This window comes from Paraburkholderia sp. UCT31 (assembly GCF_014397655.1).
Lineage (GTDB): Bacteria > Pseudomonadota > Gammaproteobacteria > Burkholderiales > Burkholderiaceae > Paraburkholderia > Paraburkholderia tuberum.
The window spans coordinates 1-56,614 of record NZ_VZQP01000017.1; the positions used below are offsets into that span (position 1 = coordinate 1).

The following is a 56,614-nucleotide window of genomic DNA, read 5'->3' on the forward strand; positions in this document are numbered from 1 at the left end:
CTATCTGAAAGACGTGCTGACCCGGCTACCCACTCATCGCGCCGACAACATCGCCCAGTTGCTGCCGCATCGCTGGGCACCGTCTACCGCCTGATCGAGCTCTACGGTGCCTTCACCGGGTGCTTACTTCCGGACGCCCTTTTGTCCGGATCAGGCGCCCGCGGCGTGAGCCGAGCGATGAGAGGACCTTCCGAGGCACTTTTCGCGCAGGTAGTGGAAGATCTGCGCGACGCTTTGCGCGGGGCTCAGCGTTCCCGTGTCGACGTTCAGGTCGGGATCGATCGGCGCTTCATAGGGCGCTGATACGCCGGTGAACGAGCTGATCTCGCCAGACCCCGCTTTCGCGTAAAGACCTTTGGGATCGCGGCTCGCACAGGTGGCGAGCGAGGCGGACACATAGGTTTCGACGAACTTGTCGGCTCCGATGATCGCGCGCGCCATCGCCCGATCTTCGCGTAGCGGCGAAATCAGCGCGGAAATCACGATCAGACCCGCGTCGTTCATCAATTGGGCGACGTGCGCGACCCGGCGGATGTTTTCGCGCCGGTCGTCGGGCTCGAATCCAAGGTCGCTCGCCAGACCGTGGCGGATGTTGTCGCCGTCGAGCACATAGCAGGCGTGACCGAGCGCGATCAGCTGCTCCTCGAGCGCGAACGCGAGCGTCGATTTGCCGGCGCCGGACAGGCCGGTCAGCCAGATCGTGGCGGGCATCTGATCGAACATGCGTATGCGGTCCTGCACCGCGATCTTGCCGTGGAAGCGTTGCACGAACTGGGGCGGCTCTTTCATGGATAGGTTCTCTTGGCTCTTCTGGCTCATTCGCAGTGCCAGCCTTGCCGCCACGTGCCGGCGTTGTGCAGGCTCTCGGTGGAATTGGCAATGGTAACGCGAAAGCCTTCCGGAATATCGTTCGGCAGTGGAATCGAAAATCCGCTGTATGCGCTCGGATAGCCGGCGCTCGCCACATCGGGCCGCGGCTCGCCGCTGCAGCCGGTCGCGACGATCTGCGTGCCGACCCGCACCTCGAGCGGTACTTGCCGCTGCGGCTCGCTCAGGTTGACGGCCCAGCCGCACACTACGCCGTCGCGCACCGTGTCGACAAAACCGTCGAACAGGTCGACCGGCGGACGCTGCCGGCTTCGCGCGAACTCCAGATAGGTATCGATCGGCGCGAGATCGAAGCGGCGGATCACCTCATGAACGCGCGACAGGAATGAGCCATCGATGCCGAAAACCGTCGCGCTATAGACGTGCGGATTCTCGAGCTGATTTATTTCGGACTGAATCTCGCGGACCAATTCGAGCGCATTCGAAAAGACGCTGCCCGTTTCATTCGCATAGGCTTCGACGATTCGATTCGCGTCGCGGAACAGTTCGTAATCGAGGCTATTGTCGTCGATGAACTTTTGTCTGGCTGCTTCGCTGATGTGAGCTTTGCCTTTCGGCGCACCATTGGTGCGATTCGCTTCGAAACAGAACGGTAATTTCATCCCTGTCGCACCGCACAGCCGCAATAAGAATTCGCTCATGTCCTCGCAGACGCCGACGGTACCGATCTGTTCGCGCAAATGGATTTGCGCGACGGCGAGGCTCGCTTCGTTGACCGCCGGCTCGCCGCTCAGCATCTGCACGAACAGGTTCCTGCCGCCGAGCGATTCGCTGACCCACTCGTCGAGCGACAGTACGCCTTGCAGCGCCAGAGCCTCGGTCGCCGACACGCTGACGCCGCGCATGATCTGGCCGTTCTTGCCGTTCGCCGCATACCAGTAGTGCGAGATCTGGCGTGCGAGCGGATCGCGCAGGATCGTGCAGTAGTTGACCGGATGTTTGATCATCCGATGAATGCCATACGGGAGATGACCCCCGCCTACCTGCGTCTCGAGCAGCTTCGCGCGACAGTTTCCCCAGCCATCCTGATCCCAGACAAAGCTAATGAATTGGTCATTACCTTTATTCAAATCAAAAAACGAAATAACGGTCGAACCGCCGCATTTCGGTGGATGGATGAAAAAGGTGGGAAATGACATGTGGGGACATATGACTGATCGTGATGCGTAAAGTCTAGACAAAAGATGTCATTGGCGTTGTAACGTTTAATTACGCGGTATAACGTCTGGTTGCATTGCCGACAGCAAGATTCATGCGGCTATGCACAATAAATTGACTAAGATGCCCACGAGACGAACTGGGCGCGGCAGTAGCCATAGCTACGCGCTAATTACATTATTCAATTTGGATAAATCGAATGGAAAGTCGCACCAATCGCGAAAGTCGCATTAATGAAAAAACCGGCTGACAGCGGGTTTCTAGTCGATGCCGACGAATGGCGAGGTCAGTGCCGCGCTTCCCCCGGCGCCGCGCCCTTGCCTTGCGCGGGCGGCGTTTCGTCTTCATCGCTGCTGCGTGCCCAGAAGAAGCGATCGGGCATGTACGCCCCCATGCCGGGCCGGAACGCATTGCGCACTGCCTGATACAGATACTCCTGGCTTTCGCGCACCGCTTCCGCGGGCTCCTGGCCGTTGGCGAGAAGCGCGGCGATCGCCGCGCCGAGCGTATCGGTCAGGCCCGTCAACCGATGCGGCGCGCGGTCCCACATGTCCTGACGCAACTGGCCGTCCTCGCTGAAGAGTGTGTTGACGAGCCGATGCGTGCCGGTTTCGGTCGACAGAATGTACTCGCAGCCCTGCGACAGCAGGTGCGAGATCGCCGCGTCGAGGCTCGGCGCCTCCGCGTCGCCGTCGGGCTGCGCGAGCGCGAGCAGCGTCGCCGAGTCGGCGACTAGCAGCGTGGTTTGCGGCGCGAGCAGATCGGCGATCGCTTCGCGCAGTTCGTCGGCGGCGAGCACGTGCTCGTCGTCGAGCGTGAAGTCCGGGGTGAGGATCAGCGGGACGTCGTCGTAGTCGGCGACAACTTCCGCGATCGCGCTGACCACTTCGGCGCGCGTGCACGCGCCGACCTTGAATGCGGCGATCGGCATGTCCTCGAGCAGCATGCGCGCCTGCGTCGCGACGATGTCCGGGTCGAGCCCGGTGACTTCGTCGCAGTTCGCCGAGTCGCGCACGGTATAGCCCGTGAGCACGGAAACGCCGTGGCAGCCCATGCTGGCAAGTGTCAACAGGTCCGCCTGCAGGCCGGAGCCGCCGGTGGGGTCGGAGAGACCGAAGGTGAGGACGATCGGAGGCGTGTCGCTGGGCATGAAAATGGATAAGGAAAGCAGGATTTCGGCGCGCAATGCGCAATTGGCTCAATTATGCGGCCTAAACCGAGGAGAGGGCGTTTTTTCGCGCGGCGGTGATCGCCAGAGGCTGGCTCGCGGCCCGCTGACGCGCGGCCGGCGGGGATCGCGTTGAGGTTGCCACGCTAGCGCCGCGAGCTTGCCGAGGGCGCCCTCTATCGCGCTGCCGGGTGTCCCCACCGCCATGCGGCATGACGCCGCGAGCGTCGTGCGGACGGCGCGCGGGCGCACCGCCGAAGCCCGGTCCACGCTACGATTGCGAGTTTTCGATTGCTAGGCATGGGGGCGGCAACACGGTACCATCATGGCTCCCGCTTCCACGGACTCAACGACGCGACAAAAGAATGGAATATCAAAGTTGGATGTGCCTGATTTGCGGCTGGATTTACGACGAAGAGGCCGGCTTGCCCGACGAAGGCATTGCGCCGGGCACGCGCTGGGAAGACGTACCCATCAACTGGACGTGTCCGGAGTGCGGAGCGCGCAAGGAAGACTTCGAAATGGTCCAGATCTGAAGTTCGGCAAGCCGCCGGCGTCAGCCGGTCGGTCGGTCGTTCGTTCGCGTCGCTTGATCATTGTTCCGGCGTCGCGGTTTGATGGGCTCGTGCGACACGCCGGAAGCTTCGGCCCCCAAACCGGGTCCCGAGATTCGGTCCGAACCTGAACCCTGAGCTTCGATCCCGAAAAGTCAGCGGCGTCATCCGCCGCGCAATTGCTGCAATCGCTTGATGCGTCCGGCACGCCCGGCGCCTGTCCGAGCGCGCCGGCGCGGAACATCGCCGGTCGCGTCGTGTCGCAACGGTAGTCTGTCATTGTCCTGTCGCCGGTTCGCGCGGTGGCCGCTCACTCAGCATGCGGCGCGAAGCGACGGCCCCCGTCAGCTTCGTGTCGCCTGCCCATGACTCTTCGATCCGCAGCACCCGTTTCCATCGATGCACTGCCGAACCCGCGCGGCGGCGCGGTCCGCTCTGCGGAACTCGCGCTCGCCGAGGCGTCGCTCGCGTTCGAGCAGCGCGACGAGAGCGGTGCCGCGCTGCTGCGCGCGTCGCATGCATTGCGCACGGCGGGCTGGCTCAGCGCGCAGCGTTTCACCGACGCCCTCGTGCGGCTCTCGCCGCTCGCGAGCGGCGAGCCAGCCGAAGCGGAAAGCGCGCGGCCAGTGTTCGGCGCGGCGCTGCGCGACTTCCGCGCGGCGCTCGAGCGTCACAATCTGCGCGAGCTCAGTTGCTCGCCGACGCTGTTCAACCACTACCGCGAGCTGTGTGCGCAACTCATCGAACCCACGCCCGGTTCCGCCGTTGCGTTCGAAGACCTCGCGCTGTGCGCGCGGCCAGTGCCGCCGGCTTCGCTGCACGCGCAATCGGCCGATCAGCTTGCCCATCTGCGGGCGCGCTACGAGCGCGCGTTGCTGCCGGTGCTGCGCTCGCAGGCCGACACAGGCAGCGCGGTGGCGCTTGCGGTCACGAACGCCGCGCTCGACGAGCTCGACGCCGTGTTCACCGAACTCGCCGGCCCCGATCCGTATGACTTCTGGCGGCTCGCGCGCGCCTGCGCGAAGGCGCTGCGCGCGCGCGGCCACGCAATCCGCGATATCGAGGCGCGGCGCTTCTACGCGCGCTGCAACCTGGCGCTCGCCGATCACGCGCGCGGCATCGAGCGCGCGCCGCGTTCGCTGGTGCGCGCGACGCTCGCGCTGCTGTGGCGCGACTACGCGCTGTTCGGCGCGGCCGCGCAAGACGCCGACCAGGTCGAGGTGCTGCACGATTATGGCTTGACCGTCGACTGGCACGTCGCCGGCACGCAGTCGTCGGAAGCGCTGTGGGAGGCGGGCGCGCTCGAGGCGCAGTCGCTGCCGCACACGCGCGATCTCGGCGTGCTGAGCGTCAACGCGAACGCGTACGAAGACTTCCTGCAGACCGCCGACGCGTCCATCGAGGCGCTGGCCGCCCATGCGCGCGCGGCCGATCAGCCGGAAAAAGCCGACCCGAGCGAAGCGCTGCAGGCGGGCGACGCCGCCTACCGGCTGGGCTCGGCCGCCTGCGCGCTCGGTCTCGGTCACGTGGCGCTGCTCGCCGACGCGCTCGGTCTCGCATGGCGGCGTCGTGCGCATGCGAGCGTCGCGACGCCGGCGGTGCGCGCGCACGTGATCGTCGGCGCGCCGCCGGCCGACACGCTCGAGCAGGCCGCCGAGGCCTTGCGTGCGTCGCTGCACAAGGTCGCCGCGGGCGTTGGGCCGGCCGGCGGCAGCTTCACGCAGGCGGCGCTCGCCGCGCTCACGCGTGCGATCGAGCAGGGCGGCGCATGAAGCGCAAGCCGGGTCGAACCAAACGCGCGACGTGGCGCGCGAATTGCGTCCGCAACGCTACGACCGACGCGCGCCGAACCCGCTTAGACCCATTGTGACAAGTCACAATCCCGCTACTTCGCGACGCGCGCCGAACGTGCCGTTCTACGCGGTGTTTCGGCGCCTGATCGCGGCATGGCGCAAGTCGCGCGCGTGATAGAGTGCAACTTGATCCGGCGTCGATGGCGCGTCGCATAGCGTGCAACCCAACGGGTTGCAATGCTCAAAGCAGCCCGCCATCGCGCATCGTCTTTGCTAAAATCCGAACTATGTCCAAGAGTACCGATCGCATCAATCTGACCAACCAGTTCCTGATCGCCATGCCGAACATGGCCGATCCGACGTTTTCAGGAACGGTGGTCTACCTTTGCGATCACAGTGAGCGCGGCGCGCTCGGCCTCGTGATCAACCGGCCGACCGATATCGACCTGCAGGCGCTCTTCAATCGCATCGATCTGAAGCTCGAGATCGAACCGCTTCTCCATGTCCCCGTGTATTTCGGCGGCCCGGTGCAGACCGAGCGCGGCTTCGTGCTGCACGATCCGAAAGGCGGCAGCGCATACACGTCGTCGATGTCGGTGCCGGGCGGGCTCGAAATGACCACGTCGAAAGACGTGCTCGAGGCCGTCGCGAGCGGCAACGGTCCGGAGCGTTTCCTGCTGACGCTCGGCCACGCCGGCTGGGGCGCGGGTCAGCTCGAAGACGAAATCTCCAAGAACGGCTGGCTCACGGTCGAGGCCGATCCGAAGATCGTTTTCGACGTGCCCGCTGAAGATCGTCTCGAAGCGGCGCTCGCGCTGCTCGGCGTGTCGTTGTCGATGCTGTCGGGCGAGGCCGGGCACGCATGAGGGGCCGCGCATGAATCTGCCGGCCGGACGTGAGGCGACGCTGCTTGCGTTCGACTACGGAGAGAAACGCATCGGCGTGGCAGTCGGCAATTTGCTGACGCGCCGCGCGCGGCCGCTCGTCGTCGTGCAGAACCGCAGCAGGGAGTACCGCTTCGAAGCGCTCGGCAAGCTGATCGCCGAATGGAAGCCCGATGCGCTGGTGGTCGGCCTGCCGATGCACCCCGACGGCACACCGCACGAGCGCACGCAACTCGCGAAGCGCTTCGGCAACCAGCTGAACGGCCGCTTCAATCTGCCGGTCACGTGGGTCGACGAGCGCTACTCGTCGGTCGAGGCCGAGGCGGAAATCCGCGCCGGCAATGCCCGCGCCGACATGCTCGACGCCGAAGCCGCGAGCATCATCCTCCAGCAATATCTAGACGGACTTTCCGACGATCATGAGTTCCATTGACGCCGAAGCGCTGTATCGCGCGTTGCTCGACCAGATTCGAGCGGCGTATGGCGACCAGCTCGCCGCCACGCAAGCCGGTGCCGACGCGGCGGTACTGGCGGGTATCCATAGCGGCGGCGCGTGGCTCGCCGAGCGGCTCGCGCGCGACCTGAAACTGCCGAGCTTCGGCGTGGTGAACGTCGCGCTGCATCGCGACGACTACGCGAAGAAAGGGCTGCACGCGCAAGCAAGCCCGACCTCGCTACCGTTCGAGGTCGATGGCCGCCGCATCGTGCTCGTCGACGACGTGCTGTACACCGGCCGCACGATTCGCGCGGCGCTCAACGAGCTGTATGACTATGGCCGGCCGGCATCGGTCGAACTCGCGGTGCTCGCCGATCGGGGCGGACGCGAGTTGCCGGTGGCGGCGCGCTTCGTCGGTGGCGTGGTCGACGTACCCGCCGACGCGACGCTCGTGCTGGCCCGTGAAGACGACGGCGCGGGCGGCCAGCGGTTTTCTTTTCACACTGAAGCACGCGTCGATTGAAACGCGCGTGAGCGGCGTGTCGACGCGACCTCGATCACGTTGAAGCCCGTATTTGAAGCAGGTACATCATGAACACCGCCACCCCGGCTCCGCAAGATTCCTCCGCTAGCGCATCCGAGCGCTTCCGCTACGGCTTCCTGAAGGGCAACCCGCAGCTCACGAAGAGCGGCGAGCTCAAACATCTGCTGTCGATCGAGGGGTTGCCGAAGGCCATCGTCAATCACATTCTCGAGACCGCCGACCAGTTCGTGAGCGTGACCGATCGCGAAGTGAAGAAGGTGCCGCTGTTGCGCGGCAAGTCGGTGTTCAACCTGTTCTTCGAAAACTCGACGCGCACGCGTACCACGTTCGAGATCGCGGCCACGCGGCTGTCGGCCGACGTGCTGAATCTGAACATCAACGCGTCGTCGACCAGCAAGGGCGAATCGCTGCTCGACACGATCAACAACCTGTCGGCGATGCACGCGGATCTGTTCGTCGTGCGTCATGCGTCGAGCGGCGCGCCGTTCCTGATCGCGCAGCACTGCGCGCCGCACGTGCACGTGATCAACGCCGGCGACGGCCGTCACGCGCACCCGACGCAGGGTCTGCTCGACATGTACACGATCCGCCACTACAAGAAGGACTTCACGAAGCTGCGCGTGGCGATCGTCGGCGACATCCTGCATTCGCGCGTCGCGCGCTCGGACATTCATGCGCTGACCACGCTCGGCGTGCCCGAAGTGCGCGCGATCGGTCCGCGCACGCTGCTGCCGGGCGGCCTCGAACAGATGGGCGTGCGCGTGTTCCACAACCTCGACGAAGGTCTCAAGGATGTCGACGTGATCATCATGCTGCGCCTGCAGAACGAACGCATGAGCGGCGCGCTGCTGCCGTCGTCGCAGGAGTACTTCAAGAGCTGGGGGCTCACGCCCGAGCGTCTCGCGCTCGCCGCCCCCGATGCGATCGTGATGCACCCCGGCCCGATGAACCGCGGCGTCGAGATCGACTCGCAGGTCGCGGACGGCCCGCAATCGGTGATCCTGAATCAGGTCACGTTCGGTATCGCGGTGCGCATGGCGGTGATGGGGATCGTCGCGGGCAATAACGACTAAGCAACGACTGATCGGGAAGCCGAACGATAGGCTGAACCACAGGTTTAACAAAGGCAGCGCATGAAGATTCATATTCAAGGCGGCACGCTGATCGATCCGGCAGCGGGCACCGAACAGCAGCAGGATATCTTTATCGAGGCGGGCAAGATCGCCGCCTTGGGCAACGCGCCGGCCGGCTTCCAGGCGGAGCGCACGCTCGACGCGCGCGGTCTGTCGATCGCGCCGGGTCTCGTCGACCTGTGCGCGCGTTTGCGCGAGCCGGGCTACGAGCACAAGGCGACGCTGGGCTCGGAAATGGCCGCGGCGCTCGCGGGCGGCGTGACGAGCCTCGTATGTCCGCCGGACACCGATCCGACGCTCGACGAACCGGGCCTCGTCGAAATGCTGAAGTTCCGCGCGCGCAATCAGAGCAAGGCGCACGTGTATCCGCTCGGCGCGCTGACGGTCGGTCTCAAGGGGCAGGTCATCACCGAGATGGTCCAGCTGACCGAGGCGGGCTGCGTCGGCTTCTCGCAGGCCGACACGCCGATCGTCGATACCCAGGTGCTGATGCGCGCGCTGCAATACGCGAAGACCTATGATTTCACCGTGTGGCTGCGTCCCGTCGATGCGTATCTGGGCAAGGGCGGCGTCGCCGCGAGCGGCGCGCTGGCGTCGCGGCTCGGGCTGTCGGGTGTCCCGGTGGCGGCCGAAACGATCGCGCTGCATACAATCTTTGAACTCGTGCGCGTAACCGGCGCGCGCGTGCATGTGTCGCATGTGTCGTCGGCGGCGGGCGTGGCGCTCGTGCGCGCGGCGAAGGGCGAGGGCCTGCCGGTGTCGTGCGACGTCACCGTGAACCACGTGCATCTGATCGACCTCGACATCGGTTACTTCGACGCGCAGTTCCGGCTCGATCCGCCGCTGCGCCAGCAGCGCGATCGCGAAGCGATCCGCGCGGGCCTCGTCGACGGTACGATCGATGCGATCTGCTCCGCGCACACGCCGGTCGACGACGACGAAAAGCTGCTGCCGTTCGCCGAAGCGACGCCGGGCGCAACCGGCCTCGAACTGTTCCTGTCGCTGACGGTGAAGTGGGCCGACGAAGCGGGCGTGCCGCTCGCGACCGCGCTCAATCGCATCACCGCGGCGCCGGCGCAGGTGCTCGGCCTCGAAGCGGCTGGCCGCATCGCGCTCGGCGCGGTGGCCGACCTCTGCGTGTTCGACCGTCACGCTCACTGGCGCGTCGAGCCGCGTGCGCTGAAGAGCCAGGGGCACAACACGCCGTTCCTCGGCTACGAGCTGCCGGCACAGGTGCGCGCGACCGTCGTGTCCGGTCAGCTCGCCTACGAACAGCGCTGAGCGGTATCGTTTCGGTCCAGTCAAGGAAAGCTCCGGCCATGAAGCTCGCGTTACGCAAGGTCCGTCTCATCACGCATCTGCTGCACGGCATGTGGACCGTCGCGACGCGCTTTCCGAACGCGAGCGCCGAGCGGCGTCACGCGCTCAATCGCGCGTGGTCGCTGAAGATGCTGCGGCTGTGCGGCATGCGCCTCGTCGTGCATAACGACGCGGTGCGGCTCGATCGTGGCGTGCTCGTCGTCGCCAATCACATCTCGTGGATCGACATCTACGTAATTAACGCGTGGCGGCCGACGCCGTTCGTCTCGAAGGCGGAGATCCGGCAATGGCCGGTGGTCGGATGGCTCGCACAGCAGCTCGATACGGTGTTCATCCAGCGCGAGAAACGCAGCGACGCGAAGCGCATCATGCACGAACTCGCCGCACGGCTCAGCGCGGGTGAACTGATGTGCGTGTTCCCCGAAGGCACGACGTCGAACGGGCTCGAGTTGCTGCCGTTTCACGCGAACATGTTCCAGGCCGCGGTGTCGGCCGGTGTGCCGGTGCAGCCGCTGTGCATCATGTACGAGGACGCGCAGGGCCGGCAGTCGACGGCACCCGCATATATCGACGACGTGTCGTTGTCCGACTCGCTCGACATGCTGTTGCGTGGCGGTCCGCTGACCGCCCACGTATATGTTGGCGCACCGCTCGCGCCGGACGCGGACCGGCGGGTGCTCGCGGCGCAGGCTCAGCAGGTGGTGGCGAACGCGTTGCGGGACATGCAGGCCGGCAACGCAGTGGCGGGGACGGTTGCGCAAGAGGGCGACGTTGTAGATGCTGCGTCGTCGAGCGACGCCGCTGAGACGGCGGAAACGCTGATCGAGCCCGTCGATCAGCCGCGCCGCTCGGTCTAGCGGCGGCGCTGCCGGGCAGCGTCGCCGTCTTCTGTTTGGTTGCCCCCGCGCGGCACGCCGCGCGAATCGCAATCGACTTGCGTCAACGTCCGCTCAGCCGGGTTTTTCGCGAGCCGTACCGCCGACAGCTTCTGCCCCCACACGCAACCCGAGTCGAGGCCGATCAGGTTGTCGCGCAACATCAGGCCGAGCGCGGCCCAATGACCGAACACGACGGTCACGTCGGCGGTCTTGCGCGACGGCACGTCGAACCACGGCATGCAGCCGCTCGGCGTGGATGCGAGCGTGCCGCTGCTGCTGAAATCCATCACGCCATCGGCGCTGCAAAAGCGCATGCGCGTCAACGCGCTGCACGTGACGCGCAGACGCTCGATACCCTTCAGGCCCGGCTTCCAGCGGTTCGGTTCATTGCCGTACAAGCCGGCAAGCGTCTCTTTCCAGTTCGGCGCACGCAGCGCGCGTTGCAACTCGTCGGCGAGTTCGAGCGTCAGCGTCGCATCCCATTGCGGCAGCACGCCCGCATGCACCATCAGCATGCCGTTGTCGAAATGCGCGAGCGGGCGGTGGCGTATCCACTCGAGCAGATCGGCGGCATCGGGCGCGGCGAGGATCTCTTCGATCGTGTCGCCTTTCTTCGACTTGCGAATCCCCGCCGACACCGACAGCAGATGCAGATCGTGATTGCCGAGCACCGGCACCGCGCGCTCGCCGAACGCGATCACGTCGCGCAAGGTGTCGAGCGAGTCGGGGCCGCGGTTGATCAGATCGCCGGCGAACCACAGAGGTGTGCCGTCCGGCGGCGCGGCTTTGGCCAGCAGTTGCCGAAACGGTGCGCGGCAGCCTTGCAGATCGCCGAAAGCAAGAGGGACGAGGGGAGCGGAGGTACTGGAAGCGTTAAGGGGTGTCATCGAGGAAATCAAGGCGATTCGATACGCGCGGTGCCGCACGACGCGTGCCACGCTGGGCAGAGCAGCAAGATAGCGTGACATAATAGCCCGTTTGGGGTTCGGGTATCGCGCGATCACGTTGCGGGACGCGGGTGGAACACCGCCGTAACACGGCACCGCGGCAACCACGCATGGACCGCGCGCGATTCCAATACAACAACAGGATGACTCTCTCGTGAACGAAGCCAGCATGTCGTCTTCCGCGGCGAAGCAATCATTTCGCACGCTCGTCACCGGTGCGAACGGTTTTACCGGCCGCTATCTGGTCGAGAAGCTGACCGGGCGCGGCCATACCGTGATCGAAGCGGTGTCCGGCCGCGACGAGCCCGACACGCCGACACGCGTCAAACTCGACATCACCTCACCGGAAGACTGCCGGCGCGTGCTCGAAACCGTGCGGCCCGATTTCATCGTGCATCTGGCCGCGATCAGCTTCGTGGGGCACAACGATCCGCTCGACTTTTATCGCGTCAACGTGATCGGCACGCAGAACCTGCTCGAAGCCTGTGTCGCGATCGGCCATGTGCCGCGCAAGCTGCTGATCGCAAGCAGCGCGAACGTGTACGGCAACGTCAGCAGCGCCGCGATCGACGAGAGCTTCCCGCTTATGCCGGTCAATCATTACGCGGCCAGCAAAGCGGCCATGGAAGCGCTGGTGCGCACATGGTTCGACCGCCTGCCGATCCTGATCGTGCGGCCGTTCAACTACACCGGCCGCGGCCAGGCGGTGAACTTCCTCGTGCCGAAGATCGTCAGCCACTTCGCGCGGCGTGCGGCATCGATCGAACTCGGCAATATCGACATCGCGCGCGACTTCTCTGACGTGCGTTATGTGGCGAGCGCGTACGAGGCGTTGCTCGGCTCCAATGTCGCCGCCGAAATCGTCAACGTCTGTACCGGCACGCCGTATTCGTTGCGTGAAATCCTCACGACCGCGAGCGAACTCACCGGTCACGACATCGAAGTCCAGGTCAATCCCGCCTTTGTCCGCCAAACGGACGTCAAGATGCTTGCCGGTTCGCCCGCCAAATTGCACTCGCTGGTGCCGGCGGTCGAGTCGATCCCTTTCATCGATACGCTGCGCTGGATGCTCGCGGCCTGAGCGCGCTCGCGCGAGCAACCGCCTGACGGTCTGCACCGAAGGGCCGCGTTTGCGGCCTTTCATGACGCTTTCGCCGTTCTTCTTCTTCTTCTTCGTTTCCCACTCTTTCCGCGCCGCGCCGCACAGTATGTGGCGCACATCATTACAGGCGCCAAAATGCGCGTAACCGCACCGAAAAGCCCCTTTCCACAGACCAACGGCAACGAATTCTGTCAAGCTGTTTCAAGTTGTTAGGGTTCTGGTTTTTGCACTGGGCGGCTTTATAATTGGGGATTCATAAAATTGGCGTCTGAGTGTCCACTCTCCGGGGAACGCGACGGACGACCAGAGAAACGGACACCACGCGGGGTGAACAGGTCGCAAGCTCTTCGCCGCCTGTCACTAACATCGACAAGGGAATTACATGATCCTGGTAACGGGCGGTGCCGGCTTTATCGGCGCTAATTTCGTGCTCGACTGGCTGAATGCGTCGGACGAAGCGGTGCTCAACGTAGACAAACTGACCTACGCCGGCAACCTGGGCACGCTGAAGTCGCTACAGGGCAATCCCAAACACATTTTCGCGCGCGTCGACATTTGCGATCGCGCCGCGCTCGATACGCTATTGGCCGAGCACAAGCCGCGCGCCGTGCTGCATTTCGCGGCCGAGAGCCATGTGGATCGCTCGATTCACGGTCCGGCCGATTTCGTGCAAACCAACGTCGTCGGCACCTTCACGCTGCTCGAAGCAACGCGCAGCTACTGGAACACGCTGGGCGTTGCGGAGCGCGCCGCGTTCCGCTTCCTGCACGTGTCGACCGACGAAGTGTTCGGCTCGCTGTCGGCAACCGATCCGCAGTTCTCCGAAACTACGCCTTATGCGCCGAATAGCCCCTATTCGGCGACCAAGGCCGGTTCGGATCACCTCGTGCGCGCCTACCACCACACGTACGGCCTGCCGGTGCTGACCACCAACTGCTCGAACAACTACGGCCCGTACCAGTTCCCCGAAAAGCTGATTCCGCTGATGATCGCCAACGCGCTCGGCGGCAAGCCGCTGCCCGTGTATGGCGACGGGCAGAACGTGCGCGACTGGCTGTACGTCGGCGACCACTGCAGCGCGATCCGTGAAGTGCTCGCGCGCGGCGCGCCGGGCGAGACGTACAACGTCGGCGGCTGGAACGAGAAGAAGAATCTCGAGGTCGTGCACACGCTGTGCGACCTGCTCGACCAGCAGCGCCCGAAGGCGGCCGGCTCGTATCGCGACCAGATCACCTATGTGAAAGATCGTCCGGGTCACGACCGCCGTTACGCGATCGACGCCCGCAAGCTCGAGCGCGAACTCGGCTGGAAGCCGGCGGAAACGTTCGAGACGGGGCTCGCCAAAACGGTCCAGTGGTATCTCGACAACCAGCAATGGGTCGACGAAGTCGCTTCGGGCGAATACCGGAAGTGGGTCGAGACCAACTACGCGCAGCGCGCGTAAAGGCACGGCAATGGCGCGCAAAGGCATTATTCTCGCGGGCGGCTCGGGCACCCGCCTGTATCCGATCACGCACGTCGTCTCCAAGCAGCTGCTGCCGGTGTACGACAAGCCGATGATCTACTACCCGCTGTCCACGCTGATGGTGGCGGGTATTCGCGACGTGCTGATCATCTCCACGCCGCAGGACACGCCGCGCTTCGAGGCGATGCTCGGTGACGGCAGCCAGTGGGGCATGAACATCCAGTACGCGGTGCAGCCGTCGCCGGATGGACTCGCGCAGGCCTTCATCATCGGCCGCGAGTTCGTGAACAATGATCCGTCGGCGTTGATTCTCGGCGACAACATCTTCTACGGCCACGATCTCGCGAAGCAACTCGAACGCGCCGACGATCAGACCGACGGCGCCACCGTGTTCGCGTATCACGTGCAGGACCCGGAACGCTACGGCGTGGTCGAATTCGACCAGCAGTTCCGCGCGTTGTCGATCGAGGAAAAGCCCGCCAGGCCGCGTTCGAACTACGCGGTCACGGGTCTGTACTTCTACGACAAGCAGGTCTGCGACATCGCCGCGGACATCAAGCCGTCGCCGCGCGGCGAGCTCGAGATCACCGACGTGAACTCGCGCTACCTCGCGAACGCGGCGCTCAACGTCGAGATCATGGGGCGCGGTTATGCGTGGCTCGACACCGGCACGCACGATTCGTTGATCGAAGCCGCGACCTTCATCGCAACGCTGCAAAAGCGCCAGGGTCTGGTGGTCGCGTGTCCGGAAGAGATCGCGTACCGGCGTCAGTGGATCGACGGCGAGCAGTTGCTCGCGCTCGCCAAACCGCTCGCGAAGAATGCCTACGGGCAATATCTGCAAAACATTCTCACGGATCACGTCGCATGGCCATCCAGGTAACCGCAACCGCGCTGCCCGAAGTCAAGCTCATCGAGCCGAAGGTGTTCGGCGATGCGCGCGGCTTCTTTTTCGAAAGCTTCAATGCGCTCGAATTCGCCGAGAAGGTCGAGCCGGGCGTCGAGTTCGTGCAGGACAATCATTCGCGTTCGGCGAGAGGCGTGCTGCGCGGTCTGCACTATCAGATCCAGCATGCGCAGGGCAAGCTCGTGCGCGCGGTCGAAGGCGAGGTGTTCGACGTCGCCGTCGACATCCGCAAGAGCTCGCCGAACTTCGGCAAGTGGGTCGGCGTGACGCTGTCGGTCGAGAACCATCGGCAGCTGTGGGTGCCGCCCGGTTTCGCGCACGGCTTCGTCGTGCTGTCGGAGTCCGCGCAGTTCCTCTACAAGACCACGGATTATTGGTTCCCCGAGCACGAGCGCAGCATCGTGTGGAACGATCCGGCGATCGGGATCGAATGGCCGGTCGACTTCGAGCCGCTGCTCGCGGCCAAGGATGCGGCGGGCAAGCGTCTCGCCGACGCCGAAGTCTACGCATAAGGGGATCGCATGAGCGCACACGACGCGAAACGGACGATTCTCGTCACCGGCGTAAATGGCCAGGTCGGCTATGAGCTCGCGCGCACGCTGCAAGGGCTCGGCAACGTGGTCGCGGTCGACCGCTCGCGGCTCGATCTGTCGAACCTCGATCAGATTCGCGCGGTGGTGCGCGACCTGCGTCCCGCGCTGATCGTCAATCCGGCCGCTTATACGGCGGTGGACAAGGCCGAAGAAGAACGCGACCTGGCAATGCGCATCAACGGCGAAGCACCGGGCGTGCTCGCCGAGGAAGCGAAAAAGCTCGGCGCCGCGCTGATCCACTATTCGACCGACTACGTGTTCAACGGCACGAAAGAAGGCGCGTACGTCGAAGACGATCCAACCGATCCGCAGAACGTCTACGGCCGCAGCAAGCTCGCGGGCGAGCAGGCAATCGCGGCGAGCGGCGTGAATCACCTCGTCTTGCGCACGAGCTGGGTGTACGGCACGCGCGGCAAGAACTTTCTGCTGACCATGTTGCGGCTCGGCGCCGATCGTCCGGAGCTGAAGGTGGTGGCCGACCAGTTCGGCGCGCCCACCTGGTGCAACACGATCGCGACGCTGACCGCGCATCTGTGCGCGCAGTCCCTCGCCGCCGAAGACGGCGCGAAGTGGTGGGACGAGCGTTCGGGCATCTATCACCTGTGCGCGGGCGACTCGACGTCGTGGCACGGTTTCGCGTCGGCGATCTTTGAACTCGCGGATTTGCCGAACAGGCCGAACACGCTGCCGATTCCGGCCGCGGATTACCCGACGCCCGCGAAGCGCCCAGCCAATTCCAGAATGTCGAACGACAAGCTGGCGCGCGTGTTCGGGCTCGCCGCGCCGCATTGGCGCGACGCGTTGAAGCTGTGTCTGACGGACGGTTTTCCAAAGTCGCCGGCGGCGCGCACCTGAGTCGCGGTTTCGACGCAGGGCTCGCGAGCGCCGGTGCGGCGAAGGAAACACTCGCATCGGACGTCCTGCCGCGCACGCCGCTCGCCATGATGCCGTCGTGGTCCGGGATCGATCGAAACGATTGTTGCCTGACAATGGTGCAAGGGGTGCGGCGGTAGAATGTCGCTCGACGCGAGGGCGTTCCAGGCGCGGATTTAACGTTCTATGCGCAGTAGATTGCAAACGTGTGCGTCAACCGCGCGCAAGCCAGTATGGCCACGTAAAAAATACGGTATCGAGAGGGAGCTGTGAGTTTGTTACCGATCATTCTGTGCGGCGGAGCGGGATCGCGGCTCTGGCCGGTCTCGCGGGAATCGCACCCGAAGCCGTTCATCCGTCTCGCGGACGGCGAAAGCCTGCTGCAGAAAGCGTTCCTGCGCGCGGTCGCGTTGCCCGGCGTGAAGGAAGTGCTCACGGTAACCAACCGTGAGCTGTTCTTCAAGACCGAAGACGATTTCCGCGAGGTGAACGGCAAGAACGTCGCGACCTCGTTCATTCTCGAACCGTTCGGCCGCAACACGGCCGCGGCGGTTGCCGCGGCGGCCTTGCACACGGCGAAGGCGCTTGGCGCAGACACCGTGATGCTGGTGCTTGCCGCGGATCACCTGATCGCGGATCAAACCGCGTTCGCCGCGGCGGTCGCGCGTGCGCAGACGCTTGCGCAGGCCGGCAACGTGGTCACCTTCGGCATGCATCCGGATACGCCCGAAACCGGCTACGGCTATATCGAAGCCGATGGCGAGCGGGTCGTGCGCTTCGTCGAGAAGCCGTCACTGGAGAAGGCCCGCGAGTATCTGGCGTCGGGCAAGTTCGTGTGGAACTCGGGCATGTTCTGCTTCACCGCGGGCACGATCCTGAAGGAAATGCGCGAGCATTGTCCCGACATTCTCGATGCCGCGGCCGAATGCATGGACAAGTCGCCGTCCGCCGAAGGCAAGAGCGGCGCGCAGGTGCGTCTCGAGCCGGGCTGCTTCGGCGCGGTGCCGGAGTTGTCGTTCGACTACGCGGTAATGGAGAAGTGCGAGCACGCGGCGGTCGTGTGCTGCAACCTCGGCTGGACCGACGTCGGCTCGTGGACCGCGCTGTCCGACCTGTCGCCGGCCGATGCGAGCGGCAACCGCGTCGAAGGCGAGGCGCTGCTCGTCGACGTGAAGAACTCGTATCTGCGCAGCGACGGGCGCCTGATCGGCGCGGTCGGCATCGACAACCTGATCGTGATCGACACGCCCGATGCGCTGCTCGTCGCGCACCGGGATCGCGCGCAGGACGTGAAGCAGATTTTCGCGGAGCTGAAGTCGCGCGGCCATGAGACGTACAAGGTGCATCGCACCGTGCATCGGCCGTGGGGCACGTACTCGGTGCTCGAAGAGGGGCCGCGCTTCAAGATCAAGCGCATCGAGGTGAAGCCGGGCGCGAGCCTGAGCCTGCAGATGCATCATCACCGCAACGAGCATTGGGTCGTGGTGAGCGGCATGGCGAAGGTCGTCAACGGCGAAAAAGAGTTCTTCGTGTCGACCAACGAGTCGACCTATATCCCGGCGGGTCACAAACATCGCCTCGAAAATCCGGGCGTCGTCGAGCTCGTGATGATCGAAGTGCAAAGCGGCGAATATCTGGGCGAAGACGATATCGTTCGCTTCGAAGACATTTACGGACGTACTTGAGATGGATATCAGTTTTACCAACGACTCGGAAGACCTGACACGTCACAACGAGCGCGACGACCTGCTGGTCGGCATGAAAGCGGTGCGGGTCTGGGGCACGCTCGGCTGGCACGACATCCGGCAGCGTTATCGCCGCTCGGTGCTCGGGCCGTTCTGGTTCACGCTCAGCACGGTCATCATGGTGGTCGTGCTCGGCGCGTTGTACTCGACGCTGCTGCACCAGGAACTCTCCGACTATCTACCGTATCTGGCGGTGGGTCTCGTCGTGTGGGCGTATCTGGCGTCGGTCGCCAACGAGGGCTGCATGGCCTTCATCGGCTCGGCCTATCTGATCAAGCAGATAAGGTTGCCGCTCACCGTGCACGTATGCCGCATCGCGTGGCGCAACTTCGTGATCCTGCTGCATAGCCTGCCCGTCGTCGTCGTGCTGCTGCTCGTGTTCGGTCACTGGCCGGGCTGGGAAATCGTGCTGGTGCCGTTCGCGCTCGTGATCCTGCTGCTGCACGGCGTGTGGCTCGGCGTCACGCTCGGCGTGCTGTGCGCACGCTTTCGCGACATTCCGCCGATCGTCACGAACCTGATCCAGGTCGTGTTCTTCTTCACGCCGGTCATGTGGTCGCCGGAAATCCTGAAGGACCGCGCGTGGGTCGCCGAATACAACCCGCTCTATCACCTGATCGAAACGGTGCGCGCGCCGCTCACCGGCCGCCCGACCCACTGGGAGTCGTGGGCGTGGTCGATTGGCCTCCTGATCGTCGGTTTTGCGTTCGCGCAGATCCTGATGAAGCGTTTCCGTAATCGCGTTCCTTACTGGCTTTGATATTGTGAGTTCTACATCGATTGTCGCTCGTAACATCTCCGTCGAATTTCCGATTTACGAGAACTCGCATCGCTCGCTGAAAAAGGCGGTGCTCAATTTGACGACGGGCGGCCGGATCGGCCAGGACGCGGGTCGCCATGCGATCGTCCGCGCGATCGACGACCTGAGCTTCACCTTCAGCGAAGGCGAGCGCATCGGCCTGATCGGCCACAACGGCTCGGGCAAGACGACGCTGTTGCGCGCGCTGTCGGGCGTCTATGCGCCGGTGCGCGGCGAGCTGAAGGTGCGGGGCAAGATCGCGTCGCTGCTCGACGTGTCGATGGGCCTCGACCCCGACGCGACCGGCTTCGAAAACATCTATCTGCGCGGCATTCTCGACGGGCTGAAGCCCGCGCGCATCCGCAGCAAGATCGACGAGATCGCCGACTTCAGCGAGCTTGGCGATTACCTGAATCTGCCGGTGCGCACCTATTCGAGCGGGATGATGCTGCGCCTCGCGTTCGCGATCTCGACGAGCGTCGAAGCCGACATCCTGATCATGGACGAATGGCTGAGCGTCGGCGACGCCGAGTTCAGCGTGAAGGCGGCCGAGCGTCTGGAAGGTCTCGTCGGCAAGGCGGCGCTGCTGGTGGTGGCGTCGCACGACCCGTCGCTGGTCGCGCGCGTGTGCAGCCGCAAGATCTCGATGGAGCACGGCAAGATGGTCGCCGACGAACCCGTGCTGCCGTCGGAAAAATCCGACGAGCCGCTCATCAGCCACACCGCGCAGTTGCCGCACTGAGCGCGCCGACGCGCGACCGGCGCGGCGCAAGCTGCACATGCGGCAGGCAAATCCATCGGCTCATCGGCTAAACCGCGCCCCGGCGCAAGCCAGTCCCGTAGTTCAGCAACACCCTCGTGACCAATCCCGAGGCGTAACAAGGTTCGAATTTGATGCGAGCTAATCACCCGTTTCTGCGCTACTCCGAATCCCTGCTCGTGCGTCAGCCGTTTCGCACGCTGAAGGGTTTCGCGGGCGGCTATATCGCGTATCCGATTGCGGAGAACGCCGAAAAGCGCAACGTGCGCCCGAAAATCCGCGAGCTGCGCGAGCACTATTCGCGGCCGATGCCGCATCGCCGCCGCATCGCGCTCGAACGGCTCGTCGCCACGCTCGAATTCGCCAGCGCGAAGGTGCCTTACTATCGCGACCTGTTCCAGGCGAAGCAGTTGGATCCCGCCAAGGTCAGGAACGACCCGCGCTACCTCGAAGAACTGCCGTATCTGACCAAGGACATCATCCGCGAGCAGGGTCCGCGTCTCCTGTCGGGACCGCTCGAGGCCGGCAAGCACCACGCGTGCAAGACCGGTGGCTCGACCGGCCTCTCCACGACGATTTACTACGACCAGGAAGGCGCCGATTATTCGTCGGCGGTCACCAACTATTGCCGCGAGCGGATCGGCAAGCTGCGCCATCGCTCGGAGTTGCACTTCGCGTGCCGTTTCCCGGATCAGGTCGTGCCCGAGTGGCCGTCGCGCGAAGACTTCAAATGCTTCGCGATGAATCGCAGCAATGTCTTCTTCGACCGCATCGACGATCACGGCCTCGAGGAGATGTGGCGCACGCTGAAGCGCCGCCGCCCGTATCTCGCGCACTCGCATCCGTCAACGATGTACGCGCTCGCCTGCTATGTCGAGCGCAAGTACGGCGGCGGCAACGCGTTCCAGGTGTTCGAGTCGAGCGGCGAGCTGCTCGAGCCGCATGCGCGCGAGATGATCGCGAAGGCGTTGCGCTGCCGCGTGATCGACCGCTACGGCCTCGCCGAGCTCGGTGTGATGGCCTATGAGCTCGACGGTCACGAAGGCGGCTTCCAGATCCTCGAATCGGAAGGCTGGCCGGAAAGCCGCGTCGCGCCGGACAACCCCGACGGCGCGCACGAGCTCGTGTTCACCGGGTTCCGCAACCGGCTGATGCCGTTGATCCGCTACACGACCGGCGACCTCGCGCGCGTGCAGGAGACGGAGAAGGGCTTCTTCCTGACCGACGTGGTCGGCCGGATTCACGACGTCGTGCCGATCAACGGCGTCGCGCATCCGACGCACCACATCCAGGACATGCTCGATCACCGCGTCGGCGGCATCCAGGAATTCCAGATCGATCTGCGCACGACGCCGCCCACTTTGCGCATCGTGCTCGAACCGCACGCGAACGCGGAGGACACCACCGCGAAGCTGCGCCACTTCTGGCAGGACGCGTTCACGATCGCCTACGTCGGTCACGACGATTTCGTGCGCGTGGGCAGTCGCGCCAAATTCCGTCACGTGGTGAGCGCATGATCGGCGTCGCGTTTCCCGACGCCCGCGCCGACGCCGGCCAATTCGTGCTGGCGGCGCTGCGGCGCTCGGTCAGCGCGACCCAGGCCCAGGCGATCGCGCGCAACATGCTGCGCGAGAGCGCGCCCGACGTCGTGGCCGCGGTCGACGCGCCCGATGCGTGGAGCGCCGACCTGATCGCGTTCGTGCAGGCGCGGCCGCGCAAGCTGATCGTGTTCGGCCATATGCCGATCGCGCTCGCGGACTATCTGCGTTATCGGCCCGCGGCGTTGCCCGCCGACCTCTCGCAAGCGAGCCGCAGCGCAACGGCGCCTTCGGGCGAGTCGCGCGAAAGCGCGGCGGCGGTGCGCTACGGCGCGCTCGCGCAGACACTCGGCGGCGCGCCTTGGCATCGCCCGTTCGAGCGCTTCGATTTCACCGACGAATGGAACAACCTCGGCTACGGCGCGATTCGCGCCGACGGCTCGATCTGGGCGCTCGCGCAGGCGCCCGAAGTTCCGGCCGAAGCGGAGTTGGCCGCGGTCGTCGTGAACGGCGAGCGACAGTTCGCGTACGCGGCGCTGTGGGATGCGGGCGCATCGGCCGTGCTGTGGTTCAACCGGCCGGTCGGCCCGTGCGATTCGTTCGAATGGCGCCTCGTCGAGCAGTTTCTGTCGGGCTACCGGGCCGATGCGCTGCCATGTCAGCCGGTGCTGAGCGAACTCCCGTGGGGTTACGACGCGGCGATCACGTCGCGGCTCGATTGCGACGAGGACGTCGAATCGGCGCGCCCGTTGTGGCACGCGTACCGGCGTCTCGGCGTGCCGTTCACGCTCGCCGTGCATACGCAGAACCTGCAACGCGGCGGCCAGCACGACATCCTGCGCGAACTGCTTGCCGACCGGCAGCAGGGCGCGGTGCTGTCGCACACGGCGACGCACTCGCCGAACTGGGGCGGCAGCTACGACACCGCGATCGCGGAAGGCGTGCAATCGGCCGAACTGCTCGAACGCGCGACCGGCGTGCCGGTGCGCTACGCGGTGTCGCCGTTTCACCAGTCGCCGCCGTACGCGATGCGCGGCCTGATCGACGCGGGCTACGCGGGCTGCATCGGCGGCATCATCCGCAACGATCCGGAGTTTCTGAGCGCACGCGGCGGCGCGTTGGCCGGTTTGCCGGCGGGCTTCGTCGGTCACAGCCAACAGTGCATGCTGCACGGCGACTGCATGCTGAAAGAGGGCGATCCGCTCGCGATCTTCAAGCAGGCCTTCGACACCGCGTACGCGACCAACACGCTGTTCGGCTATCTCGACCATCCGTTCTCCGAGCGCTACGCGTACGGCTGGACCGACGAGGCGGCGCGCATCGACGCGCACGAGCAGTTGATCGCCTACATGCGCGGCAAGGCCCAACGGCCGCTGTTCCTGCACGAGGAAGCCGCGCTCGATTTCCTGCGCTTGCGCTCGCTCGCGCAGATGGTCGAACACGACGGCGTCTTTCGCGTCGTCACGCCCTTCGCCGACACGACGCCGCTCGCGCTCGGCGTCGAGTTCCGGGGCGCTCATACCAAAGTCGAGGCGGGGAAAGCACTGCAATGAAAGTCATGGTGGTAATGGGCACGCGGCCCGAGGTCATCAAGCTCGCACCGCTCGTGCGAGCGCTGCGCAGCGAGTTCGACACGATCGTCTGCGCGAGCGGGCAGCACAGGGACATGGCCGCACAGGCGCTCGAATTCTTCGGCATCGAACCGGACATCACGCTCGAAACGATGCACCCGGGTCAATCGCTGAACGCGCTCGCGTCGCGCCTGATCGCCGCGCTCGATCGCGCGCTCGACGAAACACGTCCCGATTGGGTGATCGTGCAGGGCGACACGACGACCGCGTTCTGCGCGGGCTTCGCGGCGTTCCAGCGCGGCGTCCGCGTCGGTCACGTCGAGGCGGGGCTGCGCACCGGCGATCTGGCGAGTCCGTTTCCCGAGGAAGCGAACCGCAGCCTGCTCGGCCGCATCGCGACGCTGCATTTCGCGCCGACCTCGCGCGCGCGCGACAGCCTGCTCAGCGAAGGCGTCGCGCCAGAGAAGATCGTCGTGACCGGCAACACGGTCGTCGATGCGATCGACGAAGTGCGCGCGAGCTGGAGCGTCACGCCGCCGGCGAGTCCGCTGCCCGCATGGCATGCCGCGCAGCAGCAGCACGTGCTCGTCACGTGCCATCGGCGCGAGAATTTCGGCGACGTGCTGCAGGACATCTGCCGCGTGCTGCGCGACCTGTGTCAGCGCTATAGCGATTACCGCTGGGTGTTCCCCGTGCATCTGAATCCGGCCGTGCGCGGGCCCGTGCATCGCGAGCTCGATGGCATCCCGAACCTCGCGCTGATCGAGCCGGTCGACTATCCGACGAGCCTTTATCTGATCAGCGGCAGCGCCGTCGTGGTCAGCGATTCGGGCGGCATCCAGGAAGAAGCGCCAACCTTCGGCGTGCCGGTCGTCGTGATGCGCAATCACACCGAGCGCCGCGAAGGCGTCGACGCCGGTTTCGCGACGCTCGCGGGCCAGAGCGCGGCGAGCATCGAAAGCGCGGTGATCGGCTGGCTCGACGATCCCGCGCGGCGCGCGGCGCTGCGCGATCGCGCGAATCCGTACGGCGACGGACTGGCCTCACGACGCATCGTCGACAGCCTGCGCGGCCGACCGGTCGAGGTGTTCGTTGGCTGACGGCAAGAACCCCGTGCTTGCCCCGCAAGACTGCGTGCTGTTTTCGAGCGCCGACTGGGACGAGCCGTACTGGACCAACAAGCAGCACACGGCGAGCATCCTCGCCGCGCGCGGCTGGCGGATTCTGTATGTGGAAAGCGTTGGCTTCCGCTCGCCGAAAGTGGCCAGCGGCCGCGACTGGTCGCGCCTGTGGCGACGTCTGTGGCGCGGCGTGCAGTCGCTCGTGCTCGGCCCGCCGCGCCGCGCCGACAACATCTGGGTGCTGTCGCCGCTGATGGTGCCGGCCGGGCATCATCTGCCGTTCGTGCGCTCGCTGAATCAGGCGATGCTGCGTTTTTCGGTGAACCGCTTCGCGAGGTCGCATCGCTACGTCAAGCCGGTCGTGTGGACGTACCACCCGTACATGCTCGATGCGATCGCGACGCTGCCGCGCGGGACCCTGGTCTACCACTGCGTCGACGATATCGCGGCGATTCCGGGCGTCGACGTCGACGCGTTCCGCAATGCCCAGCAGGACCTGCTCGGGCGCTGCGAGGCGGTATTCACGACTGCGCAGTCGCTGAAGGACGTGTGCCTGCCGTTTAACCCCAATACGCATTTCTTCGGCAACGTCGTCGATGAAGCGCACTTCGGCGCAGCGCGCGCGGACGGCCCGCTGCCCGCCGAGCTCGCCGCGATCGACGAGCCGCGGCTCGTGTATCACGGCGTGCTGTCGGACTTCAAGGTCGATCTGCCGTTGCTGCTGCAAACCGCGCAGGCGCGGCCGCAGTGGCAATGGGTGATCATCGGCGAGGAGCGCGAAGGGCAGCGCAGCGACCTGCTCGCGCAGCTCAAGCGTCTGCCGAACGTGCATCTGCTCGGCTACCGGCCGTATCGCGTGCTGCCGCAGTATTTGCGCGGCATGCGGGTCGGTGTGTTGCCGACGCTGATCAACGAATACACGCACTCGATGTTTCCGATGAAGTTCTACGAATATCTCGCGGCCGGTCTGCCGGTCGTATCGACGCCGCTCGATTTCGCGAAGGAACCGCGCGCGGGGCTCGAAGTGGGCAGCGATGCCGACGCGTTCATCGCGGCGATCGACAAGCAGCTTGCACGCGGCAAGCTGAGCGTGGAGGAAGCCCGCGCTGCGGTTGGCGAGAACACGTGGGAAGCGCGGCTGGACAAGATGCTGGCGATCACCTTCCACTTCCCGCAGGCGGGCGGCGGCAGCGCGCGGCCACACGGCGCTGAGGTGCGCGCGTGAGGGTCGTTCATGTGTACCGCACGTACTTCCCGGACCCGCCCGGCGGCCTGCAGGAAGCGATCCGCCAGATTGCGCTAGCGACGCGCGAGCGCGGCGTCGAACCGCGCATTCTGACGCTGTCGCCGAGCCCGACGCCGACCGTCGTCGAACGCCCGGAAGGGCAGGTGATCCGCGAGAAATCGTGGGCGGCGCCGGCATCGTGCGATCTCGGCGGGCCCTGCTCGGTGATCAGGTATCGCGAGCTGGCCGACTGGGCCGACGTCGTGCATTTCCACTTTCCGTGGCCGTTCGCCGACGTATTGCATCTGCTCGGACGCACCAGCAAACCGACGGTGATGACTTACCACTCCGACATCGTGCGGCAGAAGCTGCTCGGCGCCGTCTATGGGCCGCTGATGCGGCGCACGCTGCGCAGCATGTCCGCGGTGGTCGCGACGTCGGCGGCCTATGCGCGGACCAGTGAGACGCTTGCCGCGTGCGTGTCGAAGGAGCGTCTGAAGACGATTCCGCTCGGCATCATCGACTATCGCGACGAGCCGCAGCCGCTCGATACGCAGCGCAAGCTCGAGAGCCGGCTCGGCCTGGCGCCGGGCGAGCCGTATTTTCTGGCGCTCGGCGTGTTGCGCTACTACAAGGGACTGCATACGCTCGTCGAGGCCGCCTGGCATGTGCAGGCGAAAATCGTCATCGCTGGCTCGGGGCCGGAGCGCGAGCGGCTCGCCGCCTTGGCGCGGCAGCATGGCGCGACCAACGTCGTGTTTGCCGGGCAGGTCACGCATGAGGAAAAGGTTGCGCTGCTCGAGGGCTGTCGCGCGATGGTGCTGCCCTCGCATTTGCGCTCCGAAGCGTTCGGGATGGTGCTGGTCGAAGCCGCGATGTTCGGCAAACCGATGGTGTGCTGTGAGGTGGGGTCCGGGACGTCGTTCGTCAACGAGGATGGGGTGACGGGGTTTGTCGTGCCGCCCGAGGCGCCCGAACCGCTGATCGCCGCGATTAACCGGCTGGCGCTGGATGAAGCACTGGCGCGCGGCATGGGAGGGGCGGCGCGGCAGCGATATGAGCGGCTATTTTCTGGGCCAGCGTTGGGAAACGCATATAAATCGCTGTATGAACACGTATTGTCTTCCTGAGTCGTTATTTTCTTTCTCTCTATATCGCCGAAAAGCTTGCGAAAGGGTTTAATTCACCTTGGTTTGCGCAAATTCGGCCTATATGCGAGATGTTGGTATTATCTGCGCGGTCGAGCCCGGTACACTGATTATTCTGCTTCGTTACAAATATTGCGGGCTCAGGGTTGTTAACTCAGGGTTGTTAAATCAGTCGGCGATAAGTTGACAAATAAATTGGCAGCGGGTTGTAGGGGAGGGCGCGAGATGGTAGCGTGATGCCGCTTTACGCGGTCCGGATATTGATCCTCGTGGTTCGACTTGACCCGCTGCCGCGCCAGAACGAATTTCTACGGCATCGCATGTGCCTTCCACACTCTTTTCTGCCCTGCGGCGGTTCACTGAATGAGCAGCAAACCACTCGTCGTCGATCTTGATGGAACTCTCATTCGCTCGGACGTCCTGATTGAATGCGGATTTGCTTTCACCCGATCCGCTCCCCATCGGTTCTACGAGCCGCTTCTGTGGCTCCTGCGCGGGGGCAAAGCCGGCCTCAAAGCCCGCTTGGCCGAAGCGACCGATATCGACGTCACCGTCCTACCCTACGACGCCACGGTCATCGAGTGGCTGAAGGAAGAACGGGCCGCCGGGCGTTCGCTCGTGCTGGCGACCGCTAGCCATGAACGCTACGCGAAGGCGATTGCCGATCATCTTGGGCTATTCGACAAAACCTTCGCCACGCATAGCGACATCAATCTGTCCGCGCATCGCAAGCGCGACAGGCTCGTGGCCGAGTTCGGCGAGAAAGGCTTCGACTACGCGGGCAATTCGCACGACGATGTCGCAGTCTGGGCCGCGGCCGAGCGTGCTTATGTGATCAATCCGTCGAGTGGCGTAGAGCGCGCGGCCCGCAAGCAGGGCAACGTCGAGCGCGTCATCGACCAACGCTCCGCGTGGCCGGGAACGTGGGCGAAGTCGTTGCGACTGCATCAGTGGCTGAAGAATCTGCTGATTTTCGTTCCGCTGCTCGCGGCGCATCAACTGTCGGATGCCGCGCTGGTCATTGCCGCGCTCCTCGCTTTTTTTGCCTTCGGTGTCTGTGCGTCGAGCGTCTACCTGTTGAACGATCTGCTCGATCTCGAGGACGACCGGCATCATCCGACCAAGCGCAAACGCCCGCTTGCTTCGGGCGCGTTGCCGCTGGTTTCGGGCGCGGCGCTCTGTCCCGTTCTGCTGGTCGTGGGCGGCGCGATCGCCTGGTTCTGCCTGCCTCATAAGTTCGCGCTGGTTTTGCTTGGATATTACGTACTCACGCTGGCCTATTCGTTCTATCTGAAGCGGCGAGTCATGATGGACGTGGTGGTGCTGGCCTTGCTCTATACGACACGGATCATCGCCGGAAGCGCCGCGATCGATGCGCGGCTCACGTTCTGGCTGCTCGCGTTTTCGATGTTTATTTTTCTCAGTCTCGCGCTCGTCAAGCGGTATGCGGAACTGCACGCGTTGAAGGAGCGCGGCCTCGTGAAGTCACGCGGCCGCGGCTATGTCGCGAGCGATCTGCCGTTGATTTCGTCACTAGGCGCGGCCTCGGGCTATCTGTCCGTGCTGGTTCTCGCGCTTTATATTCAGGACGGCAATACGGCGAGCCTCTATCGGCATCCACAGTACATCTGGGTGGCCTGTCCTCTGCTGCTTTACTGGGTGAGCCGCACGTGGATCATCGCGCATCGCGGCTCCATGCATGACGACCCGATCATATTCGCGGCAAAAGACCGGAGCAGCTGGCTGATCATGGCCCTATGCGGTGCCGTGTTCTGGATGGCGATCTAGCCATGTCGAAAGTCCAGTCCTGGGGGCGCTATCCGTACGCGCTGCAAGAGGCCCATCCGATCGCCTGGCGTGATATGGCCGCGGCGGTATGGCGAAGTGTCGGCGGCACGCAGCGCACGACCCTTGCCTTCGGCAATGGGCGCAGTTACGGCGACAGTTGCCTCGCGTCTTCGGGGCACGTGGTCCAGACGCTGCCGCTGGACCGGATGATTCTGGCCGACTGGCAAAACGGCGTATTGCGCGCTGAACCGGGCATGACGCTCGAGCAGATTCTCGACGTGGCGATTCCGCGTGGATGGATGTTGCCCGTGACGCCGGGGACGAAGTACGCGACGTTGGGCGGCGCGATCGCCAACGACGTGCACGGCAAGAATCACCATGTACGCGGCACGTTTGGCCGGCACGTGCGGCGTTTCTCCTTGCTGCGAAGCGACGGCACGCAGTTCGAATGTACGCCGGACCTCCACCCCGAGTACTTCACCGCGACGATCGGCGGCCTTGGTATGACGGGGCTGATCGCGTGGGCTGAAATCCAGCTGATGCCGATCAGGTCGAGCATGCTCGACGTGACCAGTATCCGCTTTGCCAACCTCGACGAGTTCTTCGCGCTGTCCGAACGGCTCGACGAACTGCATGAGTACAGCGTGGCGTGGGTGGACTGTCAGAGCCGCGATGCCGCGTTGGGCAGAGGCATTTTCATGGTCGGCGATCACGCCTCCGAGGGGGGGCTCGACGTCGAACGCCGCAAGACGCGTACGGTGCCGTTCACGTCGCCGATCCCCGTTTTCAACCGCCTGACCCTGCGCGCCTTCAACGAGTTGTACTACAGGCGGCAACGCGCGGACGCGCTTCGCTCGACGGTGAGTTACGACTCGTACTTCTATCCGCTCGACAGCCTGCTTGAATGGAATCGCATCTATGGCCGCTCGGGCTTCCAGCAGTATCAATGCGTGATCCCGGCAGCCGTTGCGCGCGAGGCAACGCGGGCCATTCTCGACGCGATTGCCCGCAGCGGCACGGGGTCGATACTTGCCGTGCTGAAGCGCTGCGGCGCCATCAAATCGCCGGGCTTGCTGTCTTTTCCGCTCGAAGGCACCTCGCTCGCGCTCGACTTCCCGCAGCGCGAGGAATCGAATCGCAAGCTTTTCGACCGGCTGGATGCGATCGTGCGCGAGAGCGGCGGCCGTTTGTATCCCGCCAAGGACGCGCATATGTCGGGCGAAGATTTTCGCGCTGCCTATCCGCAGTGGGAACAGGTCGAAGCGCTGCGTGATCCGGCTTTGCTGTCACGCTTTTGGGAACGAACCACTCGAGTATGAAAAACATCGTTATCGTAGGCGCCACTTCGGCGATCGCCATTGCCTGTGCACGGCAATGGGCTAAACAGGGCGCGCGGTTCTTTCTCGTCGCGCGCAACATGGAGCGCCTCCAGCAGGTTGCCGACGACCTCAAGGCACGTGGTGCGCAAGACGTGCTGTGTCAGCAGTTGGACATCGATCAGCTCGGTGAACATGCCGCCATGATGCAGCGTTGTTCGGCCGAGTTCGGCGCGCTCGACATCGTGCTGGTGGCGCCGGGTACGCTGCCTGACCAGCAGGACTGTCAGAACGATGCCGACGTCGCGGTCCGCGAGTTCAATACCAATGCCGTATCGATCATCGCGTTGCTGACGCGTTTTGCCACTGTGATCGAGCAGCAGCGGCGCGGCACGATCGCGGTCATTTCGTCGGTGGCCGGCGATCGCGGTCGCCAGTCGAACTATCTGTACGGCAGTGCAAAAGCAGCGCTCTCCGCGTTTTGCGAGGGCCTGAGGGCGCGCCTGTTCAAGGCGGGCGCGCATGTGCTGACGATCAAGCCTGGCTTTGTCGCGACGCCAATGACAGCGGGTCTTCCCTTGCCGGGACCGCTTGTTGCTACCGCGGACAAGGTCGCGGGCGACATCGTGCGCGCGGTGGAAAAGGGTAGGGATGTCATTTATACCCCGTGGTTCTGGTGGGGCATCATGCTGATCATTCGCTCTATTCCTGGCCGCGTGTTCAAGCGGCTCTCGTTGTGATGCATTGCATGCATCGCGACGGGTCTGCCGTGCTCGACGGCAACCGTCGCCGCCCAGCGAGCGCATGGCGCGGCGAATGTTCGTTCGACCTTCCTGACCTGGTGTGCCTTTCGTGAACTCCTCGGCAACTCCCATGAGCGCGTCGCGCCTCGTGATTTTTTACGCGATATTCGCGGCAGTTTCGATCGCCGCGAATATCGGTCTGCAGAAGCTCTCGCTGATCACCTATTCGGGAGCGTTCAGCGTGCCGCTGTCGGTGGTCGTCGGAACGGGTGGCGGGCTGGTGGTGAAGTTCTTACTCGACAAGCTCTGGATCTTTCGATACCAGCATCGCGATCTGTCGCACGGCATACAGAGTTTTCTGCTGTACACGGTGATGGGGCTCGCAACTACGGCGATTTTCTGGGGCTTCGAATTCGGCGCGGACGCGATCTATCATTCCGAGCCTGCCCGCTTTACGGGCGGCGTGATTGGCCTCGTGATTGGTTATATAGTCAAATATCGGCTCGACAAGAAGTTCGTTTTTGCCTGATTCGGGCAATGCGTTGATTTTTGTAGTTGCGCTGCCGCACGCGCGTAATCGGAAAATATTGGCCAATGAACATGCAACGATTTAGACAGTACCTTTCGGAGAACGCGCTTCTACTGGTGGTCACCATTGCCGTGGGTGGTTATCTCGCGTGGCAGACGCGCAACTTTCAGCTCGATGATTCGCTGATCTATCTGCGATATTTGCGCAATCTGTTTGACGGGCAAGGGCTCACCTACAACGCGGGCGATCGCTTCAACGGGCTCACGTCGCCGTTGTATTCCTACTTGCTGATCGTGGCGAACGTCGTGGCCGGTAATTTGCAATATACGACGATCTTTTTGTCTTTCGTGTTCCTGTGCGCGGCCGGGATCACCGGAGCGCATCTGCTGGCGAGCGGAAAATACGAACAGACGCTGTGCGCGCTGATCGTTGTTTCCTTCAATTATTTTTACAACACCTTTGGGATGGAGACTTCGCTGTTTCTGTTCCTCTCCGCGCTCGCGTTGGTACTCTATCGCAGGGAGCAATTTTTTGGTCTGGGTGTGGTGCTGGGCCTGCTGTTCATCACGCGCAGTGAAGGTGTGTTCCTTGGCCTCGTCGTGGTCGTCGATTACTTCATCAGGAACAGAAAACTGCCTCATGGTAAGTATTTGGTCGCGCCGGTCATTTTGCTCGCGGCCAATTTCATATTTAACTACTACTACTACGGCGCGTTTCTTCCGGCTACCGGCAATGCGAAGCTCGGACAGGGCAAGTCGGGGTACTGGGGCGAGGGCCTGATTTTTCTTCACGTGCAGTATATGAAGGACGCTTTCTTCGGGGGTGACTTCCGGCTGCTCGCGTTCATGCTGCCGATCGGTCTCGTCGGTGTGCTGTCGAGTCTCGGCAAGAGGATCGCGTGGCTCGTCATTCTCTATCTCGTGCTGCTGGGTTCGTTTTATGTGTCTCTGCATATTCCGAATTACCACTGGTACTACGCACCATTCTTCTTCTTCGGCTTGTTGTTCGTTGGTGTCGGCGCGTGGAGAGTGCTCAGCTTCACGTACGCGCGGTCCCGGGAGAGCTCTGTTTTCCTCTCGCTGTTCCTTGCGTTTTTTCTCGTCACGAGCGGCTTCGTTTATCACAGCTTTGGTATCTCGAACGTGCAGCGCGGCCCGATGGACGCATACAAGAATATTGGTGAATGGATAAAAACCAACACACCAGCCAAGGCGGTCGTTGCAAGCGTCGAGATCGGAACCGTGGGCTGGTACTCCGACCGGTACATCATCGACATTCTCGGTCTGACCAATCGCTATAACGCGGACTACATTGCTCGCAAGGATCTTTACTCGTGGCTCACGAAGTACAGCCCGGATTACATTCTCGTGCATGAGCCGCTCTGGACTTTCGAGGCAAGCGCGAATTGCCTGCTCGCGAGCCAGGCCTATGCTCCTGTGGACACATTCAATTTCGCTGGTTACCGCCTGCTACGGCGCAGTGACGCTGCGGGGACGCAGCAGCAGATTCAAACATGCGCGAAAGGGCCGCGGACCTGATGAGCCCTGCAACACTCGTTGCGAATTCATGCCTGCCGGCTTGAGGCAATAACAGCCGACTCGATGTTCGAGTCGGCTGTGGGCTTCTGCTCATCTTTTTGTCCAAAAACCTCTGCTGGTCCCGCAGACGGGCGAGACGCTGCTGAACGTTACGAATATACAATGGATACTGCTTCCGGCGCTCATCGCAACGTGGAACATTACGGCGAACGACTAGGGGCATACGCTAAAGGTCGCGCCGAACTGGGCGGTACAGATTCCTGCTAGCCCGCCCGGCCATTAGGTCATCGAGCGTTTCCCCGTCTCGATCGTTACCTCGCTTCAATGGCGACCGGGGCAGGGGCAGCCTGAGCCTCGGGGGCCGGCCGCAAGGCCCGCCCCTCCCGCCACCCATATTGAAGGTAATGCTGACCCGCGTTCACGCCCGCCGCCGCCACGTCCGTATTGACGGCGAGATATTCCTGCTCGTTGAAACCCGGCGGCAATTCGACCGCTACGTCCGGGTCCAGTTCGCTGGGCTGTCCGCTCACGCGCGGCGTGCTCTTACGGGCGTTCGGTCCGGCGCATAGCTCCCTGAGTTTGCGATGTGTGCGCCAGAACGGCACGGCCGGCGTCGCGTCGCTGGCCTCGCGCTCCATTCGCCGCCAGCTGTCGGCAATATATTTGCGATCGCGCGAGCGCCTCATCACGACAGAAAACTCGATATCGTTGTGCAGCGTGTCGTTGAAATCTTCACAAGCGAAATCGATCAGCTCCATTTCGCAAAGATCGGCGATCAGTTTTGCAAACGAGCGCGGCGTGAAAACCCAGCAGTGAACGTCGTGATAGGTGCCGTTTTCGAAGGCGTCGCGTGCGAGATGTAGCGCGCCTTGCCATGTGTGATGCCGCTTGACCGAGTGCGGGTCGATCCGCCTTTGCCACGCTTCGTGGGCCGAGACATCCGTGGCGGACAGGCAATGATCGAGCAGCGAGTAGGGCTGCGGTACCCGCGCACGGGCGATATAGCTGGCCAGTACTTCGGGCAGGCGGCTTTCGCGGCGGAAATAGTCGAAGGTGAAGCGCCGGTCGGGAACCACGAGACGCACTTCGCCGGTCGGTTTGAGGACCGCGGCCAGCTCTCTGAGCCACGTCACCGGATCGGGAACATGCTCGACGACATGAGAGGCCACTACGTAGTCGACATAGCGACCCTTGATCGCTTCGTGCAGCGTATTGCGCCCCCATACCGCATCGACATCGACGATCTCATTGACGTCGAGATTAGGATCGTTTCTGTACTTCTCTCGCAGGTGCGGCGTGTCCGTATGGTCGACGTAAATGATCTCGCCGCCGTCGCTGCGTCGCACGAGAGGCCAGCAAAGCGGGCCTATTTCCACGCCGACGCTTTCCTTGACGTTCAGGCCTTTCAGCAAACGGCAACGCCGCTTATCTCGAAATTCATCGATGCTTGGAGCATTGTCTTCCTTCGCCATGTTGCCTCCTCGTATTGGACGGCACAGCTTCCAGTTATGACCGATGTTCACTGCATTGCGCGAGACCGCTTACACCATCAGGTATGCATCTGCACCTTGATGGAGTCCGAACTTTTGTCGCTGGCCAGACGAAAGGCCTCGTCGACGTCGTCGAGGCTCAGGTCGTGCGTGATCATGGCGCGCAACGTATCGCCCTTGCGCGCCAGCAGATCGATCGCGAGCGCGAAGTCGTGCTGACCGTCGATATAGCCGTAGCAGTTCGGCAGATGAATCGTCAGTTCCTTGATGTGCGGTTTGATGATTTCGATGTTCCTGAAGCCGTGATCGAAGGCACCGAGCACGCACACGTGGCCGAGCGGGCGCACGAACTGACAGGCGAAGTCGAACGTGTCGGCCGTTCCGCCGACCGCTTCGATCGCGTAGTGCGCGCCCAATCCGCCGGTTGCCTGTTCGACCATGGCGAGCGCTTCGGCGCGATCGGCCGGCAGGATCGCGGTGGCGCCCATCGCCAGCGCCGCGCGCGCCTGAGCCGCGTGTCTTGCGACCACGTAGACATTTTCACTGCCGGCGTCCAGCGCCGCGGCGAGTGCCGCGAGGCCGATCGTGCCCGCGCCGATCACGACGCCGACCGAGCCGCGCGCAATCGGCATCTTGCGGCACCCGTGGATGCCGACCGCCACCGGCTCGACGATGGCGCCGAGCTGATCGTCGACGGCATCGGGCAGCGGGAACACGCCCGATTCCTTGGTGCGCACGTATTCGGCAAAGCCGCCGCCGAACGGAAATTCGCGCGCGCGGCAGTGAATCGGCGTGCCGAGCTTGCAATACTCGCATTTGCCGCACGCGGTGCCCATCACCATGTCGATCGTCACGCGCTGGCCGACGCGCACGCTCGTCACGCCCTCGCCGATCTCGACCACGGTCCCGCTCAGTTCGTGGCCGTTCGGAAAGCTTTGATGAACGTCGACGTTCCGGTAAGCGTGCAGATCGCTGCCGCAGATACCGACGCTCGCCACCTTGACGATTACGGTGCCGGGTAGCAACTCAGGTACCGGGATGCGGCCGACCTTCATCGCGCGCACCCCGTCTTGCAAGCCGGCTCGCATGGACGCGCCTTCGGTGCGATGCTCGAGCGCGTTCGTCGAAGTCATCTATCAATCTCCGCAAAATGTGAGACGTTTGCGCCGCGGCGCCTAACGTGTCTTTCGAATCCAGAAGCTCGCGCCGGGATTGCGCATGAAGAGCGGCATCCGCGCGTTCATCAGGTCCGCATGGAAGTGTCCCATGAACGTATTCATCAGGACAACTTCGAACGCGCTGTTGTACTGGAGAAAGGCGCGCAGCAGATAGGCTTCGTTCCACGCGCGGCCTTCGTAGATCCACTGCGGCGGGTATTCGAGCGGCAGGAACACGTCGTGAAAGTGTATGTGCACGCCGGGCGCGAGGATCGGCAGTATCTCGAAGACGATGCGGTTCACGTCGCTGCCGATCTTGCTCACGTGCGACGAATCGACGAACAGTATGTCGTTCGCTTCGAGCTCCGCGAATACGGACAGGTCGACGTCCTGCGCGAGCGACTTGACGATCTTCGAGGTGACCTTGTCTTTCTCGGTCAGCAACGACAGCAAGCGTTCATTGTTCGGTTCGACGAAGGTGCACTGGATCTGGCCGTCGAAGAACAGGTCGTTGGTATCGAGCGAAACGGCGGACGAGAAACCCGAGCCGATCTCGACGATGCGGCGCGGCCGCAGGTGGCGAATCATGCAGTACAGCGACGTCGCGTCGCCATACGAGAACATCACGTTCTCGAAGTAGAAGCGCAGGCCGTCTTTCTTGTGCGGCTCGAACGGCATTTCGCCGTAGTACTTGTCGGCGAACTCGCCGACGAGCCGCACCTGCGCCTCTTCGTTGAACTCGATGCCGGGCAGCGTGCGCGAGACGTTACCGAACAGCCGTGCTTCGTCCTGTTTGATGTCGGGGATCGACGGGATCGGCGAATAGTAGTGGCCTGGAGGCACGTCGCCGAGATTCGAAAAGTGCGGAATATTGACCTGAAGCGCGTCGCGATACTTGTCCCGTTCAGCGATCAGTTCTGCAATCTCGGGATGCTGCGCGGCAAGTGAATCGAGAAGCTCGGGCGATGCCGACATCTTGTTTCTCCGCTTGAAAGAATTTGCGAAAAGCCATGACAGAACAGCGAATTCATACCGATATGCCGACTGGCTGGCGAGCCGGCCCTCCCGGCCGGCCGGCCAGTCTATCGTACCCCCAGTATTCTGCACGTCCAACATTTCCTGATGTTCCGACATGAGTCCGCATTTACCGTTACTTACAAATTATTACTTACAAATTATTCGTCATAGTAATCGGCACAGCCGCGACGCCACGGGTCATGTGCCGTCCGTTTTCCGTGGATACCGCGCGTGAGTCGCGAGTGCGCGGCAGAAGAGGGCGGCGCGGTCATCATTTCGTAAGCCACGTAAGCCGACGAAAGCATGCAGCAGGGTGCTCGGCGCGTCGCTCGTGGGCGATCGTCTGCGTTACGATTTGGCGTAAAATCGAGCCCCTGCCGATAATAGTCCGCGCCTGTTTCACAGGTCGCGCGAACGCGTGAATTCCGCACCGTCCGGCGGACGGCAGCAGCGCCCACGATACGGGACGATTCGGGACGGAGCCCGCAATATGCATTTTAAAATTCTCCTGACCACTCACAGTACCGCGTTCATGACGAGCGGTGGTGGTGAGTCGGAACTCGTGCAGGTCGCCGAACTGCTCAACGATTCGGACGTACAGGCCGACATTTACGGCATTCGCAGCCGGCCGCTACGCTTTTACGACGCGGTGATGCACTTCTCCGTCCATGCGGACGGCGAAGCGATCGTTCGCGAAACGGTGAATCAGGGCAAGAAGCTGTTCCTGTGGCCGAACGTCTGGTGGTTGAGCGCGCCCGACCCGGCGGAAATCAGCCGCATCGAGGCGTTCGTGCAGCGCGCCGAGCGGCTACTGTTCAAGTCCTCCGCCGAACTCGCGCACTTCAACAGGTACATCACGGTCGATCCAGGTAAAGGCGTGGTGGTGGGCTCCGGCATATCCGACCGGTTCCTGCTGCCGGCCGACAAGGATTTGCTCCCCACGGTCTGCGACGTCTCGGACTACGTGCTGTGCCTCGGCTTGATCGAGCCGATCAAGAATCAGCTCGAACTGATCCGCGCACTGAACCAGCTCGACATGAACGGCCTGATGGTCGGCGGTTTCAGGGACGAGGAGTATTACCGGCAGTGCGTTCGCGAAGCGCGTCGGGGCATTCATTTCCTGCCGTTCATCCAGCCCTGCAGCGCGCTGTTGCGCTCCGCGCTCGCCAGCGCGATGGTAGTGGCGGAGCCGAGCCTCGATCCGCCCGGGCGCTCGTGCCTCGAAGGCGCGTTCGTGAAGCAGCCGCTCGTCATGGTTGATGGGGATTGGCAGCGCGAGCACTTCGACGACAATGTCTGGTACGCGGCTTCCACCCGCGCGCCGGACATCGTTCCCGCCATTCAGGCTGCCCTGACCGACCCGGACAGGGACGAAAAGATTGAAAGTAACTACGAACGCGTCTATGCACGGCACTCGTCGAGCACGGTAGCAGCAGACCTAATCAGACACCTGATCGATGCCGGCCTCACAAATTACTAAGATTCCCCGACTGCTCGTCGTTCAGCGGCGCTCCATGACCGATGGGCGAATGAATTCGCGCACCATCGGCGCGCGCTTCGCGCCTTTGCTTTCGTACATGCAGCGCCATCGGTTGATCGAGTGGGAGCAGATCTCGGAGGCGGACGTTGGCGTCAGCCATCTGCATCGCTTCGACGTCGTGCTGTTCAACAAGCACGTGTCGAATCTGTCGCTGAAGATCATGCGGATGGCCAACGAACTCGGTCTTCATACGATTTACGATCTCGACGACTGGCTGCTCGATCTGCCGTCGTGGAGCGTGCTCGAAATGAACGAGGACGTGCTCTACAACGTGCTCGCGATGATTCGCGAAGCGAGCGCGGCCACGGCGTCGAACTCGCTGTTGCAGGAGCGCATGCGCAAAGTGCGGCGCTCGGACGACGTGCTGATCATCCCGAACGGTTTCGACGATCAGGCGTTCGACCTGTCGCCGGAACTGTGGACCGAAACCCAGCCGCCGAAGATCGTCTTCTCCAATCTCGACGGCATCAAGCTCGTGAGCTTTCGCAAGGAGTTTTTCGGCACCTTGCGCAGTTTTCTCGCGCGCCACGAAAACGTGTCGATCGACTTCTGGGGCGATCCGTTTCCGGAGCTCAACACGATTGCCCGCATGACGCATCGCGGCAGCCGCGGCAACCTCGAATACAAGAAGGCCATTCGCGACGAAGGCTACACGTTCGCGATCGTGCCGCTCGGCGCCGAAGAGGATCCGGAGACGCTGTTTTTCAACTCGTGCAAGTCGCCGATCAAATACGCGGACTACGGCAGCCTCGGCATCCCGAGCATCTATTCGGATTGCCCGACCTACCGCGAGAACGTCAAACATCGTGAGACGGGATACATTGCGTCGAACACGGCCGAGAGCTGGGCACGAGCGCTGGAGGACATGCTGGGTGACCCGCAGCTTCGCCAGTCGATCCGCCGCAATGCCTACGCCGACGTGTTCGACCGTTTCAGCGTGCGACGCATTTCGTCGATGTTCGTGAAAGCCTTGCCCGACCCCAAGCCTTAAAGCAGCTAACACCTATGGATCTTCTTCTGATTCGCCACGGCCAATCGCACGCCAACGTGGCTGGCCTGTTGAACTCGACCGAACAGGACGAGTTGACCGAGCATGGCCTGCAGCAGGCCGCGAAGCTACGCACGCTGATGGAAAGTCACGGTTTCGCGCCCGACCGCGTTTTTTCGAGCCCGTGGCGGCGCGCATTGCAGACCACTGAAGTGCTGTTCAAGGACAACTGCGACTGGACCGTCGACGCGCGTCTCGGCGAAACCAATGCGGGGCGGTTCGCGATTTGGAAGGCCGAAGATTTTCGTGTGGCGTTTCCCGACTGGGGCAAACATCTGTCGGACCGTTACGAGGGCGGCGAGTCGCATCTCGAACTGGCCGCGCGTTCGGTGAACTGGCTCGAGGAGGAGGTGCTGCGGCACGCTGAGCAGCCTGGCCTGATCGCCGCCGTGTGTCACGCGGGACCGATCTCGGTGATCTCGCAATACCTGCTGAACGTGCCGTTGTCCCGCTTTCCCAACGTGCTGGTGCCGAATGCATCGCTCACGCTGTTCCGGCGCAACGTGCACACCGGAAACTATTATCTGCAGATCGCAGGGCTGTCATGAGTGCATCGATCAAGATCTTCGAGCCGCTTTACGCGCCGGGACAGGTCCTGTCCGAACAGGCTTTTCATCCGCTCGAACTGCGCGATAACGCGCACGCCGCGTGGCGCGAGTTTTATATTCTCGTCGACATGTACCGCAAGGGCATGCATCGGCAGCAGCAGATCACCGGTCTTTTTTCGCCGAAGTTCGCGCTGAAGGCGCGCATGGACGGCAGCCGGTTTCTGGAGTTCGTGCAGGCCAATGCCTACGCCGACGTCTGGATGATCAATCCGTTTCCGCAACTCGCGTATTTCTCGTACACCGCATGGATGCAGGGCGAGCATGCGCATCCGGGACTCGTCGAGCGCAGCCAGCAACTGCTCGACGCCTGCGGCATCGCGTGGAATCTGCGTGAGGCGCCCCGTCAGTCGCCGCACACGCTGTGCTATTGCAATTTCTGGGTCGGTTCGCAGTCGTTCTGGGAAAGCTACGTCGGCAAGGTGCTTGAGCCGATTGCCACGTTCCTCGAAACGCAGAGCGGCACCGAGGCCGCGCGCGGGGTGCTGGAGCCCACGATCCACTCGGACGACGCACCGTTCCTGCCATTCGTTGCCGAGCGTCTGTTCAGCACGTATCTGTCGCTGCATCCCGAACTGAAGGTGGCGGCCTATCCGATCGAAGGCGATCGGGTGCTGGACTATTGCGTCAGCGATTTCGAAAAAGACATCGTGCGCTACATGCAAAAACCGATCGACGCGGCGGATCGCGCGCCGGTCTTTCCGCCCGAGCAGATTGCATTGATGGACTTGCTGTGCACGCTATCGCAGAAGTACGTGCGCGCGCATTTCTCGTTCACGCCGCATCCGCATACGGGGCAACCGATCGACTTCGACAGGACCGGCAAGCCGCCAGCGAACGAGTGAGGCGGCGCGCTCGGGTTGGATCGCGCCGATGTGCGCCGGGATGGGTTGGTGAGCGGCGGCGCTGACTATCTATCTCTTTTCAGCGAAACGGCCGCCGTACCCCCGCGCGCATGCGTCGACGCGGCCGCCATGCCGACCCCGGCGCCGACGAAGATCTTGCGCCATACCTCGTCGCTGGCACGTTGCAGCACACCGTCGGCGTGTTTGACGAAGGCCGTGTCGATCGGACAGCGGCCGTGGGTATGGCCGAGGCGCTGCGTGATCACGGGTATCCAGGCGGCGAGTTCGGCATGGGCGTCGAACACGCAGTCGGGCGGGCAAATCTCCTGAGCGGCCGTGCCGCCACGCACGAATACGGGCTTGCCGTAATGCATCGCTTCGAGCACCGGCACGCAGAAGCCCTCGTGGCGGCTCATCGCGAGCAACGCGTGGGTGGATTCGTAGCACTCGAACAGATCGGCGTCGTCGAGCATGCCCTTGAAGTCGACCTGCTCGAGCACGCCGAGACGCCGCGCGTGATTGATCAGAAATTTCAGGTAATCGTAGTTCGGCGTGCTGCCGACGATGCTCAGCGTCGCGCCGAAATCACGCTGCTTCAGCAGCGACAGAATCTCGATGCCGTCCTCGATGCGTTTATGCGGCACCACCCGGCCCACCATCAGCAGGTTCGGCTCAGGGCGCTTGCGGCCCTTGCGCGGTCCTTCGCGCCGGAACACGTACATGTCGGGAAAGATCGGCGGCACGACCTTGATGGCGTCCGCCGCGACGATGCCGGCGACGCTCGCCGCCGTGCTGCGCGAATTCGCGACGACGGTGTCGAAGTGCGCGAGCAGCGGCAGTTGCGCGAGTGCCTTCTCGCACAACTGTGCGGTGCGCGGTTCGAGCGCGCGCAGCAACTGCGGGTCCGTCACGCCGTGGATGTAGCAGATCTTCCTGCAATCGAGCGCGAGTATCCGCTCGAGGTACGGATCGTAGATCGAGTAACTCAGCAGAACCACATCGTCGCGAGTGACCTCTTCGAATAATGCGTCAAGCGGGCGCACTCCATTCGTTCCCTCCTCGAAACCGCTTGCATACAGCTCGGCCCTCATGCCGAGACGTTCAGCCATGCGTACGAAACCGATGCAGTGGTTACCCACCGCATCGCCCGAGAAAATGTCCGGAGCACATACCCGCAGCGTCATATCGTCTTCGCCTCCGCAATGTCGTTCAACCGTCGCGCATACGCGCGTGCGACTGCCTCAACTGAGTAGTCGCGCTCCATGCGCGCCTTCCCCGCCAGTGCGATGCGCTCACGGAGTGGCGCATCGTCGATCATGCGTTTGAGCTGTTCCGCCGCGATCGATACCTCCGGATCGCACCAGTACTGACCTTCGGCGAACAGGTAGTCGCCGGGGCGCAGCGGCACGAGTTCGCCATCCACGAGGAACGCGGTGTCGGGTTCGCAAAAGTCGACGTTGCCCGAGAAGTTCGTGACCACGACCGGCTGCCCCAACGCCATCGCCTCCGCGATCACGCGGCCGAAGCCTTCGCTACGGTGCAGCGAAATGTAGGCGTCGCAGCAGGCCATGAAGTCGGTCGAGTCCTGGCGGCTCAGGCGCTCGGACACGATGTGAATGCGGCTATCGCCCGCGACAAGGTCGAGCACGGCGCGCCACACCGGGTCGTCGTCGCGCACGTTCATCGCCTTGATGACGAGCCCGACGCCCGGGGAGCTGTCGCCGAACGCCTGCTTGAACGCCTGCACGCCGGCGACCGGATTCTTGCGGCTCAGCCACGAGTTGCCGTCGAACATCAGGTAGAACAGGAACTCGTTGGCCGGCAGGCCAAAGCGCTCGCGCTTCGGCTCGAGCGGCGCGGGGACCTCGACCGCCATCGGCATCTGGTAGACCGGCGTGTTGCCGAGCCGGCTGTAGACGCTCTGCACGAAGCGGCTCTGCGCCCAGATTTCGTCGACCATCTGATGCACGTTGCCGAACGCGTTCGGCCAGTGGGGCAGTTCCCATGGCCATGCGCCGATCTTGTGCGTGGGCGCGTCGATCAGGCTGCGGCCGCCTTCCAGCGCGAGCCGCACCATTTCGGGCGCCGGCAGGCAGATCAGGCTGATGTTGTACTTGAGCTCGTCGCTGATCAGATGATCGACCGAGTGTTCGAGGCGCGCGGGTCCCGCCATCGGCGCATTGAGCAGCGTGACCGGCGTCGACGACAGTTGCAGTACGCGGGCGGCCATGCGCGCGTCTTCGCCGAGGCCGAGCACGCCTTGCGGGAAGCCGATTATGTTGACGCCGAAGTCGTAGCCGATGCCTTCGACGCGCGCGTGATAGCGCGCGGGCTCGTGCGCGTCGTCATCGGCTTCGTCGTCGGCGCTGTCGGTCCAGCGCACCTTCAGCGAGCCGACCAGCGGATATTCGGTCGACGCCCATTCGTTCCACCAGCGCACGAGCTGGTCGCGGCCATCCGCGGTGTTCAGGTCGTACACTTCGCGCAGATCCGGGCGGTCATTCGCGATCATCGTCAGGAAGCGCGGCAGCAAGGTGTCGTCCGCCGGCTGCTCGTCGTCGATTCTCGCGAGCTCTTCGGCCAGATGAGTCGGCGTCCATTTGACCGCGTAGTACTCGTCGTGCCCGTGCTTGTCCCACCAGGAGATGAAGCCGAGCCGTTCGCTGAAGCTGTTCAGGTTGAACGATGCCTGCAGGTCGGGCCGCTCGTTCCAGATCAGCAGCAGAAAGCGCGGCAGCAGCGGCAGCGCGCCTTGCTCGCCGGCTTGCGCGCCGAACAGGCTGTCGGGCAACGGCGGGATGGCCCAGTGAAGCGCCGGATACTGGTGCTGCCCGTGTTCGATCCACCACGACAGGCACTTCAGACGCCCGGTGAAGGTGTCGAGCGAGCAGAGCTCCTGCAGATCCTGGCGCTCGTCATGCAACAGCCGCAGGAAGCGCGGCACCGGCAGCCAGTCGGCGTGCGTGCCCCATTCGGGCTCGAACATCAATGCGGGTGTGGTGGGCGGCACCCATTCGCCCTCGCGTTCTTCGGCGAGATGCGTCGGCGACCATTCGATCGCGTAGTACTCGCTGTGCCCGTGCTTTTCCCACCACGAAATGAACGCGAGCCGCTCGCGGAAGCTGCTCAGGTTGAACGACGCCTGCAGGTCGGGCCGCTCGTTCCAGATCAGCGGCAGAAAGCGCGGCAGCAGCGGCAGCGCGCCTTGCTCGCCGGCTTCCATCCTGAACAGGGTGTCGGGCAACGGCGGGATGCCCCAGTGAATCGCCGGATACTGGTGCTGCCCGTGCTCGATCCACCACGACAGGCACTTCAGGCGCCCGGTGAAGCTGTCGAGCGAGCAGAGCTCCTGCAGGTCCCGGCGCTCACCGTGCAGCAGCCGCAGGAAGCGCGGCACCGGTAGCCAGTCGGCGTGCGAGCCAAATTCGGGCTCGAACATCACGGCGGAGGGCGTGGGCGGCACCCATTTGATCGCGTGGTACTGATGCTGGCCGTGTTCGATCCACCACGACAGACAGCTGAGCCGCCCGCGGAAGGACTGCAGCGTGAAGGTCGCCTGCAGGTCCGGCCGGTCCTTGTAGATCTCGCACAGGAAGCGCGGCACGTAAGGGCCACCGTCCGCGGGAAGCGCTTCGGGCTCGAGCATGAAGCCGCCGATCGGCGGCTGCGACCACTTGATGCGCGGATACTCGCGCTGGCCGTGGTCTTCCCACCAGCTGAGCGCGTTGAGCCGCGAGGTGAAGCTGTTCAGATTGAACGCGCTGCGCAGATCGGGCCGCTCGGTCGTGATCAGCGCGAGGAAGCGCGGAAACGGCATCGCGCTGGAGTCGGGCGCCTCGATCGGTTCCAGCAGCCCGGGCCACGCGATCGGCGGACGCCACGTCACGCGCGGGCAGGTGACCTGACCGTACTGCTCCCACCAGTCGAGGCAGTTCAGATAGCCGGTCAGCGTGTTCAGGTTGAATGCCTGGGACAGATCGCCGCGATTGCGCACGACCGTCGTCATCAGCTTCGGCAATTGCAGGCCGGCTTCTTCGAGCACGGTGACGGGCTCGTGCAGCGTCTCGCTCAGATGCTTCGCATCGAGCACGCTCGGTTTGGTCGAGCAGAGCCAGTACGTGACGGCGTCCGGATGCCGCTCGATCAGCGTGTCGTTGTCGAGCTGACGCAAATATTCGAGGTCTTCCTGCCGCAGCACCCAGTTGAAGTCCGGATACGTTTCGCGCGCCGACATTTCCCACCAGAAATACAGCGTGACGCGGTCATCCAGCACTTTGGAATTGAAGCGCGCGAGATCGGCTCTGAACTTCATCAGAAAGTAGATCGCGCTCGGCAGGCAGAACAGTTCCCCTGGCGATGGATGGCGGTACTCCGCCAGCCATCCGGTCTTGTTTTTTTTGGGTCCCAGATTAATCAAGATTTGCAATCCTTGAAGGCCAAGCAAAGGAAAAATCGTCGGCAGTCAGTGTCAGATTGGGTGAATAGCAGGGATCGTTCATCAACAGATGCTCCCAGCGCTGTCTGACCAACTCAGATTCCTGGTTGAAGCGGCTGATTTTTTCCGGTGTGTCTTCGGCGCCGCGGGTTGCCGATTCGTGATGATAAAGCTCCGCGTAGGGCGTCCACACATTGCGGTAGCCCGCTTGCCGCACACGCAGGCAAAAATCGATGTCGTTGTAAGCGACGTGTAACTGTTCGTCGAGGCCGCCGACTTCCTTGTAGATCGACTGGCGGATCAGCAGGCACGCGGCGGTCACCGCGCACATCACGTTGCGCAGGCGTGCGCGCGCGAAGTAGCCGGGGTGCGAATTGGGGAAGTGCTTGTGCGCATGGCTCCCAATCCCGCCGACGCCGAGCACCACGCCGCCATGCTGGATCGTGTCGTCCGGATACAGCAGTTTCGCGCCGACCGCGCCGACCTTAGCCTGCAGCGCGACCGACACCATTTCCTCGAGCCAGTCGGCGTTGATCACTTCGATGTCGTTGTTCATCAGACAGACGAAGTCCGCCGTGCTCGCGAGCGCGACGCGGTTGTTCAGCGCCGAGTAGTTGAACGGCGAATCGTCGCGCACGACCTTGATGCGCTCGTCCTCTTGCAGGCGCGCGAACAGGTCGTGCGTTTCCTGCTTGAGCGAGCCGTTGTCGATGATCGTGATGCGGAAGTTCGGGTAGCTCGATTTCTGCCGCACCGATTCCACGCATTGCTCGACGAGTCCGGCGGAATCGCGCGTCGGAATGATGATCTCCACCGACGGCAGCACCTCGGGCAAGTCGTACACGACCTTATTGAAGGCGTCCGTGCCCGGCGCGTGCTCGGTGTGGGCGTTGATGCCGTTGCGCGCGAGGTGTTCGTCGAGCGCGCGCATCGCCGCGATATGCGCGTACGGCTTGGCTTCATGGCCGGCCGCCGTGCTCTCGGGGATCATGCGCCAGTGGTACAGCGCGCGCGGCACGTGATACACCGTGTGATGACCCGCGCGGTCGATCACGCGCAGCGCGAGGTCGTAGTCCTGCGAGCCTTCGAAGCCGGTTCTGAAGCCGCCGACCTCCTTCATGACCGAAGTCTTGTAGACGCCGAAATGCGAGATCATGTTCTGGCTCAGGAACAGATCGTAGTTGAAGTCGCATTTGAAGTACGGGTCCGAGCGGACCCCGTCGATCGAGATCTTGTCTTCGTCGCTGTAGATCACCGTCGCGTCCGGATGCGCGTTGATCAGCTCGGCGACGCAGTAGAGCGCGAGCGGATGCAATTCGTCGTCGTGGTCGAGCAGGCCGACGAATTCGCCGACGGCAAGCTCGAGCGCCGTGTTGCTGGAGTTGCTGATGTGGCCGTTCGTCGTGCGGTACGCGACCTTGATGCGCGGATCTTTGGCGGCGTAGCTGTCGAGCACCTGCTTGACCTCGGGGTTCGTCGAGCAGTCGTCGGCGATGCAGAATTCCCAATTCTCGTAGACCTGGTCGACGACCGAATCGATCGCCATGCGCAGCCACCTGGCCGGCGTGTTGTAGGTCGGCATCACGATGCTGATCAGCGGTTGCAGCGCCCACGCCTTCGAGCGCGCGCGCAGTTCCGGGTAATGCGACGCGGGCGGCTCGTGCCGCTCGATCCATTCCTGATACGTGTGACCCACGGTTGGCGCCGGCGCGGGCTGAGCGCCGCCGCCCCACGACGCCATCCGGCGCGCGCGTTCGAGCAGTTCCGTCGGGCAGTCGGCGTCGGCCACCAGTTCGACGTTGAAGCCGGTGATCGAAAACAGTCCCGCGCGCGCGATCGGATCGAGGCGCAACGGACCGACGAGCGGCGGAAACGCGACGACCTGATCCACCTTGCCGTCAGCGTCGACCACGAGGCCGATCGTCGCGTGCTCCGACATGCCCGCGCCCGCGTCGAAATAGATCATGCATGGCGAGGCCGGCATGTCTTCTTTCGCGAGCTCGAACGAAATACGCGCGGCGCGACCCGACAGCTCTTCCCATCCCGTCAGCTCGAACTGCGGATCGCCGTTCGTCGCGTTCCAGGCGAACCCGGAATTCGAGGACGCCTCGACGTTATTCAAGGGACGAAGTTCGAAGTTCTTCATGAGGTTCGTCACGGGTTTTGTCATTTCGTCAGCAGGGAATCGTAGAGGTCTTTCAAGGGCGACAGGACGGCCTGCCAGGTCAGATCGCGCGTCGGAGCAGCGGCAGCGCCGCGCGGTTGCGCGAGCGCCGAGCGAATCGATCCGGTGATGCTGTCGACGTCGAACGGATCCAGGTAGGCAACGTGCTGCGCGAAATATTCTTGGGTAGAGCCAACTTTTGTCACCGCGATGCGCGCGCCGGCGGCATGCGCTTCGAGCGCGGCGAGCCCCGGCGTTTCGAGCGTGCTCGGCAGCACGAACGCTTCGCAGGCCGCGTAGGCGGAGCGCAGCAGCGGCGAATCGTGGGGCAGCGTGCCGGCGTAGACGACCTGGCCGCCACCCTCGTCGAAGCATGCCTTCGCATACTCGGGATCGCGCTGATGGCCGATCAGGACAAGCTTCAGGTCGGGGAACGACTTCATCGCCCGGATCAGCGCGAGCTGGTTCTTGCGCGGCTCGATGTTGCCGACGTTCAGGATGAAGCGGCCCTCGATGCCGGATTCACGGCGGAACGGCTCCGCCGCGACCGGCTCGTAAAAGCTCTGTTCGACGCCGTTCAACACGCTCGCGAACTTCTCGCGCGGCAGATCGAAGATGCGAGCGAGCGTGTCGCATTCGATCTCGGAGTTTGCGACCACGCGGTCCGCGAGAGAAAACTGATGGCGGATCTCGCCGATCGGATAGAGATGCCTGGTTTCCTCCGTCACCCACAAACTCGACGACACGACGAGCGGCAAGCCGAGTTGCTTGACGAAGTTGCAGAAGTGCACCGAGCCACCGACGCACGAGAAGAAATGCACCACGTCGTGTTCTAGAAAACGCGGCTTCCACGGATCGAACAGCGTAACGTCGACGCCATGCGCGGGCAGATGCTTGTGATACGCAAGCAATTGGATTTCTCCGCCGCCGGGGGTATGGAAAGCCATCGGGTAGGTGGCGAACAGCACTTTCATAGGTGGGACTCTAGTCGCTCAAACAGTTCTTTTCTTCAGACCAGCACGTCGCGGCACGCCGCTGCGCGTAACGCGCGAACATGGCAGCAAGACCGGCAGGTTTCGGGGCATTCATGTGGATGCTCGCCGCGCGCTTGCGCGGCCTTCAGGCGCGGACTTGCCGGTGCGCGGGCCGGGGCCTGATCGCACGGCCAGCGAGCAGGCCGGCGTGTGCGGTTGTCGAGCAAGTCGGATCGATACCACGAATTCCACATGCGCGAATATGTTTGAGTTGTTACGAAGTGTACGAACGACGCGCCAGCAGGCGCAGGTCCGTTTTATTATCACGGCCCGAATACAATACGTTCCCAGCCAGACTTCCTGAGAAAGCACCGCCGATGCCAGATTGTATCGTGTCTGATCCGCCTTTCCCGCCGTTTGCGGCCGCGTCGAGTCCTGACGGCGATCGTCTGTTTGCGTGGGTCGCGCGGCATGGCGTGGGCGTAATCGTACGCCGCGAAGTGCATGACGGAGCATTGCGATGAGTCTGCAGATCCTCGTCACCGGCGCCAACGGTTTCGTCGGCCAGGCGGTGTCGCGCGCGTTGCTGCGGCGGGGCGATCGCGTGACTGGCGTGGTGCGCCGGCCGCAGACGGCCGCCGAGGGCGTGCGCGAATGGCTGCTCGATACCGAAGACTTTGCGGGCATCGACCAGCGCTGGCCGGTCGCGCTCACTTGCGATGCGGTGATCCATCTGGCGTCGCGCGTGCACGTGATGCGGGAGACCCTGACCGAGCCGCTCGCCGCCTATCGCGCGACCAATGTCGAGGGCAGCTTGCGCGTCGCGGCCGCGGCGCGGCGCGCGGGCGCGAGACGCTTCGTGTTCGTCAGCAGCATCAAGGCGATGGGCGAGGCGAGCAGCGGCCGGCCGATCGTTGAAACGGATCAGCCCGCGCCGTCCGATGCGTATGGCATCTCGAAACTGGAAGCCGAGCGCGCGCTGTTCGACTACGGCCGCTCGACGGGTCTCGAAGTCGTCGTGGTGCGGCCGCCGCTGGTCTACGGGCCGCGCGTGCGCGCGAACTTCCTGCAGCTGATGAACGCGGTCGCGAGAGGCATTCCGTTGCCGCTCGGCGCGCTCAGCGCGCTGCGCAGCCTCGTGTTCGTCGATAACCTCGCGGACGCGCTCGTGCATTGCGCGAACGATCCGCGCGCGGCCGGCGAAACCTTCCATGTGACTGACGGCCGCGACCTCAGCGTGCCGGAACTCGCGCGTCTGCTGGCCACGCAGCTTCACGTGCCCGCGCGGCTCGTGCCGGTGCCGGCCAGCCTGCTGCGTCTCGCGGGTCGCCTGACCGGCCGCTCGGCGCAGATCGATCGATTGATCGGCGAGCTGCGCGTCGACAGTTCGCATATCCGCGAATGTCTGAACTGGTCTGCGCCGCATACGGTCGAGCATGGGCTGCTCGAAACCGCGGCGTGGTATCGCTCAACGCATTGACCACGGGTTGAACCCGCCTTGACTCCGACCTGACCCGCTAACGCTATCGATGCCGCTCGCTGCACACTCCGCCTCTTCCGTCGTCTCTCTACTGCCGTGGGGCGTCGCCGCGCTCGCCGCCTGCGCGGCGATCCTGTGGACGCTGCTGCGCACCGGCCTCGCGTGGCGGCTCGCCACCGACATTCCCAACGACCGCTCGCTGCACACGCGCCCGACGCCGCGCGTCGGCGGCTGGGGCATCGTGCCGGTCGCGGTGCTGCTGATCGCGCTGGCGGCGCCGTCGCTGTGGCTGCCCGCGCTTGCCGCGGCACTGCTCGCGGCGCTATCGCAGCTCGACGATCGACGTGGCCTGCCCGCACGCGTGCGCTTCGGCGGTCATGCGGCGGCGGTGGCGGCACTGATCGCCGTCTATCCGGCCGACGTGCCGTGGTGGGCGCTCGCGGGCATGGCGGTTCTACTCGTGTGGCTCGTCAATCTCTACAACTTCATGGACGGCTCGGACGGCCTCGCGGGCGGCATGGCGCTGTTCGGCTTCGGCGGCTATGCGGTGGCCGCCTCGCTGTCGTCGCAGGCGGACCCGGCGCTCGCGACGGCGAGCCTGATCGTCACAGGCGCGGCCGCGGGCTTTCTGCTGTTCAACTTTCACCCGGCGCGCATTTTTCTCGGTGACGCCGGCTCGATCCCGCTCGGCTTTCTGGCCGGCGCGCTCGGCTATTGGGGGTGGCGCGAGGGTGTATGGCCGGTGTGGTTTCCGGCACTGTGCTTCGCGCCGTTCATCGGCGATGCGTCGGTCACGCTGCTCAAGCGCCTGCTGCGCGGTGAAAAATTTTGGCAGGCGCATCGTGAACACTACTATCAAAGACTGGTGCAGTCGGGTTTGGGGCACGCATCGACCGCGTGGATTTGGTATTTGTTCATGGCGGCGGGCATAATACTTGCTGTTTGGGCGCTACAATTGGCTCTTCTGTATCAATGGCTGGTTGTCGTCGCATGGGCTGCCGTGCTGGTCGTCGCGGGGCTGTGTATTGATCGCCGCTGGCGGCGCCATGTGTCCCGTTCCGGGCCAATCTGAGGTTCTGCGCAATGAAAAGCTTCAAAGCCAGATGGCTTTCGTTCAGTGCGTTTGCGTTCGACCTGTGCGCGGTGGCAATGGCCTGGCTGCTGGCCTATGTGATCCGGTTCAACGGACCGGTGCCCGCGCCGTTCTGGTCGAGCGGGCTGCATGCGCTCGTGTGGGTGCTGCTGATCTACGCGGTGATGTTCCGCGGCTACGGCCTCTATCGCGGCATGTGGGTGTTCGCGAGCCTGCCCGATCTCGTGCGGATCGCGAAAGCGATCGGCGTCGGCGCGCTCGTCGTCGTGATCGGCTCGGCGCTGTTGCAGCCGGCGCCGGTCGTGCCGCGCTCGGTGCTGATCGTGTCGCCGATGCTGCTGTTCCTGACGATGGGCGGCTCACGCGCGCTGTATCGCGCGGCCAAGGAGTTCTATCGCTACGGCGGACTGGTCGGCCAGGGCAAGCCGGTGCTCGTGCTCGGCGCGGGCAATGCCGGCGCGAATCTCGTGCGCGAGCTGAAGCGCTCGGGCCAATGGCGCCTCGTCGGTCTGCTCGACGACGATCCGATCAAGCAGGGCCGTGAAATCTACGGCTATCGCGTGGTTGGTGCGATCAGCGATCTGCAGAAAATCTGCACGGAGCTGAAGGTCGAGCATGTGATCATCGCGGTGCCGTCGGCGTCGGTGGAGGCGCATCGGCGCATCGCCACGCTGTGCGTGCGCGCCGGCGTACGCGCGATGACGCTGCCCGCGCTCACGCCGCTCACGCAAGGTCAGGCGTTCCTGTCGCGCGTGCGGCAGATCGATCTCGAAGACCTGCTCGGCCGTGACCCGGTGACGATCGACACCGAGCACGTCGCCGCGCTGCTGAAAAACCGCGTCGTGATGGTGACGGGCGCGGGCGGCTCGATCGGCTCGGAGCTATGCCGGCAGATCCTGCGCTTCGGTCCGGTGCAACTGGTCGCGTTCGACATCTCCGAGTTCTCGATCTATCGGCTGAACGAAGAGCTGCGCGACAAATATCCGGAAGTGTCGGTGGTGCCGATCGTCGGCGACGTGAAGGACTCGCTGCTGCTCGATCAGGTGATGGCGCGCTACTGTCCGCACATCGTGTTTCATGCGGCGGCCTACAAGCATGTGCCGTTGATGGAAGAGGTCAACACGTGGCAGGCGGTGCGCAACAACGTGCTTGGCACGTACCGCGTCGCGCGCGCGGCGATCCGCCACGACGTCGCGCATTTCGTGCTGATCTCGACCGACAAGGCGGTCAATCCGACCAACGTGATGGGCGCGAGCAAGCGGCTCGCGGAGATGGCGTGCTCGGCGCTGCAGCAGCAGGGCGCGCGGCGCACGCAGTTCGAGACGGTGCGCTTCGGCAACGTGCTCGGCAGCGCGGGCAGCGTGATTCCGAAGTTCCAGGAGCAGATCGCGCGCGGCGGGCCGGTGACCGTCACGCATCCGGAAATCACGCGTTTCTTCATGACGATTCCGGAGGCGTCGCAACTCGTGTTGCAGGCGTCGAGCATGGGGCGCGGCGGCGAGATTTTCATTCTCGACATGGGCAAGCCGGTGCGAATCGCCGATCTCGCGCACGATCTGATCCGCCTGTACGGTTTCACCGAAGAGCAGATTCGCGTCGTGTTCACGGGTTTGCGTCCGGGCGAGAAGCTTTACGAAGAACTGCTCGCGGACGACGAAACCACCACGCGCACACCGCACCCGAAGCTGCGCATCGCGCAGGCGCGCGAGGTGCCGGACAGCCTGATCGACAATCTGCTGCCGTGGCTGATGCAGCATCGCGTGCCGGCCGACGACGAAGTGCGGCGCGATCTGCGGCGCTGGGTGCCGGAGTATCTGCCGGCGACGGCGACGACGCTGCGTAGTGTGGCGCCGGCGACGCGGGTGTCGTAGGCGTTCCGCCGCCGCGAGTCATCGGAGTAGTCGAAGCATTGAATCAGTACCCGCGAAGGCAGGTCATTTGACCCGTTGAAATTGGCCGTCGGATGTTTATCGATAAGAGCCCCTACAGACATGCTGGGGCTTTTTTATTTTTGCCCAGGAGAGTTGACGACCATCGCGCACGCCCCGGCTTTTCGGAGTCGTCTGAAGCCTGCGCTCGGCACATACACCTAGCATTGAACCGTCACCGCCCGGTATGTCATTCCCGCTGAGGTGGCGGCTCTGTTGGCTCTTTTTCTGTGATGCAAAGGTATTGCGCGCCCCTGTGGCGCTTTTTTTTGTCCAGGCGCAAGAGGCGGCAAATCCGGAATCGACCTGTAGCGCGCCAGCGGCCCGCGCGCTTACGGTCAAGGTTCACCAACGGGAGGAACCTATGCAGGACGCAATGACCTGCAGCCAGCGCAATCACGAGGCGTGAAACATGGCTTACTTCGGCAAATTCCTCGTGGACAACGCGCCGCTGTCACCGCTCACCATTAATGGCATCGGCACATTCGACGCCTATTCCGGCAACGGCCAATACCGCAATCGGGGCGGCTGCACAATGGTTCCCAATAACGGGCCGATCCCCGCTGGCAAGTACTGGATCGTCCCGCGCCCTACTGGCGGCGTGCGCTCTGCGGTAGAAACGTGGTTAAAAGATGAGTTCAATTACTACTCGTCGCACCCGACCGATCACAGTGAATGGTTTGCACTGTATCGTGATGATGGGCTAATCGACGATTACACATGGATCAACGGCGTGCGGCGTGGAAACTTCAGGTTGCATCCGGCAGGTGGTCGGGGTGTTTCGCTTGGCTGCATTACCCTGCCGAGCCGTACGGATTTCCTGAGAATCCGCAACTCACTCCTGCACGCCATGACGATCCCTGCCGGCAATTCGGGGCTCCGCGCCTACGGAACAATTGAGGTCAGCACATATGGCAACACCTGTCCGAAGGGTGCTTAAAGTCCTGCTGTTTATAGGTCTGTACCTTCTGTCATTCCGATTTGTCCGGCCGTACGACGATGGGTGGACCGAGTCCGAGATGCGTGCATGGATACACGCTTCGGAGGTGCTAGGTATCGGCGATCCCGAAAACCTGTATATCGGCCTGTGGATGACTATCGAACTGATCGTGGCGGTGCTGGCGTATGTGGCGATCATGAAGCTATGGCGGTGGTACCGCACGAAGTAGACGAAAGCCCCGGGGAGGGGGCTTTTCTATTTTTGCTCAGGAGAGTTGACGACCATCGCGCACGCCCAGGCGAAGGAGGCGGCAAATCGGGAATCGACCTGTAGCGCGCCAGGGGCACGCGCGCTTACGGTCAAGGTTCCCCGACGGGAGGAACCTGTGCAGGACGCAATGACCTACAGCCAGCGTAATCAGGAGGTGTGACATATGGCCTACACCGGCAAATTCCTCGTGAATAACGAGCCACTATCACCGCTCACCATTTCTGGCATCGGCACCTTTGACGCTTATTCTGGCGACCGGCAATACCGCAATCGGGGCGGCTGCACGGCTGTGCCTAGCAAGGGGCCGATTCCCGCCGGCAAATACTGGATCGTAGACCGTCCGACTGGTGGCATCCGTTCACAGGCTTACGCATTGGGAAAAGACGCGTTGAATGCCGTTTTCGGCCATCCGTCGAATCACGGTGACTGGTTCGCCCTGTATCGGGATGATGGACTAGTCGATGATTTCACTTGGGTCAATGGTGTCAAGCGTGGGCAGTTCCGGTTGCATCCAGCAGGCGGGCACGGCGCATCACTTGGTTGCATTACCTTGCCGAGCCATAGCGATTTCATGAGAATCCGCAATGCGCTGCTGCGCACCATGACGATCCCTGCCGGCATTTCGGGGCTTCGGGCCTACGGAACAATTGAGGTCATCACATATGGCAACACTTGCCCGTAGACTGTTCAAGGTCACGTTGTTTCTGGCGCTGTTTGTTCTCTCTGTTCTTTATGTCCGGCCGTATCCGTACGAGTGGACAGAAAGCGAGTCGAATGCATATTGGGCGGCTTCCGATTGGCTCGGTGTGCGTGACCCTGATGACCTGTATTACATGGTGTGGGGGACTATCGAACTGATCGTGGCGGCGCTGGCGTATGTGGCGATCCTGAAGCTATGGCGGTGGTATCGCACGAGGTAGACGAAAGCCCCGGCGACGGGGCTTTTGTTTATCCCGTGCATTGATGAATTTGGAGGAATCTCGTGAAGAGAGGATTTATTGCTACATTTCGAGCCGAGTGAGCCGATTTTCAGCCTTTGTCGTTTCTGCTTACCGCTTCCCCTTCCTCACCACCATCCACCGCGGCGACTTGAACCTCACGATGCTCACGTAAAGCCACACATAAGTCGCCGCGAACACCACGACGAAGCAGAACAGATGCAGCGTGTGCCGCCAGAACAGCGTCGCCGGCACGACCGCAATCAGGCACAGCAGCCACAGATACGGCGACGTCAGCGAGTTGCGGCGCGTCAGCTCGCGCGCGGTGCGCGCGCCGACCGCCCAGCGCATCAGCCGCTTGTAGACCAGCATATGCAGATGCACGCCATCCGGGATGCCCGGCGACATGCCGCGAATGAACTTCTTGCGGTAGATCGAGAAGCAGGTCTCGAAGATCGGGTACATGAAAAGCAGCACCGGATACCACGCGGATACGTCGCGATTGCGCATCACGAGCAGGATCGACAGCTCGGCGAGCATGAAGCCGATGAAGTAAGCACCGCCGTCGCCGAGAAAAATCAGCCCGGCCGGGAAGTTCCAGATGAAGAAGCCGAGCACCGCGCCCATCATCATGAACGACGCGGACAGCACGACCGGGTCGTGCACCTGGAACGCCACATACGCGAGCGACGCGAACATCATGAACGCGACCATCGACGCGAGGCCGTTGAAGCCGTCGATGATATTGATCGCATTGGCGAGCGCCGCGACCGCGAGCACCGTGACCACGAACGAGATCGCCGCATAGGACAGCAGAAAGTCGAGCGGCGGCACGCTGATGCGCGTGACCGCGATGTCGAGAAAGAACCAGGCGAGCGCGGCGGCCGCCATCGTGCAGATCAGGCGCGCGAGCGGCGACACACGCTTGGTCAGATCCTCGACGAGCCCCGAGCCGAACGCCGGCATGCCGCACGCGATCAACCCGAGAATGCTGCCCGATACGGCCGGATACGCGCGATGCAATTGCACCGCGGAGACGATCAGCCCGACCAGAATCCCAGTCCCGCCGATGCGCGGCACCGGCCGCACGTGGAATTTCTGGACGCCGGCCAGATCGGTGTCGGTCGAGAACTTTTCATGCAGATGCGCATAGCGCACGATCAACAGCGTGATCAGCAGAGAGACGAGAAAGCCGAGCGCAAAACTAAGCATGAAAGTGGGCCAGAGCGAAGACGCGGAATTATACAAACGAAACGTGCGTCGGCCGGCGCGCGGCACGGGCGCGAAGCTTTCATCCAGGCCGGCAAAAAATCCCAGATAGCGAGACCGAAGCGGCCCGCACAGGCCCGTGAGCGCTCGCTCCTCATGGATTCCCCCTATGCGGCGCGCGCGCGCCGCAACCGTAAACCTGGATGCGACGAAGTGTAAGTCGCGCGCAACAAAGGCGTTCCGGAGACCCAATGCTTAATAACATCACAATTCGTGGCGGACTGACGCTCGTGATCAGCGTATTCGTCGCCTTCCTTCTGACGGTGATCGCTGTCGGCTACGGCGCGCTGAAGCTCGCCAACGACAGCCTCGACGACACCCAGCGCAGTGCGGTCGCGCTGTCGCATCTGAAGGCGAGTTCCGAGAAGCTTCTGCAGGTGCAGCTCGAATTGGGCACCTATCAGACGTTGTTCAGCGTCGGCAAGCAGACCGACGATCTGCTGCCGGCCGCGCACAAGGTGCTGCTTGAATCGAACAACGACTTCCGCAACTACATGGCCGGCCCGTTCGCGAGCGACGCAGAGCGCAAGCTCGCGCAGAGCGTCGGCGACGCGCGCGCGGCGCTCGTCGACAAGGCGATCGAACCGGAATTCAAGGCATTGACCGACTTCGACTTCAACACCTTCCGCAACATCCAGGGCGACACGGCGAACAGCCTGTACGCGTCCTACTCGAAAGCGATCGACGCGCTCGAAAAAGCGCAGATGGACAATCAGCATCAGCAGGCCGCGACCGGCGCGCGACGCTTCCAGCTCGCGACAGTGCTGTTCGGCGCGATCGCGGTGATCGCGCTCGTGATCGCGGTGGGCGCTCGGGTCGCGTTGTCGTCGGCGCTCATCAAGCCGGTCAACGCGACGGTCAAGCACTTCGAGCGCATCGCGGCCGGCGACCTGAGTGTCGCGATCAAGGTGAAATCGCGCAACGAGATGGGCCAGCTGCTCGGCGCGCTGACGCGGA

Annotated in this window: 52 protein-coding genes (1 of these 52 cut by a window edge); 40 read left to right on the forward strand and 12 right to left on the reverse strand. The window is 63.5% G+C overall.

Features of this window, described 5'->3' with window-relative positions; genetic code table 11:
• Positions 1–94, forward strand: a 94-nt coding sequence (locus F6X40_RS16105; protein ID WP_187628498.1) for a transposase domain-containing protein, incomplete at its 5' end; no start/stop codon positions are given.
• Between the two features lie 56 nt (positions 95–150).
• Here the strand turns inward: F6X40_RS16105 and cysC are convergent.
• Together cysC and F6X40_RS16115 are read right to left on the reverse strand one after the other, a co-directional pair.
• Entirely contained in the window at positions 151–789 is a 639-nt protein-coding gene (cysC, locus tag F6X40_RS16110; protein ID WP_187628499.1) for an adenylyl-sulfate kinase, read from the reverse strand.
• A gap of 26 nt (positions 790–815) precedes the next feature.
• Entirely contained in the window at positions 816–1,835 is a 1,020-nt protein-coding gene (locus F6X40_RS16115; RefSeq protein WP_262421468.1) for a chondroitin 4-O-sulfotransferase, read from the reverse strand.
• On the opposite strand from F6X40_RS16115, the gene F6X40_RS42350 reads away from it, so the two are divergent.
• Positions 1,824–2,024, forward strand: coding sequence for a hypothetical protein (locus tag F6X40_RS42350; RefSeq protein WP_262421469.1), 201 nt, complete (start codon positions 1,824–1,826; stop codon positions 2,022–2,024). The two genes, F6X40_RS16115 and F6X40_RS42350, sit on opposite strands and share 12 nt — an antisense overlap.
• Positions 2,025–2,332: 308 nt before the next feature.
• Here the strand turns inward: F6X40_RS42350 and F6X40_RS16120 are convergent, their stop codons facing one another.
• Positions 2,333–3,196: a hydroxymethylpyrimidine/phosphomethylpyrimidine kinase gene (locus F6X40_RS16120; protein WP_184065087.1), complete on the reverse strand. Its 864-nt coding sequence runs from the start codon at positions 3,194–3,196 to the stop codon at positions 2,333–2,335.
• A 383-nt stretch (positions 3,197–3,579) separates the two neighbouring features.
• Between F6X40_RS16120 and F6X40_RS16125 the strand changes: the two genes are divergently transcribed.
• From F6X40_RS16125 to F6X40_RS16160, 8 genes are all read left to right on the forward strand, one after another.
• Positions 3,580–3,750 carry a rubredoxin gene (locus F6X40_RS16125; RefSeq protein ID WP_006047743.1) on the forward strand — a complete coding sequence of 57 codons (171 nt, stop codon included), beginning with the start codon at positions 3,580–3,582 and terminating at the stop codon, positions 3,748–3,750.
• 383 nt (positions 3,751–4,133) lie between these two features.
• Positions 4,134–5,540, forward strand: a complete 1,407-nt coding sequence (locus F6X40_RS16130) for a hypothetical protein (RefSeq protein WP_187628501.1) — start codon at positions 4,134–4,136, stop codon at positions 5,538–5,540.
• Positions 5,541–5,848: 308 nt separating this feature from the next.
• A complete protein-coding gene (locus F6X40_RS16135) occupies positions 5,849–6,427 on the forward strand; it encodes a YqgE/AlgH family protein (RefSeq protein WP_090803272.1) in 579 nt (192 codons plus the stop codon).
• 10 nt (positions 6,428–6,437) lie between these two features.
• A complete protein-coding gene (ruvX, locus tag F6X40_RS16140; RefSeq protein ID WP_187628502.1) occupies positions 6,438–6,878 on the forward strand; it encodes a Holliday junction resolvase RuvX in 441 nt (146 codons plus the stop codon).
• Positions 6,865–7,404, forward strand: coding sequence for a bifunctional pyr operon transcriptional regulator/uracil phosphoribosyltransferase PyrR (pyrR, locus tag F6X40_RS16145; RefSeq protein WP_187628503.1), 540 nt, complete (start codon positions 6,865–6,867; stop codon positions 7,402–7,404). The genes ruvX and pyrR overlap by 14 nt, the downstream gene beginning before the upstream one ends.
• A gap of 68 nt (positions 7,405–7,472) precedes the next feature.
• Positions 7,473–8,498, forward strand: coding sequence for an aspartate carbamoyltransferase catalytic subunit (locus tag F6X40_RS16150; protein ID WP_090803276.1), 1,026 nt, complete (start codon positions 7,473–7,475; stop codon positions 8,496–8,498).
• A 60-nt stretch (positions 8,499–8,558) separates the two neighbouring features.
• Positions 8,559–9,839, forward strand: coding sequence for a dihydroorotase (locus F6X40_RS16155; RefSeq protein ID WP_184065096.1), 1,281 nt, complete (start codon positions 8,559–8,561; stop codon positions 9,837–9,839).
• A 38-nt stretch (positions 9,840–9,877) separates the two neighbouring features.
• Entirely contained in the window at positions 9,878–10,735 is an 858-nt protein-coding gene (locus tag F6X40_RS16160; RefSeq protein WP_187615921.1) for a lysophospholipid acyltransferase family protein, read from the forward strand.
• Here F6X40_RS16160 and F6X40_RS16165 read toward each other — a convergent pair.
• Complete coding sequence (locus F6X40_RS16165) at positions 10,732–11,643, reverse strand: symmetrical bis(5'-nucleosyl)-tetraphosphatase (protein ID WP_187628504.1); 912 nt, start codon at positions 11,641–11,643, stop codon at positions 10,732–10,734. The two genes, F6X40_RS16160 and F6X40_RS16165, sit on opposite strands and share 4 nt — an antisense overlap.
• Positions 11,644–11,872: 229 nt before the next feature.
• Between F6X40_RS16165 and F6X40_RS16170 the strand changes: the two genes are divergently transcribed.
• The 18 genes from F6X40_RS16170 to F6X40_RS16255 all read left to right on the forward strand — a co-directional run bounded on the left by F6X40_RS16170 (position 11,873) and on the right by F6X40_RS16255 (position 32,464).
• Positions 11,873–12,784: a GDP-mannose 4,6-dehydratase gene (locus tag F6X40_RS16170; RefSeq protein WP_187628505.1), complete on the forward strand. Its 912-nt coding sequence runs from the start codon at positions 11,873–11,875 to the stop codon at positions 12,782–12,784.
• A gap of 403 nt (positions 12,785–13,187) precedes the next feature.
• Positions 13,188–14,249, forward strand: a complete 1,062-nt coding sequence (gene rfbB, locus F6X40_RS16175) for a dTDP-glucose 4,6-dehydratase (protein WP_187628506.1) — start codon at positions 13,188–13,190, stop codon at positions 14,247–14,249.
• Positions 14,250–14,259: 10 nt separating this feature from the next.
• A complete protein-coding gene (rfbA, locus tag F6X40_RS16180) occupies positions 14,260–15,153 on the forward strand; it encodes a glucose-1-phosphate thymidylyltransferase RfbA (RefSeq protein ID WP_090803282.1) in 894 nt (297 codons plus the stop codon).
• A complete protein-coding gene (gene rfbC, locus F6X40_RS16185) occupies positions 15,138–15,689 on the forward strand; it encodes a dTDP-4-dehydrorhamnose 3,5-epimerase (RefSeq protein WP_187628507.1) in 552 nt (183 codons plus the stop codon). The genes rfbA and rfbC overlap by 16 nt, the downstream gene beginning before the upstream one ends.
• 9 nt (positions 15,690–15,698) lie before the next feature.
• Positions 15,699–16,625 (forward strand): dTDP-4-dehydrorhamnose reductase, encoded by a 927-nt coding sequence (rfbD, locus tag F6X40_RS16190; protein ID WP_187628508.1) that lies wholly within the window; start codon positions 15,699–15,701, stop codon positions 16,623–16,625.
• A 287-nt stretch (positions 16,626–16,912) separates the two neighbouring features.
• A complete protein-coding gene (locus tag F6X40_RS16195; protein ID WP_187628509.1) occupies positions 16,913–18,328 on the forward strand; it encodes a mannose-1-phosphate guanylyltransferase/mannose-6-phosphate isomerase in 1,416 nt (471 codons plus the stop codon).
• Position 18,329: 1 nt separating this feature from the next.
• A complete protein-coding gene (locus tag F6X40_RS16200; RefSeq protein ID WP_184065123.1) occupies positions 18,330–19,148 on the forward strand; it encodes an ABC transporter permease in 819 nt (272 codons plus the stop codon).
• Positions 19,149–19,152: 4 nt separating this feature from the next.
• Positions 19,153–19,929: an ABC transporter ATP-binding protein gene (locus F6X40_RS16205; protein WP_187628510.1), complete on the forward strand. Its 777-nt coding sequence runs from the start codon at positions 19,153–19,155 to the stop codon at positions 19,927–19,929.
• 152 nt (positions 19,930–20,081) lie between these two features.
• Positions 20,082–21,464, forward strand: a complete 1,383-nt coding sequence (locus F6X40_RS16210) for a phenylacetate--CoA ligase family protein (RefSeq protein ID WP_187628511.1) — start codon at positions 20,082–20,084, stop codon at positions 21,462–21,464.
• On the forward strand, positions 21,461–23,038 hold the full coding sequence (locus F6X40_RS16215; RefSeq protein WP_187628512.1) for a polysaccharide deacetylase: 1,578 nt from the start codon (positions 21,461–21,463) through the stop codon (positions 23,036–23,038). Before F6X40_RS16210 ends, F6X40_RS16215 begins: the two co-directional genes overlap by 4 nt.
• Positions 23,035–24,156, forward strand: a complete 1,122-nt coding sequence (gene wecB / locus F6X40_RS16220; protein WP_187628513.1) for a non-hydrolyzing UDP-N-acetylglucosamine 2-epimerase — start codon at positions 23,035–23,037, stop codon at positions 24,154–24,156. Before F6X40_RS16215 ends, wecB begins: the two co-directional genes overlap by 4 nt.
• Positions 24,149–25,402 carry a glycosyltransferase gene (locus F6X40_RS16225; protein WP_187628514.1) on the forward strand — a complete coding sequence of 418 codons (1,254 nt, stop codon included), beginning with the start codon at positions 24,149–24,151 and terminating at the stop codon, positions 25,400–25,402. The genes wecB and F6X40_RS16225 overlap by 8 nt, the downstream gene beginning before the upstream one ends.
• Positions 25,399–26,532 carry a glycosyltransferase gene (locus F6X40_RS16230; RefSeq protein ID WP_187628515.1) on the forward strand — a complete coding sequence of 378 codons (1,134 nt, stop codon included), beginning with the start codon at positions 25,399–25,401 and terminating at the stop codon, positions 26,530–26,532. The genes F6X40_RS16225 and F6X40_RS16230 overlap by 4 nt, the downstream gene beginning before the upstream one ends.
• Positions 26,533–26,913: 381 nt before the next feature.
• On the forward strand, positions 26,914–28,338 hold the full coding sequence (locus F6X40_RS16235) for a UbiA family prenyltransferase (protein ID WP_187628516.1): 1,425 nt from the start codon (positions 26,914–26,916) through the stop codon (positions 28,336–28,338).
• Positions 28,339–28,340: 2 nt separating this feature from the next.
• Positions 28,341–29,657, forward strand: coding sequence for an FAD-dependent oxidoreductase (locus F6X40_RS16240; RefSeq protein ID WP_184065144.1), 1,317 nt, complete (start codon positions 28,341–28,343; stop codon positions 29,655–29,657).
• Entirely contained in the window at positions 29,654–30,394 is a 741-nt protein-coding gene (locus F6X40_RS16245) for an SDR family oxidoreductase (protein ID WP_184038516.1), read from the forward strand. The genes F6X40_RS16240 and F6X40_RS16245 overlap by 4 nt, the downstream gene beginning before the upstream one ends.
• Before the next feature lie 133 nt (positions 30,395–30,527).
• Positions 30,528–30,926, forward strand: coding sequence for a GtrA family protein (locus tag F6X40_RS16250; protein ID WP_184038521.1), 399 nt, complete (start codon positions 30,528–30,530; stop codon positions 30,924–30,926).
• A 71-nt stretch (positions 30,927–30,997) separates the two neighbouring features.
• Positions 30,998–32,464, forward strand: a complete 1,467-nt coding sequence (locus F6X40_RS16255) for a hypothetical protein (RefSeq protein ID WP_262421470.1) — start codon at positions 30,998–31,000, stop codon at positions 32,462–32,464.
• A gap of 311 nt (positions 32,465–32,775) precedes the next feature.
• Here F6X40_RS16255 and F6X40_RS16260 read toward each other — a convergent pair whose 3' ends face one another.
• The 3 genes from F6X40_RS16260 to F6X40_RS16270 form a co-directional block, all read right to left on the reverse strand.
• A complete protein-coding gene (locus F6X40_RS16260; RefSeq protein ID WP_187628518.1) occupies positions 32,776–33,936 on the reverse strand; it encodes a methyltransferase domain-containing protein in 1,161 nt (386 codons plus the stop codon).
• 77 nt (positions 33,937–34,013) lie between these two features.
• Positions 34,014–35,087 (reverse strand): zinc-dependent alcohol dehydrogenase, encoded by a 1,074-nt coding sequence (locus tag F6X40_RS16265; RefSeq protein ID WP_184065158.1) that lies wholly within the window; start codon positions 35,085–35,087, stop codon positions 34,014–34,016.
• A gap of 42 nt (positions 35,088–35,129) precedes the next feature.
• Positions 35,130–36,086 (reverse strand): class I SAM-dependent methyltransferase, encoded by a 957-nt coding sequence (locus tag F6X40_RS16270; protein WP_187615941.1) that lies wholly within the window; start codon positions 36,084–36,086, stop codon positions 35,130–35,132.
• Positions 36,087–36,618: 532 nt separating this feature from the next.
• On the opposite strand from F6X40_RS16270, the gene F6X40_RS16275 reads away from it, so the two are divergent.
• From F6X40_RS16275 to F6X40_RS16290, 4 genes are read left to right on the forward strand one after another with little or no spacing between them, the layout of a single operon-like run.
• Positions 36,619–37,608 (forward strand): glycosyltransferase family 4 protein, encoded by a 990-nt coding sequence (locus tag F6X40_RS16275; RefSeq protein WP_187628519.1) that lies wholly within the window; start codon positions 36,619–36,621, stop codon positions 37,606–37,608.
• Positions 37,609–37,657: 49 nt separating this feature from the next.
• The gene (locus F6X40_RS16280; RefSeq protein WP_260336292.1) at positions 37,658–38,659 is read left to right on the forward strand and encodes a glycosyltransferase; all 1,002 of its coding nucleotides are present in this window, start codon (positions 37,658–37,660) and stop codon (positions 38,657–38,659) included.
• A gap of 14 nt (positions 38,660–38,673) precedes the next feature.
• Entirely contained in the window at positions 38,674–39,264 is a 591-nt protein-coding gene (locus F6X40_RS16285; RefSeq protein ID WP_187628520.1) for a histidine phosphatase family protein, read from the forward strand.
• Positions 39,261–40,166, forward strand: coding sequence for a hypothetical protein (locus F6X40_RS16290; RefSeq protein ID WP_187628521.1), 906 nt, complete (start codon positions 39,261–39,263; stop codon positions 40,164–40,166). Before F6X40_RS16285 ends, F6X40_RS16290 begins: the two co-directional genes overlap by 4 nt.
• A gap of 65 nt (positions 40,167–40,231) precedes the next feature.
• Here the strand turns inward: F6X40_RS16290 and F6X40_RS16295 are convergent, their stop codons facing one another.
• The 4 genes from F6X40_RS16295 to F6X40_RS16310 are packed head-to-tail and all read right to left on the reverse strand — an operon-like array spanning position 40,232 to position 47,739.
• Positions 40,232–41,350: a glycosyltransferase gene (locus tag F6X40_RS16295; protein WP_187628522.1), complete on the reverse strand. Its 1,119-nt coding sequence runs from the start codon at positions 41,348–41,350 to the stop codon at positions 40,232–40,234.
• A complete protein-coding gene (locus F6X40_RS16300) occupies positions 41,347–44,583 on the reverse strand; it encodes a glycosyltransferase family 4 protein (protein ID WP_187628523.1) in 3,237 nt (1,078 codons plus the stop codon). The genes F6X40_RS16295 and F6X40_RS16300 overlap by 4 nt, the downstream gene beginning before the upstream one ends.
• A complete protein-coding gene (locus F6X40_RS16305) occupies positions 44,576–46,771 on the reverse strand; it encodes a glycosyltransferase family 2 protein (RefSeq protein ID WP_187628524.1) in 2,196 nt (731 codons plus the stop codon). The genes F6X40_RS16300 and F6X40_RS16305 overlap by 8 nt, the downstream gene beginning before the upstream one ends.
• Entirely contained in the window at positions 46,768–47,739 is a 972-nt protein-coding gene (locus F6X40_RS16310) for a glycosyltransferase (protein ID WP_187628525.1), read from the reverse strand. The genes F6X40_RS16305 and F6X40_RS16310 overlap by 4 nt, the downstream gene beginning before the upstream one ends.
• Positions 47,740–48,259: 520 nt before the next feature.
• Here F6X40_RS16310 and F6X40_RS16315 point away from each other — a divergent pair.
• The 7 genes from F6X40_RS16315 to F6X40_RS16345 all read left to right on the forward strand — a co-directional run bounded on the left by F6X40_RS16315 (position 48,260) and on the right by F6X40_RS16345 (position 54,370).
• Positions 48,260–49,219 (forward strand): NAD-dependent epimerase/dehydratase family protein, encoded by a 960-nt coding sequence (locus tag F6X40_RS16315; RefSeq protein ID WP_187628526.1) that lies wholly within the window; start codon positions 48,260–48,262, stop codon positions 49,217–49,219.
• 49 nt (positions 49,220–49,268) lie between these two features.
• Positions 49,269–50,291, forward strand: a complete 1,023-nt coding sequence (locus F6X40_RS16320) for an MraY family glycosyltransferase (protein ID WP_187628527.1) — start codon at positions 49,269–49,271, stop codon at positions 50,289–50,291.
• Positions 50,292–50,302: 11 nt separating this feature from the next.
• Entirely contained in the window at positions 50,303–52,183 is a 1,881-nt protein-coding gene (locus tag F6X40_RS16325) for a polysaccharide biosynthesis protein (protein ID WP_090803332.1), read from the forward strand.
• A gap of 469 nt (positions 52,184–52,652) precedes the next feature.
• Positions 52,653–53,180, forward strand: a complete 528-nt coding sequence (locus F6X40_RS16330; protein WP_187628528.1) for a DUF2778 domain-containing protein — start codon at positions 52,653–52,655, stop codon at positions 53,178–53,180.
• A 79-nt stretch (positions 53,181–53,259) separates the two neighbouring features.
• Positions 53,260–53,409 carry a hypothetical protein gene (locus F6X40_RS43230; protein ID WP_316251815.1) on the forward strand — a complete coding sequence of 50 codons (150 nt, stop codon included), beginning with the start codon at positions 53,260–53,262 and terminating at the stop codon, positions 53,407–53,409.
• Positions 53,410–53,613: 204 nt separating this feature from the next.
• The gene (locus tag F6X40_RS16340) at positions 53,614–54,132 is read left to right on the forward strand and encodes a DUF2778 domain-containing protein (protein ID WP_184065197.1); all 519 of its coding nucleotides are present in this window, start codon (positions 53,614–53,616) and stop codon (positions 54,130–54,132) included.
• Complete coding sequence (locus F6X40_RS16345; RefSeq protein WP_187628529.1) at positions 54,113–54,370, forward strand: hypothetical protein; 258 nt, start codon at positions 54,113–54,115, stop codon at positions 54,368–54,370. Before F6X40_RS16340 ends, F6X40_RS16345 begins: the two co-directional genes overlap by 20 nt.
• Positions 54,371–54,499: 129 nt before the next feature.
• On the opposite strand, the gene F6X40_RS16350 is transcribed toward F6X40_RS16345, so the two are convergent.
• The gene (locus tag F6X40_RS16350; RefSeq protein ID WP_090803345.1) at positions 54,500–55,600 is read right to left on the reverse strand and encodes an MraY family glycosyltransferase; all 1,101 of its coding nucleotides are present in this window, start codon (positions 55,598–55,600) and stop codon (positions 54,500–54,502) included.
• A gap of 248 nt (positions 55,601–55,848) precedes the next feature.
• Between F6X40_RS16350 and F6X40_RS16355 the strand changes: the two genes are divergently transcribed.
• Positions 55,849–56,614: the start of a methyl-accepting chemotaxis protein gene (locus tag F6X40_RS16355; RefSeq protein WP_187628530.1), read on the forward strand. The gene runs 794 nt beyond the window's last position; the window shows 766 of its 1,560 coding nt (coding positions 1–766); its start codon is at positions 55,849–55,851; its stop codon lies off the right edge, out of view.

What these genes read in the sequence shown, in the direction of transcription:
- F6X40_RS16255 (WP_262421470.1), top strand. Translation starts at nt 30,998, where the DNA reads ATGCAACGATTTAGACAGTACCTTTCGGAGAACGCGCTTCTACTGGTG.
- rfbA (WP_090803282.1), top strand. Translation starts at nt 14,260, where the DNA reads ATGGCGCGCAAAGGCATTATTCTCGCGGGCGGCTCGGGCACCCGCCTG.
- F6X40_RS16160 (WP_187615921.1), top strand. Translation starts at nt 9,878, where the DNA reads ATGAAGCTCGCGTTACGCAAGGTCCGTCTCATCACGCATCTGCTGCAC.
- F6X40_RS16125 (WP_006047743.1), top strand. Translation starts at nt 3,580, where the DNA reads ATGGAATATCAAAGTTGGATGTGCCTGATTTGCGGCTGGATTTACGAC.
- rfbC (WP_187628507.1), top strand. Translation starts at nt 15,138, where the DNA reads ATGGCCATCCAGGTAACCGCAACCGCGCTGCCCGAAGTCAAGCTCATC.
- F6X40_RS16295 (WP_187628522.1), bottom strand. Translation starts at nt 41,350, where the DNA reads ATGACGCTGCGGGTATGTGCTCCGGACATTTTCTCGGGCGATGCGGTG.
- rfbD (WP_187628508.1), top strand. Translation starts at nt 15,699, where the DNA reads ATGAGCGCACACGACGCGAAACGGACGATTCTCGTCACCGGCGTAAAT.
- ruvX (WP_187628502.1), top strand. Translation starts at nt 6,438, where the DNA reads ATGAATCTGCCGGCCGGACGTGAGGCGACGCTGCTTGCGTTCGACTAC.
- rfbB (WP_187628506.1), top strand. Translation starts at nt 13,188, where the DNA reads ATGATCCTGGTAACGGGCGGTGCCGGCTTTATCGGCGCTAATTTCGTG.
- F6X40_RS16170 (WP_187628505.1), top strand. Translation starts at nt 11,873, where the DNA reads ATGTCGTCTTCCGCGGCGAAGCAATCATTTCGCACGCTCGTCACCGGT.
- F6X40_RS16245 (WP_184038516.1), top strand. Translation starts at nt 29,654, where the DNA reads ATGAAAAACATCGTTATCGTAGGCGCCACTTCGGCGATCGCCATTGCC.
- F6X40_RS16275 (WP_187628519.1), top strand. Translation starts at nt 36,619, where the DNA reads ATGCATTTTAAAATTCTCCTGACCACTCACAGTACCGCGTTCATGACG.
- F6X40_RS16250 (WP_184038521.1), top strand. Translation starts at nt 30,528, where the DNA reads ATGAGCGCGTCGCGCCTCGTGATTTTTTACGCGATATTCGCGGCAGTT.
- F6X40_RS16240 (WP_184065144.1), top strand. Translation starts at nt 28,341, where the DNA reads ATGTCGAAAGTCCAGTCCTGGGGGCGCTATCCGTACGCGCTGCAAGAG.
- F6X40_RS16165 (WP_187628504.1), bottom strand. Translation starts at nt 11,643, where the DNA reads ATGACACCCCTTAACGCTTCCAGTACCTCCGCTCCCCTCGTCCCTCTT.
- F6X40_RS43230 (WP_316251815.1), top strand. Translation starts at nt 53,260, where the DNA reads ATGCGTGCATGGATACACGCTTCGGAGGTGCTAGGTATCGGCGATCCC.
- F6X40_RS16290 (WP_187628521.1), top strand. Translation starts at nt 39,261, where the DNA reads ATGAGTGCATCGATCAAGATCTTCGAGCCGCTTTACGCGCCGGGACAG.
- F6X40_RS16130 (WP_187628501.1), top strand. Translation starts at nt 4,134, where the DNA reads ATGACTCTTCGATCCGCAGCACCCGTTTCCATCGATGCACTGCCGAAC.
- F6X40_RS16345 (WP_187628529.1), top strand. Translation starts at nt 54,113, where the DNA reads ATGGCAACACTTGCCCGTAGACTGTTCAAGGTCACGTTGTTTCTGGCG.
- F6X40_RS16120 (WP_184065087.1), bottom strand. Translation starts at nt 3,196, where the DNA reads ATGCCCAGCGACACGCCTCCGATCGTCCTCACCTTCGGTCTCTCCGAC.
- wecB (WP_187628513.1), top strand. Translation starts at nt 23,035, where the DNA reads ATGAAAGTCATGGTGGTAATGGGCACGCGGCCCGAGGTCATCAAGCTC.
- F6X40_RS16325 (WP_090803332.1), top strand. Translation starts at nt 50,303, where the DNA reads ATGAAAAGCTTCAAAGCCAGATGGCTTTCGTTCAGTGCGTTTGCGTTC.
- F6X40_RS16305 (WP_187628524.1), bottom strand. Translation starts at nt 46,771, where the DNA reads ATGACAAAACCCGTGACGAACCTCATGAAGAACTTCGAACTTCGTCCC.
- F6X40_RS16265 (WP_184065158.1), bottom strand. Translation starts at nt 35,087, where the DNA reads ATGACTTCGACGAACGCGCTCGAGCATCGCACCGAAGGCGCGTCCATG.
- F6X40_RS16150 (WP_090803276.1), top strand. Translation starts at nt 7,473, where the DNA reads ATGAACACCGCCACCCCGGCTCCGCAAGATTCCTCCGCTAGCGCATCC.
- F6X40_RS16340 (WP_184065197.1), top strand. Translation starts at nt 53,614, where the DNA reads ATGGCCTACACCGGCAAATTCCTCGTGAATAACGAGCCACTATCACCG.
- F6X40_RS16280 (WP_260336292.1), top strand. Translation starts at nt 37,658, where the DNA reads ATGAATTCGCGCACCATCGGCGCGCGCTTCGCGCCTTTGCTTTCGTAC.
- F6X40_RS16260 (WP_187628518.1), bottom strand. Translation starts at nt 33,936, where the DNA reads ATGGCGAAGGAAGACAATGCTCCAAGCATCGATGAATTTCGAGATAAG.
- pyrR (WP_187628503.1), top strand. Translation starts at nt 6,865, where the DNA reads ATGAGTTCCATTGACGCCGAAGCGCTGTATCGCGCGTTGCTCGACCAG.
- F6X40_RS16210 (WP_187628511.1), top strand. Translation starts at nt 20,082, where the DNA reads ATGCGAGCTAATCACCCGTTTCTGCGCTACTCCGAATCCCTGCTCGTG.
- F6X40_RS16200 (WP_184065123.1), top strand. Translation starts at nt 18,330, where the DNA reads ATGGATATCAGTTTTACCAACGACTCGGAAGACCTGACACGTCACAAC.
- F6X40_RS16115 (WP_262421468.1), bottom strand. Translation starts at nt 1,835, where the DNA reads ATGATCAAACATCCGGTCAACTACTGCACGATCCTGCGCGATCCGCTC.
- F6X40_RS16270 (WP_187615941.1), bottom strand. Translation starts at nt 36,086, where the DNA reads ATGTCGGCATCGCCCGAGCTTCTCGATTCACTTGCCGCGCAGCATCCC.
- F6X40_RS16155 (WP_184065096.1), top strand. Translation starts at nt 8,559, where the DNA reads ATGAAGATTCATATTCAAGGCGGCACGCTGATCGATCCGGCAGCGGGC.
- F6X40_RS16135 (WP_090803272.1), top strand. Translation starts at nt 5,849, where the DNA reads ATGTCCAAGAGTACCGATCGCATCAATCTGACCAACCAGTTCCTGATC.
- F6X40_RS42350 (WP_262421469.1), top strand. Translation starts at nt 1,824, where the DNA reads ATGTTTGATCATCCGATGAATGCCATACGGGAGATGACCCCCGCCTAC.
- F6X40_RS16235 (WP_187628516.1), top strand. Translation starts at nt 26,914, where the DNA reads ATGAGCAGCAAACCACTCGTCGTCGATCTTGATGGAACTCTCATTCGC.
- F6X40_RS16330 (WP_187628528.1), top strand. Translation starts at nt 52,653, where the DNA reads ATGGCTTACTTCGGCAAATTCCTCGTGGACAACGCGCCGCTGTCACCG.
- F6X40_RS16215 (WP_187628512.1), top strand. Translation starts at nt 21,461, where the DNA reads ATGATCGGCGTCGCGTTTCCCGACGCCCGCGCCGACGCCGGCCAATTC.
- cysC (WP_187628499.1), bottom strand. Translation starts at nt 789, where the DNA reads ATGAAAGAGCCGCCCCAGTTCGTGCAACGCTTCCACGGCAAGATCGCG.
- F6X40_RS16350 (WP_090803345.1), bottom strand. Translation starts at nt 55,600, where the DNA reads ATGCTTAGTTTTGCGCTCGGCTTTCTCGTCTCTCTGCTGATCACGCTG.
- F6X40_RS16285 (WP_187628520.1), top strand. Translation starts at nt 38,674, where the DNA reads ATGGATCTTCTTCTGATTCGCCACGGCCAATCGCACGCCAACGTGGCT.
- F6X40_RS16320 (WP_187628527.1), top strand. Translation starts at nt 49,269, where the DNA reads ATGCCGCTCGCTGCACACTCCGCCTCTTCCGTCGTCTCTCTACTGCCG.
- F6X40_RS16315 (WP_187628526.1), top strand. Translation starts at nt 48,260, where the DNA reads ATGAGTCTGCAGATCCTCGTCACCGGCGCCAACGGTTTCGTCGGCCAG.
- F6X40_RS16310 (WP_187628525.1), bottom strand. Translation starts at nt 47,739, where the DNA reads ATGAAAGTGCTGTTCGCCACCTACCCGATGGCTTTCCATACCCCCGGC.